Source organism: Gordonia sp. DT30, from assembly GCF_049844915.1.
Classification (GTDB): domain Bacteria; phylum Actinomycetota; class Actinomycetes; order Mycobacteriales; family Mycobacteriaceae; genus Gordonia.
The window spans coordinates 1-56,549 of record NZ_JBNCLY010000002.1; the positions used below are offsets into that span (position 1 = coordinate 1).

At 67.4% G+C, this 56,549-nt stretch carries 53 protein-coding genes, 1 tRNA gene and 1 pseudogene (1 of these 55 running past the window's edge); 28 read left to right on the top strand and 27 right to left on the bottom strand.

All coding sequences use genetic code 11. The annotated features are described in order from the left end of the window. Positions 1–125 precede the first annotated feature (125 nt). Positions 126–1,016, bottom strand: coding sequence for a universal stress protein (locus ACLQ3C_RS01975; RefSeq protein ID WP_425702961.1), 891 nt, complete (start codon positions 1,014–1,016; stop codon positions 126–128). A 96-nt stretch (positions 1,017–1,112) separates the two neighbouring features. Beyond that, positions 1,113–2,963, bottom strand: coding sequence for an NAD(P)-binding domain-containing protein (locus tag ACLQ3C_RS01980; RefSeq protein WP_425702963.1), 1,851 nt, complete (start codon positions 2,961–2,963; stop codon positions 1,113–1,115). Positions 2,964–3,168: 205 nt separating this feature from the next. On the opposite strand from ACLQ3C_RS01980, the gene ACLQ3C_RS01985 reads away from it, so the two are divergent. The 3 genes from ACLQ3C_RS01985 (at position 3,169) to nucS (ending at position 6,638) form a co-directional block, all read left to right on the top strand. Next, on the top strand, positions 3,169–4,395 hold the full coding sequence (locus ACLQ3C_RS01985) for a GAF domain-containing protein (protein WP_425702965.1): 1,227 nt from the start codon (positions 3,169–3,171) through the stop codon (positions 4,393–4,395). Between the two features lie 61 nt (positions 4,396–4,456). Further along, a complete protein-coding gene (gene glsA, locus ACLQ3C_RS01990) occupies positions 4,457–5,893 on the top strand; it encodes a glutaminase A (protein WP_425702967.1) in 1,437 nt (478 codons plus the stop codon). A gap of 46 nt (positions 5,894–5,939) precedes the next feature. After that, on the top strand, positions 5,940–6,638 hold the full coding sequence (gene nucS / locus ACLQ3C_RS01995) for an endonuclease NucS (protein ID WP_425702968.1): 699 nt from the start codon (positions 5,940–5,942) through the stop codon (positions 6,636–6,638). Positions 6,639–6,674: 36 nt separating this feature from the next. Here the strand turns inward: nucS and ACLQ3C_RS02000 are convergent, their stop codons facing one another. Both ACLQ3C_RS02000 and mce read right to left on the bottom strand, forming a co-directional pair. Further along, the gene (locus ACLQ3C_RS02000; RefSeq protein WP_425702970.1) at positions 6,675–7,664 is read right to left on the bottom strand and encodes a DivIVA domain-containing protein; all 990 of its coding nucleotides are present in this window, start codon (positions 7,662–7,664) and stop codon (positions 6,675–6,677) included. 96 nt (positions 7,665–7,760) lie between these two features. Further along, positions 7,761–8,246 (bottom strand): methylmalonyl-CoA epimerase, encoded by a 486-nt coding sequence (gene mce, locus ACLQ3C_RS02005; protein WP_425702972.1) that lies wholly within the window; start codon positions 8,244–8,246, stop codon positions 7,761–7,763. A gap of 80 nt (positions 8,247–8,326) precedes the next feature. Here mce and ACLQ3C_RS02010 point away from each other — a divergent pair, with 80 nt between their 5' ends. The 5 genes from ACLQ3C_RS02010 (at position 8,327) to ACLQ3C_RS02030 (ending at position 12,608) form a co-directional block, all read left to right on the top strand. Further along, positions 8,327–9,550, top strand: coding sequence for an acetyl-CoA C-acetyltransferase (locus ACLQ3C_RS02010; protein ID WP_425702973.1), 1,224 nt, complete (start codon positions 8,327–8,329; stop codon positions 9,548–9,550). Between the two features lie 97 nt (positions 9,551–9,647). Continuing rightward, the gene (locus ACLQ3C_RS02015; RefSeq protein WP_425702975.1) at positions 9,648–10,013 is read left to right on the top strand and encodes a DUF3817 domain-containing protein; all 366 of its coding nucleotides are present in this window, start codon (positions 9,648–9,650) and stop codon (positions 10,011–10,013) included. Between the two features lie 10 nt (positions 10,014–10,023). Then, positions 10,024–10,332: a thiamine-binding protein gene (locus tag ACLQ3C_RS02020; protein WP_425702976.1), complete on the top strand. Its 309-nt coding sequence runs from the start codon at positions 10,024–10,026 to the stop codon at positions 10,330–10,332. After that, entirely contained in the window at positions 10,329–11,600 is a 1,272-nt protein-coding gene (locus ACLQ3C_RS02025) for an MFS transporter (RefSeq protein ID WP_425702977.1), read from the top strand. Before ACLQ3C_RS02020 ends, ACLQ3C_RS02025 begins: the two co-directional genes overlap by 4 nt. Before the next feature lie 87 nt (positions 11,601–11,687). Then, the gene (locus ACLQ3C_RS02030) at positions 11,688–12,608 is read left to right on the top strand and encodes a tetratricopeptide repeat protein (protein WP_425703509.1); all 921 of its coding nucleotides are present in this window, start codon (positions 11,688–11,690) and stop codon (positions 12,606–12,608) included. Positions 12,609–12,626: 18 nt separating this feature from the next. Here ACLQ3C_RS02030 and ACLQ3C_RS02035 read toward each other — a convergent pair whose 3' ends face one another. The 9 genes from ACLQ3C_RS02035 to ACLQ3C_RS02075 form a co-directional block, all read right to left on the bottom strand. Then, complete coding sequence (locus ACLQ3C_RS02035; protein ID WP_425702979.1) at positions 12,627–13,388, bottom strand: ABC transporter permease; 762 nt, start codon at positions 13,386–13,388, stop codon at positions 12,627–12,629. After that, positions 13,385–14,176, bottom strand: coding sequence for an ABC transporter ATP-binding protein (locus tag ACLQ3C_RS02040; protein WP_425702981.1), 792 nt, complete (start codon positions 14,174–14,176; stop codon positions 13,385–13,387). Before ACLQ3C_RS02040 ends, ACLQ3C_RS02035 begins: the two co-directional genes overlap by 4 nt. Continuing rightward, positions 14,115–14,537, bottom strand: coding sequence for a DUF1048 domain-containing protein (locus tag ACLQ3C_RS02045; RefSeq protein ID WP_425702982.1), 423 nt, complete (start codon positions 14,535–14,537; stop codon positions 14,115–14,117). Before ACLQ3C_RS02045 ends, ACLQ3C_RS02040 begins: the two co-directional genes overlap by 62 nt. A gap of 2 nt (positions 14,538–14,539) precedes the next feature. Further along, positions 14,540–14,869 carry a PadR family transcriptional regulator gene (locus tag ACLQ3C_RS02050; RefSeq protein ID WP_425702983.1) on the bottom strand — a complete coding sequence of 110 codons (330 nt, stop codon included), beginning with the start codon at positions 14,867–14,869 and terminating at the stop codon, positions 14,540–14,542. Positions 14,870–15,015: 146 nt separating this feature from the next. Then, positions 15,016–17,301 carry a 1,4-alpha-glucan branching protein GlgB gene (glgB, locus tag ACLQ3C_RS02055; protein ID WP_425703511.1) on the bottom strand — a complete coding sequence of 762 codons (2,286 nt, stop codon included), beginning with the start codon at positions 17,299–17,301 and terminating at the stop codon, positions 15,016–15,018. Between the two features lie 26 nt (positions 17,302–17,327). Then, positions 17,328–19,328 (bottom strand): maltotransferase domain-containing protein, encoded by a 2,001-nt coding sequence (locus tag ACLQ3C_RS02060; RefSeq protein WP_425702984.1) that lies wholly within the window; start codon positions 19,326–19,328, stop codon positions 17,328–17,330. A gap of 124 nt (positions 19,329–19,452) precedes the next feature. Continuing rightward, a complete protein-coding gene (locus ACLQ3C_RS02065; protein ID WP_425702986.1) occupies positions 19,453–21,558 on the bottom strand; it encodes an ATP-dependent DNA helicase in 2,106 nt (701 codons plus the stop codon). 8 nt (positions 21,559–21,566) lie between these two features. Beyond that, positions 21,567–22,178: an isochorismatase family protein gene (locus tag ACLQ3C_RS02070; protein ID WP_425702987.1), complete on the bottom strand. Its 612-nt coding sequence runs from the start codon at positions 22,176–22,178 to the stop codon at positions 21,567–21,569. 69 nt (positions 22,179–22,247) lie between these two features. Beyond that, positions 22,248–23,552, bottom strand: coding sequence for a nicotinate phosphoribosyltransferase (locus ACLQ3C_RS02075; protein WP_425703513.1), 1,305 nt, complete (start codon positions 23,550–23,552; stop codon positions 22,248–22,250). A gap of 20 nt (positions 23,553–23,572) precedes the next feature. Here ACLQ3C_RS02075 and clpS point away from each other — a divergent pair, with 20 nt between their 5' ends. From clpS to ACLQ3C_RS02090, 3 genes are read left to right on the top strand one after another with little or no spacing between them, the layout of a single operon-like run. Next, positions 23,573–23,896: an ATP-dependent Clp protease adapter ClpS gene (gene clpS, locus ACLQ3C_RS02080; RefSeq protein WP_425702989.1), complete on the top strand. Its 324-nt coding sequence runs from the start codon at positions 23,573–23,575 to the stop codon at positions 23,894–23,896. A gap of 7 nt (positions 23,897–23,903) precedes the next feature. Then, on the top strand, positions 23,904–24,479 hold the full coding sequence (locus ACLQ3C_RS02085; protein ID WP_425702991.1) for a DUF2017 domain-containing protein: 576 nt from the start codon (positions 23,904–23,906) through the stop codon (positions 24,477–24,479). Between the two features lie 8 nt (positions 24,480–24,487). Continuing rightward, on the top strand, positions 24,488–25,612 hold the full coding sequence (locus ACLQ3C_RS02090) for a P1 family peptidase (RefSeq protein WP_425702993.1): 1,125 nt from the start codon (positions 24,488–24,490) through the stop codon (positions 25,610–25,612). Positions 25,613–25,659: 47 nt separating this feature from the next. On the opposite strand, the gene ACLQ3C_RS02095 is transcribed toward ACLQ3C_RS02090, so the two are convergent. Both ACLQ3C_RS02095 and ACLQ3C_RS02100 read right to left on the bottom strand, forming a co-directional pair. Then, positions 25,660–26,049 carry a DUF4189 domain-containing protein gene (locus tag ACLQ3C_RS02095; RefSeq protein ID WP_425702995.1) on the bottom strand — a complete coding sequence of 130 codons (390 nt, stop codon included), beginning with the start codon at positions 26,047–26,049 and terminating at the stop codon, positions 25,660–25,662. Positions 26,050–26,077: 28 nt separating this feature from the next. After that, positions 26,078–26,869 carry an LppX_LprAFG lipoprotein gene (locus ACLQ3C_RS02100; protein WP_425702997.1) on the bottom strand — a complete coding sequence of 264 codons (792 nt, stop codon included), beginning with the start codon at positions 26,867–26,869 and terminating at the stop codon, positions 26,078–26,080. A 294-nt stretch (positions 26,870–27,163) separates the two neighbouring features. Between ACLQ3C_RS02100 and ACLQ3C_RS02105 the strand changes: the two genes are divergently transcribed. From ACLQ3C_RS02105 to ACLQ3C_RS02140, 8 genes are all read left to right on the top strand, one after another. Further along, positions 27,164–27,571, top strand: coding sequence for a Mov34/MPN/PAD-1 family protein (locus ACLQ3C_RS02105; protein WP_425702998.1), 408 nt, complete (start codon positions 27,164–27,166; stop codon positions 27,569–27,571). 4 nt (positions 27,572–27,575) lie between these two features. Then, on the top strand, positions 27,576–27,851 hold the full coding sequence (locus ACLQ3C_RS02110) for a MoaD/ThiS family protein (protein ID WP_425702999.1): 276 nt from the start codon (positions 27,576–27,578) through the stop codon (positions 27,849–27,851). Between the two features lie 4 nt (positions 27,852–27,855). After that, complete coding sequence (locus tag ACLQ3C_RS02115; protein WP_425703001.1) at positions 27,856–28,842, top strand: PLP-dependent cysteine synthase family protein; 987 nt, start codon at positions 27,856–27,858, stop codon at positions 28,840–28,842. A gap of 98 nt (positions 28,843–28,940) precedes the next feature. Continuing rightward, positions 28,941–29,540 carry a rhomboid family intramembrane serine protease gene (locus ACLQ3C_RS02120; protein WP_425703515.1) on the top strand — a complete coding sequence of 200 codons (600 nt, stop codon included), beginning with the start codon at positions 28,941–28,943 and terminating at the stop codon, positions 29,538–29,540. Further along, positions 29,537–30,343 (top strand): glutamate racemase, encoded by an 807-nt coding sequence (murI, locus tag ACLQ3C_RS02125; protein ID WP_425703516.1) that lies wholly within the window; start codon positions 29,537–29,539, stop codon positions 30,341–30,343. The genes ACLQ3C_RS02120 and murI overlap by 4 nt, the downstream gene beginning before the upstream one ends. 91 nt (positions 30,344–30,434) lie before the next feature. Further along, entirely contained in the window at positions 30,435–31,199 is a 765-nt protein-coding gene (locus ACLQ3C_RS02130; RefSeq protein ID WP_425703003.1) for a cyclic nucleotide-degrading phosphodiesterase, read from the top strand. 55 nt (positions 31,200–31,254) lie between these two features. After that, positions 31,255–32,004 (top strand): ribonuclease PH, encoded by a 750-nt coding sequence (gene rph, locus ACLQ3C_RS02135; protein WP_425703005.1) that lies wholly within the window; start codon positions 31,255–31,257, stop codon positions 32,002–32,004. Further along, positions 32,004–32,624, top strand: coding sequence for a non-canonical purine NTP pyrophosphatase (locus ACLQ3C_RS02140; protein ID WP_425703007.1), 621 nt, complete (start codon positions 32,004–32,006; stop codon positions 32,622–32,624). The genes rph and ACLQ3C_RS02140 overlap by 1 nt, the downstream gene beginning before the upstream one ends. Before the next feature lie 39 nt (positions 32,625–32,663). Here the strand turns inward: ACLQ3C_RS02140 and ACLQ3C_RS02145 are convergent, their stop codons facing one another. Next, positions 32,664–33,020: a DUF3817 domain-containing protein gene (locus tag ACLQ3C_RS02145; protein ID WP_425703009.1), complete on the bottom strand. Its 357-nt coding sequence runs from the start codon at positions 33,018–33,020 to the stop codon at positions 32,664–32,666. After that, entirely contained in the window at positions 33,017–33,481 is a 465-nt protein-coding gene (locus tag ACLQ3C_RS02150; RefSeq protein WP_425703011.1) for a transcriptional regulator, read from the bottom strand. Before ACLQ3C_RS02150 ends, ACLQ3C_RS02145 begins: the two co-directional genes overlap by 4 nt. A 140-nt stretch (positions 33,482–33,621) precedes the next feature. On the opposite strand from ACLQ3C_RS02150, the gene ACLQ3C_RS02155 reads away from it, so the two are divergent. Then, positions 33,622–33,706, top strand: a tRNA-Leu gene (locus ACLQ3C_RS02155). A gap of 354 nt (positions 33,707–34,060) precedes the next feature. Here the strand turns inward: ACLQ3C_RS02155 and ACLQ3C_RS02160 are convergent. Beyond that, entirely contained in the window at positions 34,061–34,450 is a 390-nt protein-coding gene (locus tag ACLQ3C_RS02160) for a TOBE domain-containing protein (RefSeq protein WP_425703012.1), read from the bottom strand. 295 nt (positions 34,451–34,745) lie between these two features. Then, positions 34,746–35,048, bottom strand: a pseudogene (locus ACLQ3C_RS02165) (ATP-binding cassette domain-containing protein); the annotation flags it as partial. Between ACLQ3C_RS02165 and ACLQ3C_RS02170 the strand changes: the two are divergent. Next, positions 34,942–35,613 (top strand): FCD domain-containing protein, encoded by a 672-nt coding sequence (locus ACLQ3C_RS02170; RefSeq protein ID WP_425703517.1) that lies wholly within the window; start codon positions 34,942–34,944, stop codon positions 35,611–35,613. The pseudogene ACLQ3C_RS02165 and the gene ACLQ3C_RS02170 sit on opposite strands and share 107 nt — an antisense overlap. On the opposite strand, the gene ACLQ3C_RS02175 is transcribed toward ACLQ3C_RS02170, so the two are convergent. Both ACLQ3C_RS02175 and ACLQ3C_RS02180 read right to left on the bottom strand, forming a co-directional pair. Beyond that, positions 35,513–36,853, bottom strand: coding sequence for an MFS transporter (locus tag ACLQ3C_RS02175; RefSeq protein WP_425703013.1), 1,341 nt, complete (start codon positions 36,851–36,853; stop codon positions 35,513–35,515). The genes ACLQ3C_RS02170 and ACLQ3C_RS02175 overlap by 101 nt on opposite strands. A gap of 164 nt (positions 36,854–37,017) precedes the next feature. Then, entirely contained in the window at positions 37,018–38,385 is a 1,368-nt protein-coding gene (locus tag ACLQ3C_RS02180; RefSeq protein ID WP_425703015.1) for an amidohydrolase family protein, read from the bottom strand. A gap of 266 nt (positions 38,386–38,651) precedes the next feature. Between ACLQ3C_RS02180 and ACLQ3C_RS02185 the strand changes: the two genes are divergently transcribed. Beyond that, positions 38,652–39,725 carry a LacI family DNA-binding transcriptional regulator gene (locus tag ACLQ3C_RS02185; RefSeq protein ID WP_425703016.1) on the top strand — a complete coding sequence of 358 codons (1,074 nt, stop codon included), beginning with the start codon at positions 38,652–38,654 and terminating at the stop codon, positions 39,723–39,725. After that, positions 39,722–40,600, top strand: a complete 879-nt coding sequence (locus tag ACLQ3C_RS02190; RefSeq protein WP_425703018.1) for an SMP-30/gluconolactonase/LRE family protein — start codon at positions 39,722–39,724, stop codon at positions 40,598–40,600. Before ACLQ3C_RS02185 ends, ACLQ3C_RS02190 begins: the two co-directional genes overlap by 4 nt. A gap of 2 nt (positions 40,601–40,602) precedes the next feature. Here ACLQ3C_RS02190 and ACLQ3C_RS02195 read toward each other — a convergent pair whose 3' ends face one another. Then, complete coding sequence (locus tag ACLQ3C_RS02195) at positions 40,603–42,186, bottom strand: hypothetical protein (protein WP_425703020.1); 1,584 nt, start codon at positions 42,184–42,186, stop codon at positions 40,603–40,605. 308 nt (positions 42,187–42,494) lie between these two features. Between ACLQ3C_RS02195 and ACLQ3C_RS02200 the strand changes: the two genes are divergently transcribed. After that, complete coding sequence (locus tag ACLQ3C_RS02200) at positions 42,495–42,707, top strand: hypothetical protein (protein WP_425703021.1); 213 nt, start codon at positions 42,495–42,497, stop codon at positions 42,705–42,707. Next, positions 42,707–44,230: a DUF7059 domain-containing protein gene (locus tag ACLQ3C_RS02205; protein WP_425703022.1), complete on the top strand. Its 1,524-nt coding sequence runs from the start codon at positions 42,707–42,709 to the stop codon at positions 44,228–44,230. The genes ACLQ3C_RS02200 and ACLQ3C_RS02205 overlap by 1 nt, the downstream gene beginning before the upstream one ends. A 41-nt stretch (positions 44,231–44,271) precedes the next feature. Here the strand turns inward: ACLQ3C_RS02205 and ACLQ3C_RS02210 are convergent, their stop codons facing one another. From ACLQ3C_RS02210 to ACLQ3C_RS02220, 3 genes are all read right to left on the bottom strand, one after another. After that, positions 44,272–45,447 carry a trans-sulfuration enzyme family protein gene (locus ACLQ3C_RS02210; RefSeq protein ID WP_425703518.1) on the bottom strand — a complete coding sequence of 392 codons (1,176 nt, stop codon included), beginning with the start codon at positions 45,445–45,447 and terminating at the stop codon, positions 44,272–44,274. A 148-nt stretch (positions 45,448–45,595) separates the two neighbouring features. Continuing rightward, entirely contained in the window at positions 45,596–46,804 is a 1,209-nt protein-coding gene (gene opgC, locus ACLQ3C_RS02215) for an OpgC domain-containing protein (protein ID WP_425703024.1), read from the bottom strand. Positions 46,805–46,978: 174 nt separating this feature from the next. Further along, positions 46,979–48,763 (bottom strand): AMP-dependent synthetase/ligase, encoded by a 1,785-nt coding sequence (locus tag ACLQ3C_RS02220; RefSeq protein WP_425703026.1) that lies wholly within the window; start codon positions 48,761–48,763, stop codon positions 46,979–46,981. 226 nt (positions 48,764–48,989) lie between these two features. On the opposite strand from ACLQ3C_RS02220, the gene ACLQ3C_RS02225 reads away from it, so the two are divergent. From ACLQ3C_RS02225 to ACLQ3C_RS02235, 3 genes are all read left to right on the top strand, one after another. Continuing rightward, a complete protein-coding gene (locus ACLQ3C_RS02225) occupies positions 48,990–50,762 on the top strand; it encodes a DEAD/DEAH box helicase (protein ID WP_425703028.1) in 1,773 nt (590 codons plus the stop codon). A gap of 140 nt (positions 50,763–50,902) precedes the next feature. Continuing rightward, a complete protein-coding gene (locus tag ACLQ3C_RS02230) occupies positions 50,903–51,232 on the top strand; it encodes a rhodanese-like domain-containing protein (RefSeq protein WP_425703030.1) in 330 nt (109 codons plus the stop codon). A gap of 110 nt (positions 51,233–51,342) precedes the next feature. Further along, on the top strand, positions 51,343–55,527 hold the full coding sequence (locus ACLQ3C_RS02235) for an AAA domain-containing protein (protein ID WP_425703032.1): 4,185 nt from the start codon (positions 51,343–51,345) through the stop codon (positions 55,525–55,527). 42 nt (positions 55,528–55,569) lie between these two features. Here the strand turns inward: ACLQ3C_RS02235 and ACLQ3C_RS02240 are convergent, their stop codons facing one another. Together ACLQ3C_RS02240 and ACLQ3C_RS02245 are read right to left on the bottom strand one after the other, a co-directional pair. Continuing rightward, entirely contained in the window at positions 55,570–56,382 is an 813-nt protein-coding gene (locus tag ACLQ3C_RS02240) for an SIR2 family NAD-dependent protein deacylase (RefSeq protein WP_425703034.1), read from the bottom strand. Continuing rightward, positions 56,379–56,549 carry the 3' portion of an HIT family protein gene (locus ACLQ3C_RS02245; RefSeq protein WP_425703036.1) on the bottom strand. 261 nt of this gene lie beyond the right edge of the window, so 171 of the gene's 432 nt are visible here — the last part of the coding sequence; its start codon lies off the right edge, out of view; the stop codon is at positions 56,379–56,381. The genes ACLQ3C_RS02240 and ACLQ3C_RS02245 overlap by 4 nt, the downstream gene beginning before the upstream one ends.

The following is a 56,549-nucleotide window of genomic DNA, read 5'->3' on the forward strand; positions in this document are numbered from 1 at the left end:
TGTGGGAGAGTAGGACACCGCCGAACAACACTTCACAGAAATGCCCCGCAACCAGCAGGTTGCGGGGCATTTCTGCGTATGCATCGGTTCGCGCGGTCCGAACTTGTTCGCGCGGGCGGCGACCCTCAGTCCGAACCCTTGGGCACCACCACCATCGGAACCTGTAAGGCGCGCAGTAGTCTGGCCGCGGTCGCGCCGAAGAACAGTTGCTGCGGGCGCGCGAGCCGGCTGGAGCCGACGAAGATGATGTCGCCTGCGTCCCAGTCCAGCGATCCCACTGCGCTCTCGATGGTGTCACCGGTGAGTACCGCCGAGGTGACCTGCGAACCATCTGGCAAGTGTTCGCGAATCGTCGAGATGTGCTCGGCGAGTTGGTCGGTGGCGCTCGCGTACGCCGCCTCGAGATCGTCGGCGCGATGAGGTGAGGCATCGTCGGCGGTGACGAGTGAGACCAGACGCAAGGGCAGCCCGGAGCGCGAACACGCATCCACCGCGGCTCGGAGCAGTGGGGTGACGCCTGGTCGCCGTCCGATGGCGCAGGTGATGCGTCGCGGCGGCCGTGCGGTCTCCTGCGCCCCGAGCGGCGTGATCACCACCGGCGTCGTCGAGATGTGTAGCAGGTTGTTGACGACCGAGCCGAGTGCGTGGCGTCCGCGGATCCCGCCGCCCGATCCGCCGACGATGATGGCGGCGCAACCGGCGGACCCGGCCTCGGTGACCAAACCCTCGGCGGCATTCTCATGGAAGGCGATGTGCCCTTCGGCGACGACGTCGTCGGGAATGTGGCGCACTGCCTCTGACAACCAGTCCGCGGCCTGGGCGTCGAGCATCTCCGAGGTTCCCCGGACATCGTGGACACCGCCGCCGCCGCCGACGACGGGTGGAGGCGGCGGCGGTAGCACCATGCACACGTCGAGTCCCGCGCGAAATGGGCCCGTGAGAGCGATCGCGAGCGCCAGCGCATCCTCGCCCCCGGGGGTAGGGAGGTAGGCGGCAAGCAGTTTGCGGTCAGGCATGGCGGCTCCGATCGGCGATGTCCGGGTGTCCCGCTTCGATGCTCTCACCCTCGAGAGCGCACCACACGCGTCCGGCTCGGCCCGTCGGCGTCCCGGTCAGCTCAGATGGTGGACTTCCTGCAGTCCGTAGACCGGCGTCGGTATGTTTTCGTACCGCGCCTTGAGCTGCAGCGCGAGGTAGAGCGAATAGTGGCGTGACTGATGCAGGTTGCCGCCGTGGAACCACAGGCCGGGCTGCTGAGTCGGCTTCCACATGCTGCGCTGCTCACCCTCCCACGGCCCGGGGTCCTTGGTGGTGTCCGACCCGAGACCCCAGACCTTGCCGACACGCTCGGCGATCTCGGTACCCATCAGGTCGGCAGCCCACCCGTTCATCGAGCCGTAACCGGTGGCGTAGACGACCACGTCGGCGGCCAGCTCGGTGCCGTCGGCGAGAACGACGCTGTGTTCGGCGAGATGGTCGACGTCACCGTGTTCGAGTTTGATGGAGCCGTCGGCCACGAGTTCGCAGGCGCCGACATCGATGTAATAGCCCGACCCGCGTCGCAGATACTTCATGAACAGACCCGACTCGTCGTCGCCGAAGTCGAGCTCGAAGCCGGCGGCCTCGAGGCGGTCGTAGAACTCTTTGTCGCGCTCTCGGATCTGGTCGTAGAGCGGGATCTGGAACTCGTGCATGATTCGGTACGGCAATGAGGCGAACGTGAGATCCGCCTTTTTCGTCGTCATCCCGCCGGCGACCGCCTGCTCGCTGTAGAGGGCGCCGAGCCCGATCTCCATGAGCGAGTTCGACCTCACGATGTGGGTCGAGGAGCGCTGCACCATCGTGGTGTCGATGCCGTTGTCCACCAACGCTTTGCATATGTCATGCGCGGAATTGTTGGCACCGATCACGACGACCTTCTTGCCCGCGTATCCGTCGGGTCCGGGGTGTTGGCTGGAGTGGTGCGCCTCGCCGGCGAACACATCCTGGCCCGGGAAGTCGGGCACGTTCGCCTTTCCCGACATTCCGGTGGCCAATACCAGTTGCTCGGGACGCAGGGTCAGGCGCTCGCCGTCGCGATCGATGTCGACGGTCCAGCGGCCCGCGTTCTCGTCGTAGGCGGCTGACAGGCATGTCGTCCTGGACCAATACGGAACCTCCATGACCCGTGTGTAGAACTCGAGCCAGTCGCCGATCTTGTCCTTGGGCGCGAACACCGGCCAGTTCTCGGGGAACGGGAGATAGGGAAGGTGGTCGTACCAGACCGGATCGTGCAGGCACAGCGACTTGTACCGCTTGCGCCACTGGTCTCCGGGCCGGTCATGGCGGTCGATGACGATCGCCGGCACACCGAGCTGCCGCAGGCGGGCGCCGAGGGCGATACCGCCCTGGCCGCCGCCGACGACGAGCACGTACGGCTGCACTGTGCGGCCGAGCGCGACCTGTTCGTCGGCCCGTTTCTCCGCCCAGGATCGGGTGTCGGGATCGGAGCCGTGGACGGCCCCGAATAGCCGCCTCGCGCCCGTGGGCTCCTCGTGCCCTTTGAGTTCCTGCAATGCAGTCAGCAGAGTCCAGGCCTGGTCCTGCCCGGCTTCGCCGTCACTGCGTAGGCGCAGGTGTCCGATACCGCGTCCGGTGGCGGTCTCGAACTCGATGAAAGCCGAAACGACGCCGTCGTCCTCGGTCGCCGGCTCGCTGGTGGCGAAAGCGGACGGATCGGTGTCGTCGAGACGGGTTCCGAGCATGTCGGTGATCTGCCCTCGCCCCTCGACCGTCTTGAGATTCCAGGTGAACGCGACGAGGTCACGCCAGAAGCTGTCGGTGGCGAACAACGAGGTCACCGCGGGGACGTCGCGGGCCGCAAGTGCCGTCTCGAAGCGGGCCAGCCACGCCTGCGCACGCTGCTGAGGTGAGGCGCGATGGTCAGCGGAGTTCGGCGCGTCGGGTTCGAGTGTCTGGGTCATGCCGGGTTCCTTCGTCGTCGGTGAGCGGGTCATTCGGAGCATGTCGCGACTGTGAGTCACAGCACACTTCTCCCGTGTGCCCGGCGGCAAGAGTTGCAGACGGTTGCGCTCCGCCCGGCGGGGTCTTGCCGCCTGTGTCGTGCAACCGTCTGCAACCCGGCGACGGATTTTGCGGTCAGGGTGTGATCTGACGCACAATCGCAGAATGACGTCACTGCCGATCGGACTCGAACCCGCCGTCGCGGTGGGAGAGGATCCGCGCCGGTTCGCCGCGGTGTTGCATGCCGTGTACGACGCGGCGATGGCCGGCACCAAGCCGCCGGCCCGTCCCCGGCAGGTCATCAGCGAATCGTGGGATCGCGTCATCGGTGCCGGCGTCGACCCCGACCACGGGGCCGATCCGGCCGGGCTCGACATCGCCGAGATCGAGATGCGTCGCTCGCAGTCGGGCTTGCACGAGATCCTCGATGAGCTGACCCGAGGGTTGGCCTCGGTGATCTCCGACGGTGACAACATCCTCGTGGTCGCCGACGCCCATGGGCACGTGCTGTGGCGTAGCGGCGCCAACCGGGTGTTGCATCGCGCCGACCGCCTCGGCTTCGTCGAAGGGGCGTGCTGGGCAGAGGCGGCGGTGGGCACCAACGCGATCGGGACGGCCCTGGAGTCGGGCCGCTCGGTTCAGGTGTTCTCCGCCGAGCACTTCGTCCGCACCCATCACACATGGACATGTGCGGGCGCCCCGATTCGCAATCCGCGGACCGGCGCGGTGCTCGGTGTCGTCGACGTGAGTGGTCCGGCCGCGACCATTCATCCCACCACGCTGGCGCTGGTCGACACGGTGGCCCGACTCGCCGAAGCGCAACTGCGCGAACATCATCGGCGGGTACTCGACCAGCTGCGGTCGGTGGCGGCGCCCATCGTGGCGCGGTCCGAGGGCCCGGCGATCGCCGCCGACCCGGACGGCTGGGTCGCGGCGGTGGACTCGATGGCGCCGAGGACGCGTCTGCCGATCCCGCGCGGGCTCGCGCCGGGGCGCACATCCGTGCCCGGCCTCGGCCCCTGCGAGGTGGAGCCACTGCCGGGTGGCTGGCTGATCCGTCCGGTCGAGGCCGCCCATCCCACCCATACCACCCGCGTCGTCCTCGGTGCCGACGATGCCGGGGCGGTGGTCCGGGTGGCGGGTTTCGCCGGGGCCTGGACCGATCGCCTGACACCTCGTCACGCACAGATCCTCGGCATACTCGCCGCCCATCCGCAGGGGCTCCGCGCCGCGGACCTCTCGTTCGAATTGTTCGGCGTCGCCGATCGAACCATCACGGTGCGTGCGGAGATCTCCCGGCTGCGAAAGCGTTTCGGTGGCCTGCTCGGCGCCAATCCCTACCGGTTCGCCGGCGGCGTCGAGGTGAGTGACACGCGACGCCGCGCCGGCTGACTCCGCCATGGGTGTCGGTCCTCGGTCGCATGACCCCGGCAGGCGCGACTAGATTTGCCGTGTGCCGATCTCTCATGTCAACGGATACCTGAGCCACATCATGAATGAATGTGCGCCCGACCGATCCGGAACGTTGGCCGACTACATCCCCGAGCTGGCCGCGGTGGATCCCGACCGCTACGCACTGTCGATGTGCATGTATGACGGCAACACCTACTCACTCGGCGACGTCGACGTGGAGTTCACGATCCAGTCGGTGTCCAAACCGTTGACCTACGCGCTGGTGCTGTCTCGGCTCGACATCGCGGAAGTCGATGCGAAGATCGGTGTCGAACCGTCGGGTGAGGCGTTCAACGAGATCAGCGTCGACCAGCGGCGCCGGCCCCGCAACCCGATGATCAACGCCGGGGCGATCCTGGCCGCGTCGATGCTGTTGCCGTCCGTGCGGAACCTACCCGACGGCACGGTCGACAGGGTCTTCGCCGAACTCGTCGATTTCTACTCGGGCTGTGCTGGTCGGCAACTCACGATGGACGAGCAGGTCTACGCCTCCGAGGCCGCCTCCGGCTCGCGCAACCGCGCCATCGCCTACATGCTCGACAGTTTCGGTTCGGTCGCCACCGACCCGGACGCAGCGCTCGACCTGTACTTCCGGCAGTGCTCGTTACGCGTCACCAGCGGCGACGTGGCCACCATCGCCGCGACGATCGCGGCCGGTGGCGTCAATCCGCGCACCGGACGCCGTGTGTTGAGCAACGAGGTCGCCCAACGGCTGCTGAGCGTGATGACCACCTGCGGCATGTACGACGGTGCGGGCGACTGGGTGACCACGGTCGGACTACCGGCCAAGAGCGGCGTCGGCGGCGGAATCCTGGCGGTGTTGCCCGGCCAGCTCGGGATCGGGGTCTATTCCCCGCGCCTCGACGCACACGGCAACAGCGTTCGTGGTGTACAGACATGTCGGCGCCTGTCGCGCGATCTCGGTCTGCACATGTTCAACGTGACGCGTGAGAGCCGCGTGACGATCCGGTCCATCTATTCGATCGGCGAGTTCGAGGTCGGCGGCGACTGGGATGAGCTGGAACGCAGCTATCTGCGTACCTGTCGCGAGCGGGTGCGCGTCTACGAGCTGCAGGGCGACCTCACCTTCGCCGGCGGGGAATTCGCGGTGCGCCGGATCGAGAACGATCTCGCCGATCTCGACGTCGTCATCGTCGAGATCTCGCGGGTCGGGGTGATCGACCCGGTGGCACGCACCATGCTCCTCAGCGTCAAGCACACCACCGAGGCGCGCGGCCAGCGCGCGATGCTCGTCGATCCCGACGGGGTGGTCCGCGAGAGCGTGGCAAGTCACCGGTCGGACTTCGTGGTCCCCGATCTCAATGCGCCCGAAGAACTCCGGGGCCTCGATCCGGTCCTGCCGCATGTCCACTCGACGATGGCCGCAGCCGTTCGTGACGCCGAGGAGTTCCAGCTCGAGTTGTATCAGCGCTCCTGAGCCGGGCCCTCGCACCCGGAATCGGCGAGCCGATAAGCTGCCGACTGTGCGTCTGGTGATTGCGGAGTGCCAAGTGGACTATGTCGGGCGGCTCACCGCCCATCTGCCGATGGCGCGGCGGTTGCTGCTCATCAAGTCCGACGGTTCGGTGAGCGTGCATGCCGACGACCGTGCCTACAAGCCGCTGAATTGGATGAGTCCGCCGTGCAGCCTCACCGAGGCCGCGGTGCCCACCGAGGTGGCCGACGCGCACGACGAGGTGGCCGCGTACTGGGTCGTGACCAACAAGGCCGGGGAAGAACTGCGGATCACGATCACCGCGATCGAACACGACTCGAGTCACCAACTCGGTGTCGATCCGGGCCTGGTCAAGGACGGCGTGGAGGCGCACCTGCAGGAACTGCTCGCCGAGCATGTCGACACCCTGGGACCTGGGCACACCCTCATCCGCCGCGAGTACATGACCGCGATCGGGCCGGTGGACATCCTGGCCCGTGACGCCGACGGGGCGACTGTGGCGGTCGAGATCAAGCGTCGCGGTGAGATCGACGGCGTCGAGCAACTGACGCGCTACCTCGAATTGCTCAACCGGGACCCGCTACTCGCCCCGGTCAGCGGCGTCTTCGCGGCGCAACAGATCAAACCGCAGGCGCGCACGTTGGCCGAGGACCGCGGAATCCGTTGCGTCGTACTCGATTACGATGCGCTCCGCGGCGCGGAGAGTACCGAGTTCCGGCTCTTCTGAGCCACGCACCCCTGGCTCGGCCCGCGGTAGGGCAGCTCAGTCGTGCTCGGCCTCGAGCCGTGCTTCCCGTGAGAGCAGCGTGTTGAGCAATTCGTCGTCGCTGTATTCCGACGCCGACGTCAGCTCCGCGTCGACGTCGGTGGTGAGGAGCGCGGGAAGTTCGGCGAGCCGTTCGGCGACCCGGGCGAACTGGGCGACGATCTCGTCGCGCGATGTCGAGACCCGGTCGCCGAGGTCACGAGAGCGGGCGAGGCGCTCGGTGGCGATGGCGCGAGCAGCGGACTCGATGGCGTCGGCCTGCGCCTGCGCCGCATCGTGTTGCGCGGCCAGATCGGCATCGTGTCGTTCGCGCTCGTCCCGGAGCGTCTGGGCGGTTCGGCGTTCGAGTTCTTCGGCCTCGCTGCGGGCCTTGGCGGTGATGCGTTCGGCGTCGGCCTTGGCGGCCGCCATCGTCTTCTCGTGTTCGGCGGCCATCGCCGCAGCCCGATCCGCGCGCCGGCGGGCGGCCTCGTCGGCGTCGGCGAGTGCCGTCGTCTCGATCTGATCGACGCTGTGGCGGGTCTGCTCTGCGTGCGCATCGGCATCGGCGACGATCTTGTCTGCCTGCTCCCGCGCGTCGGCGATGATCCGATCGGCTTCTTCGGTGGCGTTGCGCTGTGTGTCCGCGGCCTCCTGGCGGGCGATCGATACGGTCTCGGCGGCCTCGGCGCTCGCGTCGGCGCGCATCTCCGACGCCTCATCCGAGGCGAGCTGCAACATCCGCGAGAGCCGCTCACTCATCCCTTGTGCGGTTGTCGGTGGAACCGACAGTTTGTCGACCTCGCGGCGCAACTCGTCGATCTCATCGCGCGCGTCCGTCAGATGTGCCGCGAGTTCACGGGCATGTGCCGTCGCCGCGTCTCGGTCGGCGGCCAGCACGCGCATGTCCGCGTCGATTCGGCGCAAACGATCGGCCACCTGTTCGCGGTCGTAACCGCGCATCACGACGGCGAACGGTAACTGTTGCCTGGGTGCCGGGGCTGCCATGGGGGCCAGTCTAACGGAGGCCGCGGCGATGCCGATCTGCCAAAGGTCCCCGTCGCACGGTGCCCGCGTAACGTTCGAGAGGTGTTGCGGCGCTGGTCAGTGCGCAGAAGCGGGTGCGGGCTCCACGAGTTCGAGAAGCACTCCGCCGGCGTCTTTGGGGTGGACGAAATTGATGCGTGAGTCGGCGGTCCCCCGCCGGGGTTCGGGGTAGAGCAGGCGGACGCCGTTGTCGGTGAGCCGCGCCGCCACCGCCGCCACATCCCGGACGCGCACGGCGAGCTGCTGCAGACCGGGGCCGCTGCGATCGATGAACTTCGCGATCGTCGACTCCGGGGACAGCGGGGCCAGCAGCTGGATCACCGCACCGCCGTCCACACCGGTCGGGCCGATCATCGCCTCGCGGACGCCCTGCTCGTCATTGGTTTCTTCATGCAAGGTGACGAAGCCGAGATTGTCGGCGTACCACTGCTTGGCGGCATCGAGATCGGGAACGGCGATGCCCACATGGTCGATGGCGACGACGAGGTCGGAGATCAGTGCGGTCGGCGCCTGGGCACCAGGGTCAGCTGCGGAAGTGCTCATTGCCTAACGGTAGCGTTGTAGACGACAAAGTAGGAGAGCGACCGCTCGGTAGGTACCGGCGGTCCAGGCTTGGAGGTCCCATGTCCACAGATCAGACGGCGTCGGTGATCGTTGCCGGCGCACGCACGCCGTTCGGACGGCTGCTCGGTTCGCTGAAGGGTTTCAGTGGCGTCGACCTCGGTGCCGTCGCCATCAAGGGCGCGCTCGAACGCGCCGGGGTGGCGGCCTCGGAGGTCCAGTACGTGATCATGGGGCAGGTGCTCACTGCGGGCGCCGGACAGATGCCTGCGCGGCAGGCCTCGATCAAGGCCGGGATCGGCTGGGATGTGCCGGCGCTGACGATCAACAAGATGTGCCTGTCGGGCATCGATTCGATCGCGCTCGCCGACCAACTGATCCGGGCGGGTGAATTCGAGGTCGTCGTCGCCGGTGGCCAGGAGTCGATGACGCAGGCCCCGCATCTGCTGCCGGGCAGCCGTAGTGGCTTCAAATACGGCAACACCGAACTCGTCGATCACCTGGCCTTCGACGGACTCTTCGATGCCTTCACCGATCAGCCGATGGGTGCGCTGACCGAGCAGGGCAACGACCTCGGCGCGGGCGCCGGGGATGAATACCGCGGGTTCACCCGCGTCCAGCAGGACGAGTTCGCCGCGCGCAGCCATCAGCTCGCGGCGACCGCCTGGAAGAACGGCGTCTTCGCCGACGAGGTCGTACCGGTATCCATCCCGCAGCGCAAAGGCGATCCCATCGAGTTCGCCGAGGACGAGGGCATCCGCGCCGACACCACCGGCGACTCGCTGGCCGGGCTGCGTCCGGCGTTCCGCAAGGACGGCACCATCACCGCGGGCAACTCGTCGCAGATCTCCGACGGCGCGGCCGCGGTGGTCGTCATGAGCAAGGCCAAGGCCACCGAGCTCGGTGTCGAATGGCTGGCCGAGATCGGACCGCACGGCGTCGTCGCCGGGCCCGATTCGTCGCTGCAGCAGCAGCCGGCGAACGCCATCATCAAGGCGTGCGATCGCGCCGGGATCACGCCCGCCGACCTCGATCTCATCGAGATCAACGAGGCCTTCGCAGCGGTCGGACTCGCCTCGACGAAGGCGCTGGGCGTCGATCCGGGCATCGTCAACGTCAACGGTGGCGCGATCGCCGTCGGCCACCCGATCGGGACCTCCGGCGCGCGCATCACCCTGCATCTGGCGCTCGAACTGCAGCGTCGGGGCGGCGGGGTGGGCGTGGCTGCGCTGTGCGGTGCCGGCGGTCAGGGCGACGCCCTGATCGTGCGCGTCCCCAAGGCCTGATCGCGACGGTGTGCCGTGGCGCTGTCACGGCACACCGCTTCGTGCTCGGCCGACCCTCTACTACGGCGAGTCGTAGATCGGCTCCCGCTCGGGCACAATGGAACGCATGACACAAATCTTTGACCTGTCCACACCGGCCAAACGCTTCCGGTTCGTCGCGGTCCTCGAAGCCATCACCTGGGCCGCGCTGCTCGTGGCGATGTTCTTCAAATGGGTGCTCGGCCACACCGAGGCCGTGCAGATCCCCGGAATGGTCCACGGAATCGTCTTCATCGTATTCGTGGCGATCTCGCTGCTCACCGCGTACGCGCTGCGCTGGAACGCGAAGATCACCGGGCTGGCGTTGGTTTCGAGCATCCCGCCGTTCGGGACCCTGGTGTTCGAGTGGTGGGCGCGCCGCAACGGCCACCTCGCCGAACTGTCGGCCCCGATCACCGCGGGTACTGCCGAGGCCGCGGTCTGAGGGAGTGACCATGATCGTCGCATTCAGCATCACCCCGTCCGGCGGCGAGGCAGTCGATGCCGACGGCGGGATGAGTGCCGCGGTGGCGCAGGCCGTGCGGGTGGTCCGCGAATCCGGCCTGCCGCATCAGACGACCGCGATGTTCACCTACGTCGAGGGTGAGTGGGACGAGGTGATGGCGGTGGTCAAACGCGCCACGGACGCGGTCGCCGCGCTCGCGCCCCGGGTCGGCCTCGTCCTCAAGGCCGACATCCGGCCAGGACACATAGGGGAGCTCGCAGGCAAGGTCGCTCGCGTCGACGCGCAACTGGAGAATTGACGACGACCGGGAGTCGCCGTCGGTTTCCGGGGTCGTCGCCGACCGCACCGAACGAGACACGTCTCGGCCGCGCCCGTGCCGCGGTCGCCGCCATCTTCTGTCTCAACGGATTTCTCGCCGCCCTCTGGGTGGCCCACATCCCGGTGATCACACAGCGCACCGGCATCTCGCATGAGGCGTTGGGCGGGATGCTGTTGTTGGTCGGTGCCTCGGCATTCGTCGGCATGCAGGTCTGTGGGCATCTGATCGACCGCTTCGGCTCGCGCCCGACGACACTCGCGGCCGCGATGGTCCTCTGCCCGGCGATGCTCGGGCCGGTGCTCGCGACCGGCCCGGCCGCACTTGCCGGTGCACTGGCGGTGTTCGGGTTCGTCAACGGCTCGCTCGACGTGTCGATGAATGCGCAGGCGGTGACCGTCGAACGCGCGTACCGGCGGCCGATCATGTCGGCGTTTCACGGATTCTTCTCGGTGGGCGGCCTGCTCGGCTCCGGCGCGGTGGCGCTCGGTCTGTGGATGCATTGGCCGGTGGTGGCGACCGTGGCGGTCCTCGGCGGCCTGGGCCTGATCGTGGTCGCCGCGGCGGCCACCGGAATCGTCGGCCCCGACTTCGGGAGGACCGGCAGCGGGTCGCCGAACGCGGATTCCGGCGCCGGTGATGCCGGTGCCCGCTGGTGGCACGAGCTCGATCTGCGCCGACTGGTGGTGATGGCCGCGTTGGCCTTCGTGCTGATGCTCGCCGAGGGCACCTCGTACGACTGGAGCGCCCTGCATGTGGTGGAGACCTTTGGCACTCCGGAGGCGATCGGTGCCCTCGCGTTTGCCGGCTTCAGTGCGGCGATGATGATCGCTCGATTCGTCATCGATCCGATCGCCGCGCGGGCCGGGCCGGTGGCCGTGGTCCGGTGGGGTGCGCTGATCGGGGCGCTCGGCATGATCGTCGCGCTGCTCCCGTCCTCGCCCACCCCGTCCTCGGCGACCATCGCCATCGTGGGCTGGACGATCTTCGGTATCGGCCTGGCCGGCCTCATCCCGCAGATATTCACCGCCGCAGGCAATCTCACCGAGCAGTCGAGCGGTAGGGCGATCTCGATGGTGGTGGGTTGCGGATATCTCGGCATGCTGGCCGGGCCGGCCGTGGTCGGCTTCATCAGCGGGCACTCCACACTGCGCGTGGGCCTCACGCCCGTACTGGTCGCGCTCGCGTTCGCAATCGTGGCCGCGGGGGTCGTCCGGCCACACCGGCGACGCGAGAACCCGGCGCGGTGATCGTGAGACAATGACCCAGTGAGCAGACCTACCAGCAGAGCACAGGCAGCCGCAGCCCAGCAGGCCGCCCAGCAGGCGGCCGTCGCCATGTCCGGCGCCGTCGATCTGTCCGCACTCAAGGAGCGTGCGGAGGCCCAACGCGCACCGCAGCGCTCCGCCCCGCCGGGCTCCGGGTCGACAGGGTCCGGGCCGGCCGACGGCCAGGGCGTGCAAACCGGTGGCGCCGTCATCGACGTCGCCGAGGAAACCTTCGAGGTCGACGTCCTCGAACGCTCGACGCGCCAGCTCGTCGTCGTCGACCTGTGGGCCACGTGGTGTGAACCCTGTAAACAGCTGTCGCCGGTACTCGAGCGCATGGCCGCCAGCGCGGGTGGCCAGTGGGTGCTGGCCAAGGTGGACGTCGACGCCAATCCCCGTATCGCCCAGGCATTCCGGGTGCAGTCGATCCCGATGGTGGTCGCGATCGCCGCCGGGCAGCCGGTGGCCGCGTTCAACGGGGTGCGCAGCGAGCAGGAGATCGCCGACTGGATCGACCAGATCTTGTCCGAGGTGGGCAGCCATCTCACCGGCGCGCCCGAGGCGGGAGCCGAGGAACCCGAGCCGAGTGACCCACGGATGGATGCGGCCGAGGATCTGCTCGACACCGGGGACTTCGATGGCGCGCTGACGGCCTACCGGGCCATCGTGGAGGCCGAGCCCGGCAACATCGAGGCCGCCTCGGCGGCACACAATCTCGAGTTCGTCCTGCGTGCCCAGGCCCACGATCCATCGATCGTCGAGACCGCGGCCGCCCACGATGTCGATGCGCAACTCGCCGCGGCCGATGTACTCCTGCTGTCACAGCAGCCGGAGGCGGCCTTCGACCGCATCATCGAGGTGGTGCGCACCACGAGCGGCGATGATCGCACTCGGGCGCGCACCCGACTGCTCGAACTCTTCGAGTTGTTCGAGCCGGCCGAACCCTTCGTCGTCGCGGCGCGGCGCAAGCTGGCGAGTGCCCTGTTCTGAGAGTGCGGTCGAACGGCCTCAGGACACCTTGCGGCGGTAGATGATCATCGCCGTGACGTGGGCTGCCACCAGTATGCCCGCACACCAGCCGAGAGCGACCCAGATGTCGCTGCCGACCGGCTGTTGCGCGAAGAGAGCGCGGATGGTGTTCACCATCGACGTGACCGGCTGATTTTCGGCGAATGCCCGCACCGGACCGGGCATGGATTCGGTCGGCACGAATGCCGAACTGATGAATGGCAGAAAGATCAGCGGATAGGCGAGCGCGCTCGCGCCGTCGACCGATCTGGCGGTCAGACCCGGAATCACCGCCACCCACGTCAACGCCAGGGTGAACGTGACGAGAATCCCGGCGACCGCGAGCCAGGCCAGAATTCCTGCACCCGAACGGAATCCCATCGCGAGTGCGGCGAGAACCACGATGCCCACCGCCACCATGTTCGCCAGCAGCGAGGTCAGTACGTGCGCCCACAGGGTCGCCGACCGTGCGATCGGCATGGACCTGAACCTATCGATCATCCCGCCACTCATATCCGAATAGAGGCGGAATGCGGTGTAGGAGATCCCGGAGGCCACCGTGATCAGCAGAATTCCGGGTAGCAGATAGTCGATGTAGGAGCTCGCCCCGGCATCGATCGCCCCGCCGAGGACGTAGACGAACAGCAGCAGGAACGCGATCGGCATGACCGCGGTGGTGATGATGGTGTCCGGACTGCGTGTCACATGCCGCAGGGTGCGTCCGAGTAGGACGTTCGTGTCGGTGACGAAGTGGGCCATCACGGCTCCTTCGAGGTGGCCTCGCCGACCACGGCGAGGAAGATGTCTTCGAGGGACGGTTGCTTCTCCACGTACTCGACCCTCGCAGGCGGAAGCAGTGCCCTGAGTTCGGCCAGGGTCCCGTTCTCGATGATGCGACCCTGATGGAGGATCGCGATGCGGTCGGCGAGGTGCTCGGCCTCGTCGAGATACTGGGTGGTGAGCAACACCGTGGTACCCCGGCGGGCGAGGGCGGCGACCGATTCCCAGACCTCCTGCCGCGCTTGCGGGTCCAGGCCGGCCGTCGGCTCGTCGAGGAAGACGATCGGCGGGTCGCCGATCAGGCTCATCGCGATGTCGAGCCGTCGGCGCATCCCGCCGGAGAAGGTCGCGACCCGTCGCGTTGCCGCATCGGTCAGCCCGAATCGTTCCAGGAGGTCGGTGGCGATGGCCTCGGGGTCGGGTCGATGCCGGAGCCGGGCGATGAGTACGAGGTTCTCACGTGCGGTGAGGATATCGTCGACGGCGGCGAATTGGCCGGTGAGACTGATGGATTCGCGCACCTGGTGCGGATGTCGGGTGACGTCGTACCCGTTGACCCGGACGGTCCCGGCGTCGGGTCGGCCCAGCGTCGCGAGGACCTTGACGGTGGTGGTCTTGCCCGCGCCGTTGGTCCCGAGAAGTGCGAAGATGCTGCCGTTGGCGACCTCGAAGTCGACACCACGCAGAACGTCCAGCCCGTTGTACGACTTACACAGTTCGGCAACGGAAATGGCCGGCTGCGCCTCGGCTGGTTGTGAGATGGTGGTCATCGCGGGCGTCCGTCGGGTGGTGCTCGGCCGCGATCGCCTTGTCGACCGCGGCGGTCAATCGCTTGCGCTCCCTGTGGATCCATGACGCCTCGGGATAGTTGCGCAGGAATCCCTCGGCGAACTCGATCGGGTCGGTGCCGACGAGGTCGGCGATCTCGGTACCGTCGGCGGCGGCCTGCTCGAACAGGTCGGTGAGGTCTTCGAGCAGGGACATCAACGCGTCGGTCTCCGAGGAGGCGAAGAAGTAGATGTAGTGCTCCACGGCATCGAGAACGTCGCGGTGAGTGTCGGGGAGTGCGTCCTTACGGGCTTTGTATGCGCGCCAGCGCTTCTTGTCGCCGATGAGTTTGCGCAATACCATTGTCATTCCTTTCGGTTGCGGAGTGTGTCGAGCCGGGCGGTCAGAAAGTCCCAGGTGTGCCAGAAGTCATCGAGATATGCACGACCGGAGGCATTGAGCGAGTAGACCTTTCGTGGTGGGCCCTTCTCGGAGGGCACCTTCTCGACGTCGACGAGTCCGCGCTTCTCGACACGTACGAGAAGTGCGTAGACGGTGCCCTCGGCGATGTCGGTGAACCCCTGCTCCCGTAAAGCGGTGGTGATCTCGTATCCGTAGGCCGCGCGCAGCGCCAAGATCGCCAGGATGATGCCCTCCAGGGTGCCCTTGAGCATCTCGGTCATCTGTTTACCCATGTGCACCTTCTCTACTCTGTGTCGATGAGTACCGGTACATAGTAGCGCTGAGTAGTAATTGTGCAAGAGGTCTCTCGATGCCCAGACGACGGCGCCGGGTCGAGAACCTCGACCCGGCGCCGTCGGGAGTCAATCGGTGTGGCGGCTCAGGGTGTCGCCGGTGGCTCCTCGGCCGGCACCGGTGCCAGCCAGATCGCCGAATTCGCCGGCAACATCACCGCCGCCGAGACCGGGCGCGCGTGCCACGGCTTGTCGTCGGTGACGACGCTGCCCAGATTGCCCTGACCCGAACCCTCAAACGCCGACGAGTCGGTGTTGAGGACCTCGGTCCACGTGCCCGGCACCGGAAGGCCGACGCGATAGTTGCTGCGGTCGGCCCCGGAGAAGTTGAACAGGCAGGCGAGCACCGATCCGTCCGAGCCGTGGCGCAGGAAGCTGATGACGTTGTTGGCGGTGTCGTTGGCGTCGATCCACTCGTATCCCGCAGGATCGGTATCCCGGCTGAACAGGGCCGGGGTATCGCGGTAGACGCGATTGAGGTCGGACACCAAAGCCGAGATGCCCGAATGCAATTCGCCTTCCCAGCCCGTCAACTGCGGCCAGTCCAGGCTGCGATCCTCGGCCCATTCGCGGGTCTGACCGAATTCCTGGCCCATGAACAGCAACTGCTTACCGGGATGCGCCCACTGGTATGCCAGAAACACCCGCACGCCGGCGGCTTTGGTGAACGAGTCACCGGGCATCCGGCTCCACAAGGTGCCCTTGCCGTGCACCACCTCGTCGTGGGAGAGCGGCAGCACGAAATTCTCGCTGAAGGCATACATCATCGAGAAGGTGATCTCGTGGTGATGGAAGCTGCGGTGTATTTGATCGCGGCCGAGATAACCCAGGGTGTCGTGCATCCAGCCCATGTTCCATTTGAAGCTGAAGCCCAGGCCGCCGAGATCGGTCATCCGGGTGACGCCGGGCCAGGCCGTCGACTCCTCGGCGATGGTGACCGCGCCGGGGAAGTGCTTGTGCACGGTGGCATTGGTCTCCTGCAGGAACTGCACCGCCTCGAGGTTCTCCCGTCCGCCGTAGATGTTGGGACGCCACCCGCCCGCAGGCCGGGAGTAGTCGAGGTAGAGCATCGACGCGACGGCGTCGACCCGCAGGCCGTCGATGTGGAACTGGTCGAACCAGTACAGCGCGTTGGCCACCAGGAAGTTGCGGACCTCGCGCCTGCCGAAGTCGAAGATGTAGGTTCCCCAGTCGAGTTGCTCGCCGCGCATCGGGTCGGCGTGCTCGTAGAGCGCCGTGCCGTCGAAGCGGGCAAGCGCCCACTCGTCCTTCGGGAAATGGGCGGGCACCCAGTCGACGATGATGCCGATCCCGAGCGCGTGCAGGTGATCCACGAGGTGACGGAAATCGTCGGGATGGCCGAAGCGGGCGGTCGGCGCGTAATAGCTGGTGACCTGATAGCCCCACGAGCCGCCGAAGGGGTGTTCGGCGACCGGCAGGAACTCGACGTGGGTGAAGCCCTTCTCGATCAGGTAGTCGCCGAGTTGCTCGGCGATCTCGCGGTAGGTCAGTCCTGGCCGCCACGATCCGAGGTGGACCTCGTAGATGCTCATCGGCTCGGCGGCCGGGGCGCCGGTCGCGCGCCGGGTGAGCCACGCGTCGTCGGACCAGTCGAAGGCCGAGCGGGTGACCACCGAAGCCGTTGCCGGCGGCACGTTGGTGCGTTGGGCCATCGGGTCGGCCTTTTCCCGGATCACCCCGTCGGCGCCGTGGACCTTGAACTTGTACTGGGTGCCGTCGGCGATATCGGGGACGAAGACCTCCCAGATGCCGCTCGAACCCAATGAACGCATCGGGGCGGTGCGTCCGGTCCAGTCGAAGTCGCCGATGACCGCGACGCCATGGGCGTTGGGGGCCCACACCGAGAAGGCGGTACCGGCGACCTCGCCATCCGGGGTGGTGTAGCCGACCAGACGCGCGCCGAGGATCTCCCACAGCTGTTCGTGGCGACCTTCGCCGAACAGGTAGCGGTCGGTCTCGCCGACGCTGGGCAGGAACCGGTAGCCGTCGGCGACGACGTAGGAAGTCCGGCCACCCTTGCCGTCGGGGTATTCGACGCGATAGCGGTAGTCGATGAGTCCGTCGATGGGTACCGCGACGACGAACAGGTCGTCGGTCTGGGCGGTCATCGGGTAGTCGACGCCGCCGATGACCGCGGTCACCGACGCGGCGTGCGGTCGCAGGGTTCGCAGGATGGTGAATCCGGTGCCGGTGTCATGGGCGCCGAGGAAGGCGTGCGGATCGGGATGGGTCAGCGCGGCGAGCCGTCGCAGATCGTGGTCTGGGGCGAACGGATCGGGGTGACCGCAGACCGGGGAGGCCGTCGCGCGGGCGTCGTCTTCGGGATCGGGTGGTTGCGGGGTGGTGGTCACGGTGTCCTCGTCCTCTTCGTCGTCCCTCACCGAATACGGTAGGAAAGCTGCTGTGCCAGAGCCGGTTCCAGTGGCGGCAGCGCCAGAATGTGGGCCACCGACCGCCATGGCTCGAGCTGGATGAAGTTGGCCTGACTCCAGCTGTACTCCTCTCCGGAGACCTCGTCACGGACACCGAAGTGGTCCTGCCAATCGAATCCGAGGGACGGCATGTCGAGCCAGAGGGTCGCTGTCTCGGTGCCGAACGGGTTGAGGTTGATGACGACCAGCACCCGGTCGCCGGAGACCGGGTCGATCTTCGAGTACGCGATCAGTGCCGGGTTCTCGATGTGGTGGAAGGTGATGTTGCGCAACTGCTGTAACGCCGGATGGCGGCGGCGGATCGCGTTGAGCGAGGTGATCCACGGTTCCAGTGACTCACCGCGCGAGGACGCGGCCTTGTAATCACGGGGGCGCAGCTCATATTTCTCCGAATCGAGGTACTCCTCGCTGCCCTGCCGGACTGCGTGGTGCTCGTAGAGCTCGTAACCGGAATAGACGCCCCAGGTCGGCGCGAGGGTCGCCGCCAGTGCAGCGCGCAGCGCAAACATCCCCGGACCGCCGTGTTGCAGGCTCTCGTGCAGGATGTCGGGGGTGTTGACGAACAGATTCGGCCGCGACTCGTCGGCATGGGCGGCGAGTTCGATGCCGAACCTCTCGAGTTCCCACTTCGCGGTCTTCCAGGTGAAGTAGGTATAAGACTGCGTGAATCCGAGCCGGGCCAGGCCGTAGAGCCGCGCCGGGCGCGTGAAGGCCTCGGCCAGGAACAGCACCTCCGGGTGGCGCGTCTTGACCTCGGTGATCAGCCACTCCCACAGATTCGGTGGTTTGGTGTGCGGATTGTCGACCCGAAAGATCTTGACGCCCAGATCAATCCAGTGCAGTACGACCTGCAGGACCGCCCCGTAGATGCCTCGGCGGTCGTTGTCGAAATTCAGTGGATAGATGTCCTGATACTTCTTCGGCGGGTTCTCGGCGTAGGCGATGGTGCCGTCGGGCAGGGTCGTGAACCAGTCGGGGTGTGTCGCGGCCCAGGGATGATCCGGCGCGCATTGCAGCGCGAAGTCCAGTGCGACCTCCATGCCGAGTTCGCGGGCCCGGCCGACGAAGTACTCGAAGTCCTCCTCGGTTCCCAGCTGCGGGTGGATCGCGTCGTGGCCGCCGTCGTCGGAGCCGATCGCCCACGGCGACCCGACGTCGTCGGCGCCGGCGATCAGCGTGTTGTTGGGTCCCTTGCGGTTGACCTTGCCGATCGGATGGATGGGCGGGAGGTAGACGACGTCGAATCCCATGTCCGCGATGCGCGGCAGATCCTGGGCCGCGGTGAGGAAGGTGCCGTGTACCGGGCGCCCCTCATGGTCCCAGCCGCCGGTCGAACGCGGGAACATCTCGTACCACGATCCGAACAGCGCCCGCCGACGGTCTACCCACACGCGGTGGGTGCGGCTCTTGGTGACCAACTCGCGCACCGGGTGGTGATGCAGCAATCCGGCCACGGCGTCGGCGATCGCGGGCGCAATCCGGGTGGACAGCGACATGTCCGCAGCGCGCAGCAGCCGGATGGCATCGTCGAGAACCCCTCGTTCGGAGGGAGCGATCTGCTCGCACGCCGCCGAGAGCACGCGCGCACCGATCTCGAGGTCGTTGGCCAGATCCTCCGCCGACTGCCCGGCCTCGATCTTCTTGACGATGCCTGATCGCCACGTGGTGTACGGATCGCTCCACGCCTCGACGCGGAAGGTCCAGAAACCCTCGGCGTCGGGGACGAACGCGGCGTTGAACTGATCGGGTTCGACCGACGGCGACATCGTGAGGTTGAAGACGCGTCGCCGTGGCGCCTCGACCCGAAGGGTTACCCCGAGCGCGTCATGGCCCTCGCGCCAGGCGGTTGCACTGACCGGGATGGCCTCGCCCACAACGGCTTTGGCTGGATACTGGCCCGCCGAAACCAATGGTTGAATGTCGTCGATGCCCATCCGGCCGATCACTCACGGCCCCCTTTCTCACCTGACCGGAGGTCGGCGGTGGATGCGTCGTCGTTGCCGCGTGACGCGTGTGGCCGTGGCGTCACGTACTCATTCTGACGCCCGGACGGCTCACGCGTCTCAAGGATCAGCGTACGGGCACGCCGGTGAGCCTGCTCAGCGCCGAGCGCACCACCGCCGGATCGGTGGTCCGCCAAAACGGCGGCAGTGAGGCCGCGAGGTAGCCGCCGTATCCGGCGGTGGCCAGCCGGGAGTCGAGCACCGCCACGACGCCACGGTCGTCGACCGACCGCAGTAGCCGGCCCGCGCCCTGCGCGAGTAGCAACGCGGCATGATTGGCCGCGACCGAGAGGAACCCGTTGCCGCCGCGGGCATCGACCGCCCGCTGCCGGGCGGTGAGCAGGGGATCGTCGGGCCGCGGGAACGGAATCCGGTCGATGATGACCAGACTCAGGGACTGGCCCGGCACGTCGACGCCCTGCCATAGTGACAACGTGCCGAACAGACAGGTCGCGGGATCCTCGGCGAAGCGCTTGACCAGCGACGACGTGGTGTCGTCGCCCTGACACAGAATCGGCACCGTGAGACGGTCGGCCAGCGCGTCGGCGGCCGCCCGGGCCGCACGCATCGACGAGAACAGCCCGAGCGTGCGCCCGCCGGCCGCACCGATGAGTGACTCGATCTCGTCGAGGGTCGCCGGTGCGGGCCCGTCGCGGCCCGGACGGGGCAGATGCCGGGCGACGTAGAGGATTGCCGCACGCGGATAGTCGAAGGGTGAGCCGGCATCGAGGCCGGTCCAGCGGATGGTGCCACCATCGGACGGCGCGGACTTACCGGTCGCGGTGACGTCGCGGGCCGAACCATCTGGTGCCGGATCGTCGACGTCGTCGGCGGCGGGCGTGTCGGCACCGCGCCCGGCAGCCGGCAGACCCCAGGTGGCGGCGAGCGCGTCGAATGATCCGCCGATGGTCAGTGTCGCCGACGTGAGGATCACCGTGGCGGTCGAGAACAGCGTGGCGCGCAGCAGGCCGCCGACCGACAGTGGCGCGATGTGCAAGACCGGGCGAGTGGACGCCGACGGACCGCGACCGACGCGTTCTTGTGCGACCCAGACGACGTCGCGGCGTGCGGTGACGTCGGATTCACCAAAGGTGCCCAGTAGCCGGACGATCGTGTCGTGGAGGTCTTCGAGGCCGGTCAGTGCGGCCGAGCGCGCCGCGGCCGCACCCTCGTCGGCGCTGACGCCGGCCCCGCGGACCGGCCCGATCGCGCTGCGCGCGGCCCACAGCCGGTCTCGCAGCACCGTCAGCGTGATGCCCGCCGCGGACGGTAGTGCCGTCCATTCGCCCGGCGGGAACTCCTCGAGCAGTTCACCGAGTTGCTCGCCGGCCTCGGTGAGCGCGTCGACGGTCTCCTCGTCGACCAGCTTGCCGACGCGCTTGGCGAGGTTGCCCACCGCGGCCGCCGACACCTCGGCGGTACTGACCGAGGTGATTCGGTCGACGAGTTCGTGCGCCTCGTCGATGATGACGACATCGTGTTCGGGCAGGACGTTGGCCGGACTCATCGCATCGATCGCGAGCATCGCGTGGTTGGTGACGACGACGTCGACCGCCGAGGTCTCGCGCCGGGCGCGCTCGGCGAAGCAATCCTCGGCGTACGAGCAGTTCGACGCGCCGAGGCATTCGCGCGCCGAGACGCTGACCTGACGCCACGACCGGTCGGCGACGCCGGGGGAGAGGTCGTCGCGGTCACCGGTTTCGGTGTCGGAGGTCCACTCCCGCAACCGGGTGACCTCGCGGCCGGTGCGCGACAACTCGAAGGCATCGAAGAGCTCGCTGTCGGGTTCCTCGACGGTGCCGCCGTGGATCTTGTGCAGGCACAGGTAGTTTGAGCGACCCTTGAGGATCGCGAAGGTGGGACGACGGCGGAGTGGCCCGGTGAGCGCGTCGGCGAGCCGGGGCAGGTCGCGCTCGACGAGTTGGCGTTGCAGCGCGATGGTCGCGGTGGACACCACCACCGTGTCGCCCGAGGTGATGGCGTGCCGGATCGCAGGCACCAGATAGGCAAGCGACTTACCGGTACCGGTACCGGCCTGGACGGCCAGATGTTCGCCGGTGTCGATGGCGTGATCGACGGCGTTGGCCATGCGGAGCTGGCCGTCGCGACGGCGGCCGGACAGCGCGGTGACCGCGGCGTCGAGCAGCTCTGTCACCGAGGGGAGTTCGCTCATGTGGGTGCTCAGGGCTCTTCCGACCCGCCATAGAGCAGGTCGCCATCGAGAACGATTCCCGCCGAACTCATCTCGTCCAGTGCGGCACGCGCGGTCCGGCCGGCCACCGCGGCGGTGAAATTGAGCAGAACACGCGTGGTGAACCCGGCGCGGACGGCGTCGAGTGCGGTGGCCCGAACACAGTGATCGGTGGCGATTCCGACGATGTCGACGCTGGTGATGCCACGCTCGCGCAGCCACCCCTCGAGGCCGGCACCATCGTCGTCGGCGCCCTCGAAACCGGAGTAGGCGGCGCCGTATTCGCCCTTGGAGAACACATCGTCGACGGCCGACGTGTCGAGCGCAGGGCAGAACGCGACCCCGTCGGTCCCGACGCGGCAGTGCGGTGGCCACGAATCGATGTAGTCGGGTTCATCGGAGAAGTGGGCACCCGGATCGATGTGATAGTCGCGACTGGCCACCACTGTCCGGTAGTCGCCGACGATGCTGTTGATCGCGTGGGCCACCGCGGCGCCCCCGCGCACACCGAGAGCACCGCCTTCACAGAAGTCGTTCTGCACATCGACGATGACGAGGGCGTCGGCTGGGCGCGACTCCTCGCTCCTTGGTGAGTTGCTCATACTTCTCCTGGTGCGCTGTGCGCGACTCGAGCGGAAACGGTTGGCGGTGAACGGGCCGGGCGCCGACGTTCAGCCCAGAAGGTAGCGCGTGGGGATGGCCGGATCGCCGTGCGACAGGCCGAGTCCCTCCCATGGCAGGCTCACCAACCCGCGGGCCGACAGCTCGCGCGCATCGGACAGCGACGGCAGGTCGCCGGCCGGATCGCCGCCGCGGACCAGCGGGATCTGCAGGTCGCGGGTGATCGGCGCGTCGATGGCCGGTGGCGGGTCACCGGCGCGGTAGATGATCTCCTCGACGACAGTGCCGCTTCCTCTGGCCGCGCGGAGGGCCGACTTGGCACCGCCACGCGATTCCTTGTGGCTGGCGCGCTTGGCGACGGGAATGCCGTCGACCTCGACGAGCTTGTAGACCATGCCTGCCGTCGGCGCCCCGCTACCGGTGACCAGTGAGGTGCCCACGCCGTAGGTGTCGACGGGCTCGGCGCGCAGTGAAGCGATCGCGTATTCGTCGAGATCGCCGGAGACCACGATCTTGGTACCGGTGGCGCCCAGCGAATCGAGTTGCTCGCGAACCTGCCGGGCCAGGACACCGAGATCCCCGGAATCGATACGTACCGCGCCGAGTTGCGGGCCGGCGACCTCGATGGCGTTGCGGACACCTGCGGTGATGTCGTAGGTGTCGACGAGCAGGGTGGTGCCCACACCCAGCGCCTCGATCTGTGCGGCGAACGCGGCACGCTCGTCCGGCCCGTCGGTGCCGGCGAAGCCGAGCGTGAACGAATGTGCGGCGGTACCTGCGCTGCGCACCCCATAGGTGCGTGCCGCCTCCAGGTTGGAAGTCGCGGCGACGCCGGCGATGAAGGCCGCACGCGAGGCCGACACCGCAGCCCGCTCGTGGGCGCGACGTGAGCCCATCTCGATGATCGGGCGGCTACCCGCGGCGCTGACCATCCGAGCCGCGGCCGATGCAATCGCACTGTCGTGATTGAGGATCGACAGGATCAGCGTCTCGAGCAGGACGGCTTCGGCGAAACTCGCGCGCACGGTCATGATCGGCGAACCCGGGAAGTACAGTTCGCCCTCGCGGTACCCGTCGATCTCGCCGGAGAACCGGTAGTCGCGCAGCCAGGCGATCGTGTCGGCGTCGCAGAACCGCTCGAGCAGCGCGATCTCCGCGTCGCCGAACCGGAAGTGGGCGAGTTCGTCGATGACGCGCCCGGTACCGGCCACGACGCCGTACCGGCGACCGTCGGGCAGCCGCCGCGCGAACACCTCGAACACGCATCGGCGATGCGCGATCGGATGTCGCAGCGCGGCACGGACCATGGTGACCTCATAGTGATCGGTCAGCAGGGCAGTGTTGTCCACGTTGATGATCCCTTACCCTTGGACGTATGGCGCCTGACGGAATGCGTGCGCATGAGGCTACTCCCGGAGGTGCGGCGGTTGCCGAGCCCACCGTCGCCGAAGGTGCATCGGATCTCGACCGCCCGTGGATGACAGTTGTCTGGGACGACCCGGTCAATCTGATGCGGTATGTCACCTTCGTGTTCCAGAAGATCTTCGGCTACTCCGAGGCCCACGCGAACGAACTGATGATGCAAGTCCACACCGAAGGCCGGGCCGTGGTGTCCAGCGGTGGCCGCGACAAGGTCGAAGCCGATGTGAGCAAGCTGCATGCGGCCGGCCTGTGGGCGACGATGCAGCGGGATTGCTGACCCCGGCGTGCGCACCTGGAAACGACAGGGCCGCGGTTCGCGGATGCGGATCTGCTCCAACCTCGAACGGCATGAGGTGGAGTTGCTGGTCTCGATGGTCACCTCATTGGTCGAGTTGCTGACCGAGCGTGAATCGAGCGCCCCGGACGACGAACTGGCGCGGATGACCGGAATCCGCACCGGGCACACGTCGGCGCCGGCCGACCTCACCCTCGGCCGGTTGCTACCCGACTTCCACCGCCCCGATCAGGAACGCGACCTCAGTGCCGAGGTGGTCAACGGTGACCTCAACGCGGCGTTGCGCAGCCTCAACGAACCGAAGATCATCGACGCGAAACTCGAGGCCGCGCGGACCCTGCTCGACTCGCTGCCGCCCGGCGGCGGCGACGTCGCCCTGACCGAGGCGCAGGCCCTGGACTGGCTGAGTGCGCTCAACGATGTGCGTCTGGCACTCGGTGCGATGCTCGGTATCTCCGAGGACACCCCCGACCAGCTGCCGGAGGGCCACCCGCACGCCGCGCACCTCGACGTCTACCACTGGCTGACGGTGATGCAGGAACTGCTGGTGGAGTCGTTGCTGTGATCGACGGCGTGACCGTACCGACACCCGAACAGGCGGTCCGCGGCAATCGCATCACCGATGTCGGCGGGATCACCGTCGGACATCATCACCGCGTCGATCCGGACGTGACCGTCGGCGGTGGCGGTGGCGGTGGCGGTGGCGGTCGCGACGAGCCGGCCGGCACGGGATGGGCCAGTGGGACCACGGTCGTGCGGATCGACGGACCGCATCCGTGTGCGGCGGTCGATGTGCGCGGTGGCGGGCCGGGCACGCGCGAGACCGATCTGCTCGACCCGACGAACACCGTCACCACCGCGCACGCGATCGTGCTCACCGGCGGCAGTGCCTACGGCCTGGCCGCCGCGGACGGGGTGATGGCCGAACTCGAGAGCCAAGGTGTCGGGCTGGCCATGGATGCCCAAGGTCATGTGGTGCCGATCGTGCCCGCCGCCGTGATCTTCGACCTTCCGGTGGGCGCGTGGCACAACCGCCCTTCGGCCGAGTTCGGTGCCGCGGCGCTGCGGGCTGCCGCGACGGACTTCGCGCTGGGCAGCGTCGGCGGTGGTGCGGGGGCACGGGCCGGTTCCCTCAAGGGCGGCGTGGGCACCGCGAGCCGCCGGATCGAGGACGGTCCCGCGGCGGGTGTGGTGGTCGGGGCGGTGATCGTCGCCAATCCCGTCGGTGCGGTGATCGACCCGGACACCGGGTTGCCCTGGTTTGCCGGCGAGCACGATCTCGCTCGTCTGGGCCTACAGACACCCAACCCCGCGGAGCTGGCCGATCTCCGCGAAATCGCCCGGAAGGCAACGGTTCTCAACACCACCATCGGTGTCGTGGCCACCGACGCGGGCTTTGCGCCGTCGTCGTTGCGGCGAGTGGCGATGTCGGCGCACGATGGGCTTGCGCTCGCCATCCGGCCGGTCCATTCACCGCTCGACGGCGACACGATCTTCGCGGTGAGTACCGGGTCCCGGATGGTGGAGCCGACACCGCAAATACCCGCGGGGATGTATCCCGACACCGCTGTTCTCGCGCAGGTGTGCGCGGTCGCGACCGAGGTGACCCGTGACGCCGTCGTCTCGGCGGTCATCGCCGCGCACCCGATCGCCGGGATCCCCGCCTACCGACACGTGATGCCGTCAGCGCTGCGCTGACGGCATCACGTCCGGAGGTGCCCGCCCACCGAGGACGGGTCGGCGAATCACTCGTGGCCGGAGGTGCACACCCAGGTGTAGATCTCGCCGCCACCGGCGGAGTAGAGAGCGTTGGACTGAGCCGAGTAGAGGCTCGGCCCGCGGCCATAGCCCCAGTACGACGGCGACGACGCGACCGCGCCGCAGCCGTTGACGAAGCTGACGACGACCTTGCAGCCGTAACCGCAGGCGTTCAGGGCCGCGCTACTCGCCTGACCATAGGAGTCGTAGTCCCACGCTCGACCGGTGGAACCGGACGAGGTGTTCAATGCGATCGCCCCGTAGTAGTTGCCGTAGGCATTGGCGGGGGCGGGTTCGAGCGCCGCGGGCACGACGACCGCCGCACCCACCGCGCCGACGGCGGCCGCCGAGGCCACCAGACGCTTCCGAATACTCATGAGCTGTCTCCTTGTGGTGAGTGGGTGATCAGGCCGGGACGCGTGAGGCGTCGGCGGGATTGGGCGGCGACGACGGGGTCGGCGTCGCGATGTCCGACGGCTTGGCGACCTCGACGGTGTTGTTCCAGTTCGACAGGTTGATCGTCATCTTGGCGTCGGTGGCCGGGATGAGGACGACACGCGCGAGCTGGTTGTCCGAGGTGATCCACACGTTGACCGGGACCTGTGCGTCCTGGTTGCTGGTGATGTTGGTCCCGGTGAGGGGGGCGAGTACCTTGGCCGCGACCGTCCCGGTGATGCGGGTGGCCTTGGTCCCGTCGACGTCGGCGAGGCCGGAGGACTTCGGGTTCTGGATGTTGCGCAGCAGGTTGGCGAGTCCCTTCTCCGGGTTCAGTACCGCCGAGACGTCGTAGATCGACCGGCCGTCGCCGTAGTCGACGTATCCCTTGTTGCCGATGTCGGCGTATAGGTGCTTGTCGACGTAAACGAACGGTGCCGTGGCCTCGGTGGTACCGAGCAGGACCGTCGCGGTGCCCTTCGCCGCGGTCGCGGGCTTGGCGACGAGATCGGCGTCGACCTTCTTCGCCGTCACGTTCGGGACCTTGCCGTCGACGGTGAGGTTCAGATGGGCGCCGGTCAGCGCGGCCGTCTTGTCGGCGGCGGCATTGACCAGAGCGGCGGGATCGGAGTTCGACTGTGAGGTGGCGGTGTTGTTGCCGCCGGACCCGCCGTCGGAATCCGATGAGCACCCGGTGAGTGTGATGGCCGCGGCGACACCCGTCGCGAGAGCGGCCGTGACAACACGGTGGGCACGGTACATGTGGTGAGCTCCTTACTTCTGTGGTTCCCCCGAGGCCCGGGATCGACTGTCGAAACCGGCACCGCAGATCGTGAACTGTGCGAAACGCTATAACGCCCGACCAGGGCGACGAAACCGGCGTAGTTCGCCCAGATGACGAAGCTCGCCAAACGGTCCCGAGGTGCGGACCCCCGGGTGTGCGGTCTCCGGCGCAAGGCCGCACGGAATAGGCTCGCAGGCGGCGACGTTGGCAAGCCACGATGTGAGCAGAGGTCCTGGAGTCGCCGGGACGGGCAGAGGTAGGGAGTGGGCGCGGTGCTGCGGATCAGCCGTGAGCTGGTGGATCAGATGGTCGCGCATGCGCGCGACGATCACCCCGATGAGGCGTGCGGGGTGATCGCGGGTGCCGAGGGTTCCGACGATCCGCAACGGTTCATCCCGATGCTCAATGCCGAACGGTCGCCGACCTTCTACCGCTTCGACTCGCTCGAGCAGTTCAAGGTGTGGCGCGAGATGGACCGCCGTGACGAGGAGCCGGTGGTGATCTATCACTCGCACACCGCGACGGCCGCGTATCCGAGTCGGACCGATGTGTCCTACGCCGGCGAGCCCAACGCCCACTATGTCCTGGTGTCCACCCGCGAGCCCGACACCGACGAGATCCGCAGCTACCGGATCGTCGACGGATTGGTCACCGAAGAAGAGATCGAGATCAGGAGTTGAACCCATGGCGGTAATCGTGTCCATCCCGACGATCCTGCGCACCCACACCGGCGGTGAGAAGCGGGTCGAGGCAACGGGATCCACGCTCTCCGAAGTCATCGACAACCTCGAGTCGGCCAACCCCGGACTCCGTCAGCGACTGGTCGCCGACGGCAAACTGCACCGCTTTGTCAACATCTACGTCAACGACGAGGACGTCCGCTTCTCCGGCGGTCTCGACACCACGATCGGCGACGGCGACGAGGTCACCATCCTGCCGGCGGTGGCGGGCGGTTGCTGAGGACGTGACGCGCTACGACTCGCTGATCGCCTCGGTCGGCAACACCCCGCTCATCGGTCTGCAGCGACTCTCCCCGCGCTGGGACGACTCCGATCCCGCCGATCCCGACGGTGGTGCGCACGTACGGTTGTGGGCCAAGCTCGAGGACCGCAACCCGACCGGCTCGATCAAGGATCGACCGGCGCTGCGGATGATCGAGCAGGCCGAACGCGACGGCACCTTGCGCCCGGGCGCCACCATTCTCGAACCGACCAGTGGCAACACCGGTATCTCGTTGGCGATGGCCGCGAAACTCAAGGGCTACCACCTGATCTGCGTGATGCCGGAGAACACCTCCGACGAGCGTCGGTCAATGCTGAAAATGTATGGCGCAGAAGTCATCTCGTCGCCGGCGGCCGGTGGTTCCAACACCGCGGTGCGCGTCGCGAAGGAACTCGCCGCGCAGCACGGCGACTGGGTCATGCTCTACCAGTACGGCAACGAGGCCAACTGGCGTGCGCACTACGAGGGCACCGGCCCGGAGCTCTACGCCGATCTGCCCGAGATCACCCACTTCGTCGCCGGCCTCGGCACCACCGGCACCCTCATGGGGGTCGGACGCTATCTGCGTGAACGTGACCCGGACATCGAGATCGTGGCCGCCGAACCGCGCTACGGCGATGAGGTGTACGGACTGCGCAACATCGACGAGGGCTTCGTCCCGGAGCTCTACGACGATTCCGTGCTCACCCGCCGGTTCTCGGTGCAGGGCGTCGACGCCGTCGCCCGCGTCCGCGAACTCATCGACGCCGAGGGGATCTTCGCCGGGATCTCCACCGGCGCGATCCTGCAGGCCGCCCGCGGTATCGGACGGAAGTCACTCAAGAGCGGCAGGCGCGCCGACATCGGGTTCGTCGTGCCCGACGCGGGCTGGAAGTATCTGTCGACCGGCGCCTACGCCGGTAGCCTGGAGGAGGCCGAGCAGGCGCTGGAGGGACAACTCTGGGCGTGAGCCGAGCCCCGAGATCACCGCAGCGAGTGGCCGTGAGGCCCGAGGAGACCATCATCGACGCGACCCAGACACCGCCGAGGGCGCCGGCGCGGCGCCCGTTGTGGCAGCGCTCGGCGCTGGTCATGGTGTTCCTCGTCGTCGGGCTGATCATCGTCGAGGCGATCGACGCCGCCACCCATTACGACCTCGACTCGGCCGGCATCGAGCCGCGCCGGATCGACGGACTCGACGGCATCGTGTGGTCCCCGTTCCTGCACGCCAATTGGGACCATCTGTGGACCAACCTCGCCGTCGGCGTGGTGCTGGGCTTCCTGCTGCTGCTGGCCCGTCGATTCCTCTTCGTCACCGCGGTCGTGTGGATCGCGTCCGGGCTGGGGGTGTGGCTGTTCGCGCCGACCGGATCGGTCACCGTCGGGGCGTCCGGAGTGATCTTCGGCTGGCTCGCCTACCTGCTGGTGCGCGGGTTGTTCAACCACAACGTGTGGCAGATCCTCGGTGGCGTCGTGCTCTTCGTCGTCTATGGATCGGTGCTCTGGGGAGTGCTGCCCACCGATCCCATGGTGTCCTGGCAGGGCCATCTGTTCGGCGCGATCGGTGGGGTGCTCGCCGCCTGGTTCCTCGCCGACCGCGACCGCCGACGGCGTGTCCCTCCAGGTCCTGCGCACCCCGACTCGACGCCGCCGGGGGTGGCGTCATAGGAAACCCAGGAGCGGACGCCGCGATCGGCATCTTCGATTCGGGCGTCGGCGGGCTCACGGTGGCCCGCGCCGTCATCGACCTGCTGCCCGACGAGGACATCGTCTACATCGGCGACACCGCGAACGGACCGTACGGTCCGTTGACGATTCCGGAGATCCGCAAGCACGCCCTCGCCATCGGTGACGACCTCGCCGAACGGGGCGTCAAGGCGATCGTGATCGCCTGCAACACCGCATCGGCGGCCTGCCTGCGCGACGCGCGGGAGCGGTACGCCCCGATCCCGGTCGTCGAGGTGGTCCTGCCCGCCGTGCGGCGCGCGGTGGTGGCCACCAAGACCGGGCGCATCGGTGTCATCGGCACCGTCGCCACGATCGCCTCGCAGGCCTACCAGGATTCCTTCGCGGCCGCCCGCGACGCCGAGATCACCGCGGTGGCCTGTCCGCGCTTCGTCGACTTCGTCGAACGTGGGATCACCAGCGGACGCCAGATCCTCGGGCTGGCCGAGGGCTACCTCGAGCCGCTCCAGGAAGCGGGGGTCGACACCGTCGTCCTCGGCTGCACGCATTACCCGCTGCTGTCGGGGGTGATCCAGCTCGCGATGGGCGACGAGGTCAGCCTCGTCTCCAGTGCGGAGGAGACCGCCAAGGACCTGTTCCGGGTGCTGACCCGCTCGGACATGCTCCATCCGCACACCGACCGGGACGCCGCCCGCGTCTTCCAGGCCACCGGCGACCCGGAGTCGTTCGCCCGACTGTCCAGTCGGTTCCTCGGCCCGACCGTGAGCTCGGTCGCCCGGATCTGACGGCGATCACGGGCCGCTTCGGGGCGGTGTGGGTCGAGTTGTGGTCGGATACCCGGCCGCCTGGTGGCGCACGCGTGGCAAGGTGGGGCATATGCGTGTCACCGTGCTCGGTTGTTCGGGAAGTGTGGGTGGTCCAGGTGCGGCCTGTTCGGGCTACCTGTTCTCGGTGCCCGGTGAACGGCCCGTGCTGGTCGACTGCGGGCCGGGGGTCTTCGGTGAGCTGATGCGGGTCTGCGATCCGGACAACATCTCGGTCCTGTTGTCGCACATGCACGCCGACCACTGCCTCGACCTGCCGACGATGCTGGTCTGGCGACGCTACGCACCGCCCGGGCCGGCCCCGGAGAAGGCACCCCTGTACGGCCCCGCCGGAGTGGGCATGCGAATCGGGGCGGCCTCGTCGGAGTATCCGGGCGAGGTCGACGACATCACCGACTCCTTCGACGTCCACGAATGGTCCGACGGAATGGAGATCACCCTCGGTGGCATGACGATTCTGGCCGCCGAGCTCGACCATCCGCCGGAGACCTATGGGCTGCGCATCACCGGTCCGGAAGGTCACGTCATCGTCTTCAGCGGTGACACGGGTCCCTGTGAGGAACTCGTCGAGCTGGCCGCCGACGCCGATCTGTTCCTCTGCGAGGCGTCCTGGACCCACGATCCGGCGAATCGCCCCAAGCATCTGCACTTGTCCGGGATCGAGGCGGGTGAGGCGGCGGCGAAGGCCAACGCCAAGGCGCTCGCGATCACCCACGTCGCTCCGTGGTGCGATGCGTCGGTGATCCTGGCAGAGGCCCGCAGCACTTTCAGCGGTCCGGTCGAGCTCGTGCGGCAGGGGCAGATCTTCCACTTCTGAGCACCCGCCCGAGGCATTGGGCGAGCCGTCGGCCGCGGTGTCTACAGTTGAGCGCGTGACGACACGCGCTGACGGCAGAGCCGACGACGAACTCCGACCGATCACCTTCACCCGCGGATTCACCTCCCACCCGGCGGGTTCGGTCCTGGTGGAATTCGGTCAGACCCGGGTGATGTGCACCGCCAGCGTCACCGTGGGCGTGCCGCCGTGGCGGCGCGGGTCCGGGCTGGGCTGGCTGACCGCCGAATACGCGATGCTGCCCGCGGCCACCCACGAACGCTCGCGGCGTGAATCGGTGAAGGGCAAGATCGGTGGCCGCACCCATGAGATCAGCCGGCTGATCGGCCGGTCGTTGCGTGCCTGCATCGACCTCGCCGCACTGGGCGAGAACACCATCGCCGTCGACTGCGACGTCCTGCAAGCAGACGGCGGCACCCGTACCGCGGCCATCACCGGCGCATACGTCGCGCTCGCCGACGCGGTGACGTGGCTGGGTGCGGCGGGCAAACTGTCCGACCCGCAACCGCTGTCCTGCATGATCGCGGCGGTCAGCGTCGGCGTCGTCGACGGCCGGGTGCGGCTGGACCTGCCGTACGAGGAGGATTCGCGCGCCGAGGTCGACATGAACGTGGTGGCCACCGACGCCGGCACACTCGTCGAGGTGCAGGGGACCGGTGAGGGCGCCACCTTCCCGCGCGCCACCCTGGACAAGTTGCTCGATCTCGCCGAGGTGGGCACCGCCAAGCTCTTCGACGCGCAGCGGGCCGTCCTCGAGCAGCCCTACCGGGGCGAGCTCCCGGCCTGATGGCGCCCCGCCGCGTGCTGCTGGCCAGCCGCAACGCCAAGAAGCTCGCCGAGCTGCAGCGCGTGGTCGACGCCGCGGGCATCGTCGGGCTCGAGGTCATCGGGCTCGCCGCCGTGCCCGAGTACCCCGAAGAGCCGGAGACCGGTGCGACATTCGAGGAGAACGCGCTGATCAAGGCCCGGTCGGGGGCACGTGCGACGGGTCTGCCGTGTCTGGCCGACGATTCGGGGCTGTCGGTGGATGCGCTGGGCGGGATGCCCGGCGTGCTGTCGGCCCGTTGGAGCGGCCGGCACGGCGACGACGTGGCCAACAACGAGCTGATGCTGGCACAGATCGCCGACGTCCCTGACGAGCGTCGTGGTGGTGCCTTCGTGTCGGCGTGCGCACTGGTCCTGCCGGACGGCACGGAGACGGTGGTGCGGGGAGAGTGGCGCGGAACCATCCTGCGGGCCGGTCGCGGTGCCAACGGATTCGGCTACGATCCGCTGTTCGTGCCCGACGACGCGGTGGCCGCCGGCCGTTCGTCGGCCGAACTGACCGCGCAGGAGAAGGATTCGCTGAGTCATCGCGGAAAAGCGTTGGCGCAGTTGGTGCCTGCGCTACAGGACCTCGCCGGCTGAGTTCGGTCACCGGCCCGGGGAGTGGAGAAGGTCCGCGACCTACAGGGTCTCGCCACCGATCCCGTACTGCGCCTTCACTTCCTTGGTGCGGATGTGCTCGACGTAGAAGGACAGGAACGGGATGGTGCCGGCGATGGCGGTCACCACGATCTTGCCGAGCGGCCACCGCACCTTGATCGCGAGATCCACGGCCATGATCAGGTACACGAAGTAGACCCACCCGTGCACGATCGGCACGAAGTCCAGCGAGTCGACGCCGAAGCCGTATTTGAGGATCAGCTCGAGGACCAGGAGCAGCAACCACAGGCCCGTGACCCACGCCAGCACGCGGTAGCGGAGCAGGGAACCCTTGACCTTCTCGATGGGTGCGGTGGTGGGCTGGGCGGTCTCGGTCACTTCGAGCGGTCCTCACTGACGGATGAATCGGGCATGGCCGTCGCCAGGCGACCGTTGACTGCGGCATGGTCGGCGGCGCTGAGTTCGGCCAGGTATCGGTTGTATTCGCGCATCGTGTCGTCGTCATCTCCCGAGGAGTGATTGTGCAGCGACGATGCGCTGGGGGTGGTGGGGCGCTCGGGAAGCAGATCCTGCGGGATCTCGCGGATGCCCTTCTCGGCGGCCTCCTTCTGCAGCTCCTCCGGATTGCTCTCCAGGACGACGAAGCGCCGGTACGCCCAGATGAACGCGAATCCGAATGCCGGCCACTGCAATGCGTAGCCCAGGTTCTGGGCGGTTCCGCCACCCGATTCGTAGGTATCCCACTGCCACCACGCCAGGCCCAGGCACACGATCGCGGCCAGTGCGACCAGCACGAGGAGCGCTGGGCGGTGGCGGCGACGGCCGGACTGCACGGACATACCTACGACGGTACCTGGCCTGCACGGATGGGTTCGCCCCTGGCCCCGTGATCTGCGTCAAGGCGTTGGCGTGGCGCGTCGATCGTTCCGGCGTCCGGTGCGGGTGACCGCCGTTGCGGACGGTACTCTGGTGCCCGCACGCGCGAGTGGCGGAATTGGCAGACGCGCTGGATTTAGGTTCCAGTGTCTACGGACGTGGGGGTTCAAGTCCCCCCTCGCGCACCATCAAAGTCGCTGTTCGAATCAACACGCCATTGGACGGATTCGGCATGGTCGCCCGATTGTGAAGTCAACTTGTGGGGTGGGCGTCCAGATTCGCTTGACCATGGCCGGTCAAGAGAGGAAGACCACGGGCGCCCAAAGCGGGCGCAGCTCTTCGAGCCCGAACCAGTCCAATCGACCTATTGACGAGACCAAACGTGGATGATGCAGACGGAGCGCTGGTTGGACGGTCTATCGCTGACTGCACTCGACTGATGTCGGCGTCTCCCGGGCTGCTGAGCCGGCAACGGCAGAGGGGCGGTGGGTGACCCGGCGGCTTCGGGCGGCAAACAGCATCAGAGGCCTGTGCCCGCTCCGTCAGGCATGGGTGACCTCGCGTGTGCGATCGGGCGCCGAAGACGGTGCACTTGCGGGGTCGGCGGGGAACAGGCGGCATTTCTCGGGCCGGAAGCCGATCCGGACGGGACCGACCGCTCTCCGTTCGTGGTCGACGACGGTGATGTCGTGGTCGCCGCTCCGGATCACATAGCGGAAGGCCGAGCCCACGAACATCCGTGACGTGATGATTCCGTGGACCGGGAAGCGGGTCGGATCCGCGTCGCCGGCACCGATCTCGATGTCCTCGGGACGGACCATCACCAACACGTCGCCACGCTGGCGGTCGTCGTCGACGACCAACGTCGGTCCGTCCCCGCGCAGCCGCACCGCCGCTGTGGTGTCGGAGTGTCCGGAAGCGTTGCCGGGCAAGAGATTCGCTGACCCGAGGAAGGATGCGACGAATGGGTTTCGCCGGGTTGCGATAGATCTCTTCCGGCGCGCCCACCTGCTCGATGCGTCCGTCGTTCATCACGATGATGCGATCACTGAGCGACAGCGCCTCGTCCTGGTCGTGGGTGACGAAGATCGTCGTGAGGCCCACCGTGGACTGGAACTCCTTGAGCCAGTTGCGGGCCTGCTCGCGAAGTTTCGCGTCCAGGTTGGACAGCGGTTCGTCAAGGAGCAGGACCCCAGGCGAGTAGACGACGGCCCGCGCGAGCGCCACCCGCTGTTGCTGACCGCCGGAGAGCTGGTAGGGGTACCGGTCGGCCAGCCCCTCCAGTCCGACCATCGACAGCGCTTCATGCACCTTCGGCGCGATCTCGTCCTTGCCGACCTTGCGCAGCCGCAACGGGTAGGAGACATTCTCGGCCACCGTCTTGTGCGGCCAGAGCGCATACGACTGGAACACCACCCCGCAGTTGCGGCGCTCCGGCGGCCGGTCGATCGAGCGTTCGCTGTCGAAGAGGACTTCCGACCCGCAGGTGATGGTGCCGCGTGTCGGGCGGGTCAGGCCGGCGATCGACATCCGTGAGGCGATCAAACGTCTCGAAGCCGATGGACTACTCGAACGGATGGGTCCGCGAACGGTTCGCGTCGCTGCACCCACCCATGCCACCCAGGGGCAGCGGGCCGAAGTGGAGATCGCCCTACGGGGCAAGGTGTCCCGGCTTGCCGCGATCCACGCCACCGAGGACGACATCGCGCACCTGACAGAGCTTTTCGACGCCGCCGAGGACCAAAGCCGCCTCTACAACGCGCGGGTCGAAGAGGGCCTGCTGATCGATGGGTACGCCGAACACGTCTACGCCAGGATTCAGGAGTTCAACGCCGGTATCCTGGCCAGCACGCACAATCCGGTGCTGGTACGACTCTTCGAGCAAACGCGGGCACTGTCGAGCGCCGAGCGTCGCGAACGTTCCCTGGACCGCTTGGAAAACGATCAAACCTTCGGTCGCGCCCGGTGGGACAGTCACCGCCGGACGTTGGACGCTATTCGAAGTCGTGATCCCGATCTTGCCGAACGAACCGCGCTGGAACGGGCAGAGAGCGCCATGCGGGATCTGACCGCAGGGCACGATGAACCCGCGTGAGCGCCGACGGGTCCGTGACGGCAGTCGGTCCGTCGGTCGTGCGCTGGTGATAGAGGGCAGCGACCACCACACCGGCGATCACGAGTGTTCCGCCGGTCCAGATCGTTGCGCGTGCGCCCACATGTTGCCCGATCCATCCCATGATCGGTGCGACGATCGGTGTTCCGCCGAACGTGACCGTCATGTAGAGAGCCATGATCCGGCCGCGATAGGACGGGTCGACCGCTATCTGCACCGCGGTGTTCGCGCCGTTGAGCACGGTGATGGAACACAGTCCGACCAGGGGCGCGACCGCGACGAAGGCGATGTAGGAAGGCATGGCGCCCCAGAGCAACTCGGCACACCCGAAGGCGAGCGCGGCAGTCCCGACCAAACGCGCGCCGATGGTGCTGCGCCGCGCGGCCAGCAACGAGCCCAGCAGTGAGCCGATGGCCAGACACGAAGTGACAAGAGCGAATTGGCCGGCACCCTTGCCGAATTCCTTCGTCGCCATCAATGCGGTCATGATCTCGAAGTTGAGGCCGAATGCTCCCGTGAACGCGGCGATGATGATGATCGCCACGAGCCGTGGCTGCGCGGCCAGGTGCCGAAAACCCTCGCGCAGTTGCCCGGGTCGGCGCGGACTGCGGTGCGGGGCCTGGAGGCGACTCACATCCATGCGGTGCAACTGGATCAGGACTGCCAGATAGGAGCCGGCGTTGATCAGCATGACGACGCCGGTGGCCGAAATGCCTTGGCCGAGTGCGCCGATGATCGCTCCGGCCAACGCCGGGCCGACGAAATGTGCGGCGTTGAACGACGCCGAGTTGAGGCCGACCGCGTTGGGCAGGTCTTTTGGTGGAACCATCTCCGAGACAAACGAGTTGCGGGCGGGGCCGTCGAATGCCGCCGCGATACCGAAGATGACGACGATGACGTAGACGAGCCACAGGGCAATGGCGCCGGTGATCGCGAGCACGCCGAGCACCAGCGACACGACTGCCATGGTGATCTGGGTGCTCTCCAGGACGCGTCGCTTGGAGAAGCGGTCGACGACGAGACCGGCATATGGAGTGAGCAGCAGTGTCGGCAGGAACTGGAGGCCGGTGGCGATTCCCAGTGCGGTCCCGTCATGCGTCAGCTGCAGCACCAGCCAGTCCTGCGCGATCCGCATCATCCAGGTGCCGATGCTCGAGATCGCACTCCCGGCGAAGTAGTTCCGATAGTTGGGGTGACGCAGTGAACGGAAGGTGCTGCTCACCATCCGCCGCCGTGGGGCGTGGCGTCGAAAGGTGCGGCTATGCCTGCGGGGTGCTGTGCGCGGTCCCCCTCGCGATCATGCGGTGCGGGATGGGCGAGCGCGACAGCGGATTTCATGGTGTGGTGGGTGCTCCGTTCTGTGGTTGTGTCCGGTTCCCGTCTCGGCTAGTCCAAGACGTCCATCAAGGTCTGTTGGCGCTTGGTGGCCTTCGCGCGGATCTCGCCGACGTCGGCGGTGAGGACCTCGCGGTCCTTGACGACGGTCTGCCCGTCGACCAGGACGGTGTGCACGTCACGTCCGCTCGCGCATTCGTAGAGGAATGCCTCCTCGGAGGCATATCCGGCCGCGTCGGGTCCGTCGGTGGCGATGAGAACGATGTCGGCGCGCTTGCCGATCTCGAGCGAGCCGGTATGGGACGAGATCCCCATGGCGCGAGCGCCTCCGACGATCGCCATGTCGAGCGGCTCGTGCGGCTGCACGGCATTGCGGTTGTGCACGGACGTCCCATAGATGAACTGCTGTCCGATGCGGGCGAGCATCGCCACCCGAAACAGATCCAGGGTGCCCAAGCCGGCCACCCCGTCGGTGCCCAGACCGATCTTGACGCCGCGTCGCCACATGGCCAGCGCCGGTGGCGCACCGATCCCGTAGTTGCCTTTGGCGCAGTGTGCGGCGGAGACGCCGTGGGCGGCATACTTGTCCACGTCATCGGGGTCGGCAAGGATCGAATGGGCACCGTGCAAGGTCTCGTCGAACACGCCCAGGTCGATGAGGTAGTCGACGGGCCGCTTGCCGTAGCGCTCCAATGTGAAGTCGATCTCGTAGGTGCCCTCGACGAGGTGCGTGTGAACCTTGACCCCTCGCTTCGAGGCTTCCCGGTGAATGTCGACGATGAGTTCTGGTGTGCAGGAGATAATCTGCCGCAACGACATTCCGCCGGTCACGCGTGCCGAACCGTCGGCGGCGGCGGGGAACTTCTCGACCACCTCGATGTTGCGGGCGAGTGCATGTTCGGCCGAGTCCACCATCGAGCCGGGGATCCGTTCGCCCCCGTCCATCGTCGACAGCGACACGGCGCCACGGATGCCGGTGGTCTCGGCGGCGGACGCCATGGCCTCGGGATGCGGCCCGCCGGCCTCGAAGAACGACGTCGTCCCGGTCTGGAGCATCGACGTGTAGGCCAACAGTCCGGAGAGTTCGACGTCGTCGTAGGACAGCGCCGCCTCGAACGGAACCAGATATTCGCGCCACGTCGGAATCCGAAGTGCCTTGCGGGCGCCGAGAGTCGACAACAATCCGCGCATGAGCGTTTGTGCGGTGTGCAGATGAGCGTCGGTCAGGCCGGGGATGGCGATCTTGCCGTCGGCGAAGATCCGCTCGCGGGCCGTCCACCGCGAGTTGATGTCGGCAGTTGTCCCGATATCGACGATGACACCGGCGTCGATGGCGATCGCACCGTCACCGGTCGTCGCCCGTGCCGGGTCAAAGGTCACCACATGTGCATTCTGGATGATCAGATCGATGTTCGGCATTCCGCGGTCCTGACGATGGTAGGGATCTGGGCGCGCAGCCCGGGTATCGCCGGTCCACGCGTACGCTGCGCTAAACCGATTTTGCACGGGCGGCCACGGCTGCGCAACGCGTGCGGTTTCACTTCGCGTGAACGTAACGAGGCCGAAACCACCTCCGGTTGCCGCGCCGGCAGGTGCGTGGCGGTTGCCGGTTGTACGATCGGCAACCACACCGGGATCGCGCGCGAGATCCGGATGATCGAAGAGAGAATGGGCGAAGGAGATCTGTGGGCGAGAAGAAGCCGCGGCCGACGATCGCCGATGTGGCGGCGCGTTCCGGAGTCTCCCGGACGACCGTATCGATGGCGCTCAACGGAAAAGGGCGGATCGACCCCGCGACCCGGGAACGCGTCCGGGTGGCCGCCGCCGAACTGAACTACCGCGCAAGCGTTCGGGCGCAACGACTCCGCGGCGGACGCGCACATTCGATCGCCCTGATCACCGCGCTGCCCGCGACGATCGTGGGAGAGGCCTCGCACCAGGGTTTCCTTCTCGACCTGGCGTTGCCCGCCGCACAATTCTGTCTGGAAAGCGGCTATTCGCTGGTTCTCGTTCCGCCACTGGAAACCGAGGATCATCTCGACGCGCTCGATATCGACGGCGCCATCGTCATCGACCCCGAAGACGACGATCGGCGGTGTAATGCGCTGGCCCAACGGGGGGTTCAGGTGGTGACCATCGGCGCCGCCGACGGGGTCGACGCCGCGGGTGTCATCGACCGCGGGCTCGGCGGCGCCGACGTGATGATCGACCACCTGGAGCGCAACGGTGCGCGTGACATCGTGGTGCTCTCCAGCGCCGAGTCGTATCCGATCAAGAAGGCAGTACTGACATACACCGAGCTGAAGGCGGCGCATCCGAAATCGGAACGACCGATCACCGTCGCGTTCGCCCCCGCGGCCGCCGGGGAGAAGGGGGGTGAGGATGCCGCACTGGAGATCTTGTCCGGCACGTCCCGTCCCGACGCGATCTATGCACCGCTGGATGCGTTCGCCGTCGGCGTGGCCCGGGCGGCGGCGCGACTCGGCATTGCGGTGCCCGACGAGCTGATGGTCGCCACCAACTACGACGGGCGTCGGGCGAACCTCGTCCAACCCCCGCTGACCGCACTGGATCTCCACCTGCCCGAGATGGCACACGCCGCGGCGTCGTTGCTGCTTTCCATCCTCGAGGACGACGACGATACGACCGAATCGCCGCGTGTGGTCACCGCGCCGGTTCCCACTGTGGTCGCGCGCGGCTCGACCGGTCGGATGAAGGCCGTCGCGAAGCAGAGTCGCGAGAGCAGCCGCCGCGCATGACGATCCGGATCGAGCCGCTCACCGACGTCGAATGCGTGCTCGGGGAGTCGCCGATGTGGGATCCCGACGCGGAGCGACTCTACTGGGTCGACAGTTTCGGCCGGATGATCCACCACGTCCGACCCGATGGATCCGAGCTGGGGCATGTCCGGGTCTCGGCGAATATCGGATCGATGGTTCTCGACACCGACGGCAAGGCAATGGCCGCGATGAAGACCGGCATCCACCGGATCGATCTCGATTCGGGTGAGAGCGAGCGGCTGCATCATCCCGAAAAGCCGCGTCCGGCCAACACACTCAACGACAGCAAGGTCGACCGGGCGGGCCGGATGTGGTTCGGATCGATCGCCGGCGGTGACCATGCCGACGCGAGTCTGTATCGCCTCGATCCGGATCTGAGTCTGCATGTCCTCGACGGCGGCATCGGGATCTCCAACGGCCCATGCTTCGCTCCGGACGACGCCACGTTCTATTTCTCCGACAGTGCCGCGGAAACGGTGTACGCCTACGACTTCGACGTCGCGAGCGGTTCGCTGAGCAACAAGCGAGAGTTCCGCACCGCACCCGCCGCCGGTGCCTCGGTCGACGGAGCCACCGTCGACGCCGAAGACCACTACTGGTGTGCACACGTCTACGGGAGTCGGATCGCGCGCTACACACCGGAGGGGACGCGTGTACTGGAGATCGCGCTGCCGGCTGCGGCGGTGACCAGTGTGATGTTCGGCGGCCCGGACCTCGACATCCTGTACGTGACGTCGATGAAGACGCCGCTGTCGCGGCCGGTGGCGCCCGGCCCGTTGGCCGGGCGGCTCTTCGCCATCACCGGACTCGGGATCACCGGCGTCGCCGAACCCAAGTTCGGCTGCCGCGGTTGAGTTCACCGCTTCGGCCGGTTCAGGGCCGTGGTCGACCACCCGTGCCGGGCCGTCGACGGAGTCGGAGCCGACGGGGCCGCGGTCGTGGTGCTCGGCGTGGGCAGGGTCGCGGTATCCCGATTGGCCTGTGCGCCACGGCCGGAGCCGGTGGTGTCGTCCTCGGAGAGACACATCGACCGGATCACGTTGTGGTAGTTGACAAGTCCGTAGGTCAGTGGCAGTGCGGCGAGGGCGCCGAGTGCGCGGGACGGAGAGAGGAAGCCGGGACTCGGGCTACCGAAGATCTGGCCCTCCGCCAGCCCGCCGACAGTGGTGAACAGATACAGCGACAGATAGTAGGAGTAGTAGGCAGCCGTCAATGACTTGGTGACGGTGAGGTCGGCGACGCTGACCGTCTCGAAGGGGTTGTCGCCCTGGTTCAGGTTGTGTTTGAGGCCGATCGTGATGTCGAGCGGCGCGCCGCCGACATACGGGATCATGCTGCCGACGAGTGACGCCACCGACTCGAGCTGGGTGAAGTCGGCAGGGTCGGCGGGAATCAGGTTGTGCGGCAGCCGAGTTGTGCGCATTTTCGCCACCACGGCGTTGGTCTCGTCGGCGATGCGCTTTTTCTGCGCAGTCGTGGTGACCAGGTGTTGCGCGTAGTCGCCGGTACGGGTGACGATCCGGCTCAGCGGGAGATCCCCGATCGGCCGGCAGGTGTCGTCGTCGGCGAGTGCGACCTGTCCGGCGGCCTCGCGTACTGCGGCCGGAAGGTCGATGTCATAGGTGGTGTCGGTGCTGGGGCGCCCGGCCTGCGCGCGCTGGTCTCCGGTGACTCGGGCGACGCACTGGTTCATCACCATGGCCGCGATCGCCTGGTAGAGAGTCTGGGAACCGAGTACCCCACCCTGGACCGCGAGCTGCAGGATCGTGTTGTAGGTGATGAACCCGTCGAGGGACGACAACGACGTCGGGGTCAGCGGACTGCCCAGGAACGGCGTCAGCTGCGTCGCGAGTTTCGCCGGTGCGATGACCGTGACGAACAGATACAGCCACGCGGTCTCCACCGCCTGGGTCAGCGTGATGTTCCCGAGCGGGATGGCCTCGCCGTCCTGGCCGTCGCGAATCTTCAACAGTTGCGTGATGATCCACTGCGACACCGGACCGCGATACTTCGTCGACGGATCGTCGGAGTCGGCGCCGAGTGCCATCGGGTTATCGGAGATCGCCAGCGTCGACACGTTCAGCCGCTCCATGTCGCGATGCGCCGCCTGCCTGGCCGCGTAGGCATTCTGGCGCAACTGCGGTGGCAGTGACGGCAGAATCGAGGCGAACAGTGAGTCGTAGACGACCGACAGGCTGGTGAATTCGCCGCTGACACAGACGGTGGGCTTACCGCGATTCTCCGGCAGCGGCGCGAGCAGCGACCTAGGGCTCTGCGCGATACGGTCGATACGCTCCTGATAGGTTTCCGGCGCCGGGTTCGGGGTCGGGGGCTTGACCTTGGTTGCCACCGGCGCCGGTTGGGGTACGAGAGCGGGACTGATCACGGCCGCAGTGCCGTTCGAGGTGAATGCACCGGCGGAAAACGCCGTCAGCGTCACGGCCGTCAGTAGTCGGAGGGTCCAGGAGCGTCTACGTCTCGGCTGCCGATTATCTTCCACCCCAACGGTATTCATGCGCATTTCTCCGACCCCGCAGCAGACGTATGGCTTGGTGGTCGGCGAGGAACCTGCGCCGGGACAGAAGGCGGCGTCGTGCCCAGAGGACCGAGTGCAAAGTTAGCAACTCCGTGTGCCTTTACGTATGTGAGCCTGCTCACAGGTGAGTGCGGATCGAGGGTTGGGCGGCCGACCGCGGTGGTCGTCAACTGCGGTTGACGTGGCGGTGGCTTATGGAGGACGATCACCACATGCGAACATCTGTGGGCCCTGATGGCCCGGAAGAACCCGACAACCCGGTGACCGCACTCGCCGCTGTCGCCAAGCGCCGGGTGGACGTCGCGCGGGACGAGGAGGCCGCCGTACGCCGTGCGCGTGCGGCAGGACTGTCCTGGGCGGAAATCGGTGTGCTGCTCGGCGTTTCGAAGCAGGCGATGCACAAGAAGTATCGGCAGGTCGGGTGATGTCGGGGTTGCCGCTGCAGTCGGGCGCGGCGGTCGATGCGCTGGGGGTGGATCTGCGCCGGGCCGGATTCACCGCAGACGGAGTGTCCGCGGCGCTCGGTGACGACGCCAACGCGGCCTTGGGCCGCGGGGTGTGGTGGCCCGCGCTGCGCGCGACACGCCGGGGCTCGGGCGCAGATTCGCTGTCGACGTTGATCCGGCTGTTCCTACTCGGGTCGGATGAAGACGAACCCGCTCTCGCCGAGGCGTTCCCGACGACGACGCTGCCCGCGCTGCTGGCCGAAGGCGTCATCGAGCGTGCCCCAGACAACCGGTACTGCGCGATCCTGGATATCCGTCCGCACGCCGACGACGTCAACGATTTCCTGGTGATCTCCGATCAGGATGCGGCGATGTGGTCGGGTCCGGTCGCCCATGATCACGTCCTGGGGATAGGTGGCGCGTCGATCTCGTTGGCGCGCGCGATCATCCGCGATCGTGTTGGCACCGCGCTGGACCTGGGCACCGGATGCGGTATCCAGGCTTTGCATCTCGCGGCGCATTGCGACTCGATCGTCGCCACCGACACCAATCCGCGGGCCCTGGCACTCGCCGCCGCCACCGCACGTCTCAACGGGATGCGCTGGGATCTGCGGGCGGGCAGCCTCTTCGAGCCCGTTGCCGGAGAACGCTTCGATCTGATCGTGTCCAATCCGCCCTTCGTGGTGGGTGCCGGCGGACAGGACTACATCTACCGCGATTCGGGCATGGCCGGAGACGCCCTGTGTGCCGGACTGATCGAGCAGTTGCCCGACCATCTCGCCGACGGCGGAACCGCACAACTGCTCGCCAACTGGATCGTCCGCGACGGCACCGACTGGCGCGAGCGTGTCGGCGGGTGGCTCGCCGGTACGGGCCTCGACGCCTGGGTCGTGCAGCGTGAGCTCGCCGACCCGATCAGTTATGTCTCACTATGGCTTTCGGATGCCGGCGAAGACGCCGAGCAGCTCGCCCGGCGCGGCTCGGACTGGCTCGATTGGTTCGCCGAGGAGAAGATCGCCGGCGTGGGCATGGGGCTGATCACGCTACGCAAGCGGCGCTCCGGGACGGGCCGGGCCGGCGAGAAGTTCGTCGCCGATCAGGTGCTCGAGGAGATCACCGGCGCCGGGGAAGAGGTCACCGGCGCGGAGGCGAAGGCATTTCTCGATCGGCGCGCCTACCTGCGCGAGACCGACGACGCACACCTGTTGGCGGCGCGCCTGGGCACCGCCCCGGTCTTCCTCGAGACTCAGTCACTGCCGGGGGATGAGGGCTGGCAGGAGATCGGATCGGCGGTGCGACGCCCCGGCGGTCCCGGTGCGGTCCTCGGCGTCGACGAGGTATCGCGGGCACTGCTCGCGGGTTGCCGGGGCACGGTGCCGTTGAGCACACTGGTCGAACTCCTCGCCGCACACCACGGCGTCGACGCCGATGCGCTCGCCACGGCCGCGCTGCCCGTGGTGCGGGAGGCGATCGGCCGGGGAATCCTCTTCGAGATCCGCTGATACGTAAGCGCTATTGCCTGCAATGGTGGGCGATTGTCCGGTCAGCCAAAGGTGGCATCGAGGGCGTGGGTGAGGTCGTCGGCGAGATCGTCGGCGTCCTCGAGTCCGACCGAGAACCGCAGATGTCCGAGGGTGCGGAACGGCTCGGGGTAGGCGGCGACCCGCGGACCTTCGGTACCGACATGCACGATCAGTGATTCGTCGTGGCCGAGCGAGACCGCCGAGGTGATCACCCGAAGGTGAGATACGAAGCGGTTCTGGGTGTCCGGATCGCCGTCGACGGCGAACGCCATCATCGCGCCGAAGCCGCGTCCACCGAACTGGCGGGCAGCGAGCTCGTGCTGGGGATGAGTGGCAAGGCCCGGGTGGGCAACGAAGGCCACCCGCGGGTCGTCCGCGAGCAAATCCGCCAATTGTTTTGCGGTGGACTGGTGTTGGCGAAGGCGCAAGGGCAGGGTGATGGATCCGCGTTCGATCAGCCACGCGTTGAACGGTGAGATGACTCCGCCCACGTCGACCATCGCTTCCTTCTTGATCTGCGCGATGAGGTGCGCTGCCCCGATCACGGCGCCGCCCATGGCATCCCCGTGACCGTTGATGTACTTCGTCAGCGAGTGGACGACAAGGTCGGCGCCGTCGTCGAGCGGTCGGTACAGCGGCGGGGGAGTGAAGGTCGAATCCACCACGAGCAGTGCATCGGCCCGGCGGGCGATGTCGGCGAGCGCGGCGATGTCGGCGACCTTGGTGGTCGGGTTGGCAATGGCCTCGGTCACGACCATCCGGGTGTTGGGCCGAACGGCGGCGGCGACGGCCTCGAGATCGGTGACGTCCACGAACGTCGCGTCGATGCCGTACTTGCGCGGCATCAGGTCGGTCCACAGTTTGAACGTGGCCTCGTAGGTGATGTCGGAGACCACCACGTGGTCGCCGGTGGCGAGGAAGGTGAAGAACACCGAGTTCAGCGCTGCGACACCGGAAGCGAGCGCCACCGCGTCCTCGCCATGGTCGAGAAGGGCGAGTTTACGTTGCAGGGCAAGCTGATTGGCGCCAGAATTGCGAGTGTAGAAGAGCTGATCGGTGCCCGACCAATCCACCGACTCCGGATTTGATGGGAGATGATAGGAGTTGGCCATGGTGATCGGGGTCCGGATCGCCGGGCCGCTCGGCGCGTTTCCCGCGTGCACGCAGGCGGTCATGTCGCCTGCGGTGCGCAGCATCGCATCGTGTCCAGGTTCGTTCACCCCGGTGCCATTGACCCCGGCCCCGTCTTTCTCGGCCCCATTGTCATCGGCCCTGCTCACATCGACTCCGTTTCGTCGGTTCTGCTCGGCATTCCCGGTACCGCGACGGGTGCTCACGTCCCGTTCACGCGGCCTGATCTGCATCTACCGGCTCCGGCCGCGGGCTTCTCGCGGGGGTCGGCACGAGATCGCGTCGTGGAAGCAGTGTATGTCGGGCCTCGGGCGTCGATTCCTCGGCGGTGCGCGTGACGAACCAGGCGCCGATCACCATCGGCAACCGGTGCAGTTTGTCGATGCCACAAGTGTGCCGGAACTCCGCCCACGCCCAGCAGGCGAGGAATATCCCGACGGCCAACGCCGACATGAGCATCGGTGGCCACGGACGGTCGGCGATGAGCACCGGCACCGCGATCAGTGCGACGGCCTGGACGACGTAGGAGTCCAGACTTCGGGTTCCCGACATCGTCAGTGGACGAAGCCAATTGCGGTGCCACAACGACAGGAAGACCCGGAAGACGCCGTAGACCACCGGCACCACGACCCACGCGCCGAGGGCGCGGGCCGGCCCGAACTCGAGCTTGTCGGCAAGCAAGGGCTCCAACGACTTCCATGGCCCGATGGTCACGAGGTGATGCAGTCCGAGGGCGACGCAGGCCGCGATGGCGAGCAACAACGGAAGGTTGCGTTCGATACGGCGAGCCAGATCCCAGCGCACCCAGTTCCAGCCGATGACCAGTGCGGGCACGAACATGATCTGCCAACCCGCCCAATTCTGAATCCGGGCGCCGCCGGCCTCGGCGGTCAGATAGAACCAGTCGGGTGCGGCGAGCTGCGCGACGACGTACAGGGTGACCGACCCCAGCAGGATCGCCTTTGTGCCACCGCGGGCCAGCAACGGGAGCAGCGCCGCGGCCGCGGCCATCAGCACCATGTAGAGCAGCAGGATGTTGCCGCCGCTGGGCAGATAGGTCATCGTCACCGCCGCCACCACACCCTGGGTCCATCCGTCGGCGGGGCGCAGCCATGTGAGACGTTCATACCCGGCCATGCCGGCCACGACTGCGCAGAGAGCCAGTGTGAGCTGGCAGAAGTAGAGAACCGCAAGACGTTTGGCGAGCCGACGGTAGGCGAAGCGCAGCCCGCGGGTCTCGATCCAGCGCTGGTGGACCAACCCCAGGACGAATCCCGACAGCAAGACGAACACGCTCATACCGTCGACGTAGGGAAACGCATGGGTCGGCACGGCAACGGCCGCGCCGTCGGCGAAGTGGGCGGTGATCATGCTCCAGATCGCCAAGCCGCGTGTCACGTCGATCGCGAGGTCCCGGTTCATCGGTCCAGACACTAGGCGCACGGCAGAGATGAGCCGGCGCGACACGGCAGCTGAGTCCCAATCGTCACATTTGCCACATAGGTCACATCGGACGCAAGTGACCCCGATGGCAGCGCGGGGCCGACCAGACGTCGTCCGGTCGGCCCCGCGCGCAGAAGGTGTGAGAGGCGGTGCTCACGTGTAGAGGTCGGCGATCGCCTTCTTGTATGTGTCGCTGATGACGTTGCGCTTGAGCTTCATCGTCGGGGTGAGCTCACCGGAGTCGATGGTGAAATCGGTGTCGAGGATCTCGAACTTCTTGATGGCCTCGGCCTTGGACACCTTGGCGTTCGCCTCGTCCACGGCCGTCGAGATCTCTGCGCGGAGGTCCTTGTTGCTCGCCAGGTCGGCGATCGGGGTGTCGGCCGGCAGACCCCGACGCTCGAGCCAGCCCGGCGTCGCCTCGGGATCGATGGTGATCAGCGCGCCGATGAACGGCTTGTTGTCGCCGACCACCAGGCATTGGCTGATCATCGGATGTGCGCGGATCGCATCCTCGAGTGGGGCCGGTGAGACGTTCTTACCGCCGGCGGTGACGATGATCTCCTTCTTGCGCCCGGTGATGAAGAGATACCCGTCCTCGAGCCGGCCGATGTCGCCGGTGTGGAACCAGCCACCGCGGATCGCTTCCTCGGTGGCGTCGGGGTTGTGCCAGTAGCCGGTGAAGACCACCGGGCCCTTGAGCAGCACCTCACCGTCCTCGCCGATGGCCACCGAGACGCCGGGTACCGGGCGGCCGACCGATCCCACGCGCTGATGGTCTTCGTTGTTGGCGGTCACCGCGGCTGTTGTCTCGGACAGGCCGTAGCCCTCGTAGACGGGGATGCCGACGCCGCGGAAGAAGTGACCGAGTCGCGCGCCGAGCGGTGCGCCACCCGAGATCGCGCCCTCACAGTTGCCGCCGAGTGCGGCCCGCAACTTCTTGTAGACCAGAATGTCGAACAGCTTGTGCTTGACCGTCAATACCAGCCCGGCCGAACCCTGCTCGGTGGCCTTGCTGTAGTCGATGGCGGTCTGGGCGGCGGTGTCGAAGATCGATCCCTTCCCGCTGTCGTAGGCCTTCTGCTTGGCAGAGTTGTAGACCTTCTCGAACACCCGCGGCACCGAGAGCACGTAGTCCGGTTTGAAGACGGCGAGGTCGTCGATGAGGTGGGGAATGTCGTTGGTGTGTCCGAGGATCACCCCGTTCTCGACACACCCCACGGCCACGACCCGGGCGAAGACGTGCGCCAGCGGCAAAAAGAGAAGTGTCGACTTTCCCTCGACGAGGCCGGCGCCGACCGCGTCGCGTGTGGCGGCACACTCGGCGAGGAAGTTGGCGTGCGTCAACACGACACCCTTCGGTCGACCGGTGGTGCCCGAGGTGTAGATCAATGTCGCTGCGTCGGAAGAGAGTTGGTTGACGTGCCGCTCGTCGAGTGCGTCGTCGCCGATCTGGGCGCCGCGATGGGTGAGCTCGGTCAACGCGTCCCCGTCGATGACGAGTGTCTCGCGCAGCGCGCCGACACCTGCCACGACGTCGTGGTGCTTGGCGTGTTGCTCATCGGACTCGACGATCAGCAGGCTGGTGCCGGAGTTCTCGACGATGTAGCGCACCTGGTCGGTCGCCGAGGTCTCGTAGATGGCGACGGTGACCGCGCCCGCCCGCCAGATCGCATAGTCCAGCACCGTCCACTCGTAGCGGGTGGACGACAGGATCGCGACGCGATCACCAGGTGCCACGCCCGAGGCGATGAGGCCCTTGGCCACGGCGTCGACCTCGTCGGCGAAATGTTTGGCGGTGACCGTGATCCATGTACCGCTGCTGCGACGCTTGAACAGCGGCATCGTCGGCCGCTCGGCGCGATACCGCAGGATCGCATCGACGGTGGTCGCCTTGTCATCGACGGTGAGATCGGACGGTGTGGTGAATTCCTGCATGCTGCTCCTGGCTGGTGAACCGACATAGCGGACAATCCGCTGGTCGGATGGGGCGACTGAAGCCCGAATCGAGGGTACCAGCAGCAATGAGAGGGACATCACACACGCGTTCGCCTGAGCCGGGCGCCATTCGTGGTGACCCTACGACGATGCTCGATGCTCGTTGGATGCGGACTTGACGGGTCCGGCGCATTACAGTTGACGTGATGAACGGAATAGCGAGCACATGACCGAAACCCCAGCCACCGACGGCCCGAACGCCTCCGCGATCACCTTCGACGACCTCGACATCGACGGCCGCGTACGCAGTGCGATCGCCGAGGTCGGCTATGAAACGCCCTCGCCGATCCAGGCGGCCACCATTCCACCACTCATGGCCGGCCGTGACGTCGTCGGACTGGCGCAGACGGGCACCGGCAAGACCGCGGCCTTCGCCATCCCGATCCTGTCGCGTCTCGACCCGTCGGTGCGCCGCCCGCAGGCGCTGATCCTCGCGCCGACCCGAGAGCTCGCCCTGCAGGTCGCCGAGGCATTCGGGCGCTATTCCGCGCACATGCCCGACGTCCGGGTGTTGCCCATCTACGGCGGCCAGAGCTACGGCGTGCAGCTTTCGGGGCTGCGACGCGGAGCGCAGGTGATCGTCGGTACCCCGGGTCGCGTCATCGACCACCTCGACAAGGGCACGCTCGATATCTCCCAGCTCGAATACCTCGTACTCGACGAGGCCGACGAGATGCTGACCATGGGCTTCGCCGAGGACGTCGAACGCATTCTGGCCGAGACGCCCGACTCCAAGCAGGTCGCGCTGTTCTCGGCGACGATGCCCAGCGCGATCCGGCGCCTGGCGCAGCGGTATCTGCACGACCCGCAGGAAATCACGGTCAAGGCCAAGACCGCGACCGCCCAGAACATCACCCAGCGCTACCTGCAGGTATCGCATCAGCGCAAGCTCGATGCGCTGACGCGGTTCCTGGAGGTCGAGACCTTTGACGCGATGATCGTGTTCGTCCGGACCAAGCAGGCCACCGAGGAACTCGCCGAACGGTTGCGGTCGCGCGGATTCTCGGCGGTCGCGATCAACGGCGACATGGTCCAGACGCAGCGTGAGCGGACCATCAACCAGCTCAAGGACGGTGGTATCGACATCCTCGTCGCCACCGACGTCGCTGCGCGTGGGCTCGATGTCGATCGCATCTCGCACGTGATCAACTACGACATCCCGCACGACACCGAGTCGTATGTACACCGCATCGGTCGTACCGGTCGTGCCGGGCGGTCCGGAAACGCACTGTTGTTCGTCTCGCCGCGCGAGCGCCATCTGCTCCGGGCGATCGAACGAGCCACCCGTCAGCCGCTCACCGAGATCGCGCTGCCGTCGGTCGAGGACGTCAATGCACAACGCGTGGCCAGGTTCGCCGATTCGATCACCGAGAACCTCAACTCCGACAACCTCGACGTGTTCCGCAAACTCGTCGAGGACTACGCGCGTGACAAGGATGTCGCGATGGCCGACATCGCGGCCGCGCTCGCGCTCGAGACCCGTGACGGCGGGTTTCTCATGGCTCCCGATCCGCCCGCGAACGAGCGTTCGGCACGCCGGGAACGCACCGAGCGCGCCCCCCGCAAGGGCGGGGGCTCCTTTGCCACGTATCGGATCGCGGTGGGGCGCAGGCACAAGGTGTCGCCGGGCGCGATCGTCGGTGCGATCGCCAACGAGGGCGGACTGAGCCGGGGCGACTTCGGCAACATCAGCATCCGCGACGACTTCTCGCTCGTCGAACTCCCCGAGGACCTCGATCGTGAGACCCTCGAACGGCTCCGCAACACCCGGATCGGTAAGAACGCGATCGACCTGCGCCGCGACATGGGTGCGCCGCGTACCCGCGGAGGCAACAAACGTGACGGCCAGAGCCAGCGCGGTCGCGATGGACACAACTCGCGAGGCGAGGGGTGGGGCAAACGCGGTTCTCGCCATGTCGCCGGCCGGGGACGCAACTGACCGGCCCGGCATCGCGGCATCAAGTCATGCGTCGCGTGTGACAATATTTGTCGTTTCGAGATTATTCCGTAACCTTGTTGGCGGGTGGAACGATCAACCCAGTGCACGTAGCCGTCCAGCAACTTCAGGAGCAATCACCGGTGTCAATGGTGAATTCGATCTCAGCAGCCGAAGCCTTGTCTCATACCCGCGAGGGCGAAGCCGTCGTCGTCGATGCGCGACCACAGGTGATGCGTCACCAGGGCAGTCTGCCCGGCGCGGTCGTCGTCGATCCGACCGAGGTCAGAGCGCGGTTGGCGCCCACGGCGTCGGGAGCGTTCCCGGTCATCGGCGACCGCGACACCGAGATCAACGTCGTGTCCGTCTCCTCGCAGGCGCCTCGCATCGCCGAACAGATCGCCGACCTCGGCTACACCAAGGTGCGCTACGTCGACGGCGGTTTCCGCGCACTGCGCCGCACCACGTCGTGATCGCGGCGCCTGCCCCGGCGGCGGCGACTTGATAGCGTGATGGGTCAGCCCGACCGAGCGCCGGTGTCATCCGGCCGGGTCGGGGATCTGCGCAGGAGGAAGCCGGGCTGATGACCGCGGAGGACAGTCGCGAAGAATGTCGCGACCAGGTGGTGCGCCTACTCGGATTCCTTTCCGATCTCCTCGCCTCGCGAGAGCGTTCCACCCGTCATCTCGACGCGCACCCTGCCCGGCTCGACGTCGGCCGTTCCACGACCGTCGCCGTACGGCCGGTCGCGGTAGCCGGGCAGACCGTCATCGAACTCGAGCCCGGAGCTCCTGGCTTCGACGAGCTGTCGGCGATGGTCGGGGAGTCGCACAGCCACCCCGAGACCCGTGAGCTGGTCCTGGCGAGCGGCTTGCTGACCGTCACTTCCACCGACGGCGACGCCGGGGGGTCCGGCGCTGCGCTGGTACACGACCATTTGCTGATCCAAGAGGTCCTCGCCCGACGCGATCCCGACACCGGGACGATCCGTGTCGGATTGGGGGCCGGCTCGGCACCGATCACACAAGACAGTCGTCTCCTCGCGGGCGTCGACGGGATCGATCTGTCGCGTACCGTCAGATTCCGGTCGAGGTTCGAGGCGCTGCCCAGTGTGATCGCCCCGAAGACCGCCGAGCTCGTCGACGAGTGGCTGGCGCGGGTGGATGCCGACCCCGAGCGCGTCCACATGTCGGTGGACGCATCGGCAGCCGCATTGGTGCTGCGTGCACGGACGACGACGGCGTTGGCCGACTTCTACGATGCCATCGGCGACCGCCTGCGCGAGTTGTCCGACGAGGACGTACCGATCGGTTTGGCCCAGCTCGTGGCGCCGGTCGAGGCGACCGAACGGATCGAGGCGCTGTCCTCGTCGGGGGCGATCGCCGCCGACGAACTGGTCGCCGACGCTCTCTACCCGTTGCCCTCCAACGTCGAACAGCGCGATGTGCTGGCCCGTCTCGGCGCCGATACCGGTGTCGTGGTCGAGGGACCACCGGGCACCGGCAAAACCCAGACGATCGCGAATGTCGTTGCCGCACTTCTTGCCAAGGGCCAGCGTGTCCTGGTGACGAGTGAGAAGGCCGGCGCCCTGACGGTGCTGCGCGACATCCTGCCGCCCGAGTTGCGGTCACTGACCGTCTCGACGGCCGACATCACCGGCGATCGCTTCGAGTCCATGGTGTCGGGCGTGGCCGAGATCGGTGAACGCAAGGCGACCTACACCGAGAGCGTCGGTCGTGCCGAGATCGACGACCTCGTGGCGCGACGCGAGCAAGCAATCGATCGTCGCGAGCGCGCGCTTCGCGCGCTGTGGGAGTTACGCCGCTCGGAGACCGAGATCCACGAATGGGTGGCCGGCGACTATCAGGGCACCGCCGCCCAGATCGTGCGTGCGTGCAACGCCGACGCCGACCTCTTCGACTGGTTGCCCGGACCGATCGACGGCGCATTGCCCCCACTCGACACCGGTGAGTTCGGCCGCCTGCTCGGCCTGTTGCGCACCACCCGCGAGCAGACGCCGCGTCTGTCGCAGCGGTTCGTCGACCTCGATGCCCATCTACCCGACCCGGCCACGATGGATCAGATATGCGTGCGGATCGCCGGGCGACCGGTCGAGCCGATGGTCGGCAGCGGTTCGCTGATGTCGATCCTCGCCGACACCGACAGCGTCCGTCTGCTGCATGTCAAAGAGATCTGTGATCGACTCGGCGTCGCGGCAGCCGAGGTCGGCGACTTCCCGGCGACCATGGTGGACATGGCAGATCGGCTACTCGCCGGACAGGCCGCGCATCTGTGGTCGCGGGTGATCGGTCTCTCGCCGGTCATCGCCGATGCCGCTCGACGCGATCGGGATCTGGGCGCCCGCGCCGTCACCGTCGACGGCGTCCGGCCCGGAGACGGCGAGCTGTTCGCCGCGGCGGCGGCATACCTGCGGTCCGGCGGCCGCTGGCGCGGCCGGTTGCGCCGATCCGACGAGCAGCGCGCAGTCGAGGAGTCGGGGGTGGTGGCCACCGTCGACGGACGGGCTGCGACCGACGAGCGATCGCTGCAGGCAGTTGCCGATCACCTCGCCGTGTTCGACGCCGTGCATCACGTACAGCGCGTGCTCGCCGATCTCCACGTCCCCGTCGACACGTCGGGATCGCGCTCGTCCCAACTGAATCGACTGGTCCTGCTCGACGGGCAGTTGGGCTGCATCTCGGCGCTGCTCTCCGCGCGCGACGAACTCGTCCGGGAGTTGGAGGCGATCAGCCCCGGCGGCCCGCGGCCACATAGCGTCGCCAGAGCAGCCGAGGTCGCCCGCGAGGCGGGCGCCATCGCCGCAGCCAACGACGCGTTGCTGGCGGAGGAAGAGCTCGCCGATCGCGCCTACCGGCTGGCCGCGCAGCTGGAGAAGGGTCCCTCACCGGAAGGTGACGCGCTGGTGTCGGCGCTGGCGAATGCCGATGCCGAGGCCATCCGAACCGCGCGCCGAGCGGCATCGCGCGCCCATTCCGAGTGGGAGGACCAGACCGCTCTCGACCTGCTGATGCTGCGCTTGCGAAGCAGGGCACCGGATTTCGCCGAGGTGCTGGAGGCCACAGCCGACGATGGGGCGTGGGACGCGCGGTTGCGCCGGGTCGTCGACGCCTGGGCCTGGCGGCGCGCACGTACGTGGGCGTCGGAGCGCAGCGACCCGCACGGGGAGCACCGGTGGTCGTCGGCACTCGATGAGGCCGAGGCCGACATCGCTCAGCTGACCACCCAACTGGCCGCGGCACGCGCGTGGGCGGCGTGCCTGTCACGGGTCACCGTCGGCCAGGTGCAGGCGCTCCAGTCCTACCGCGACCACATCATCAATCTGGGCAAGGGTTCGGGTAAGCATGCGAACCGCTTCCGCGCCGCAGCGCGCGAGGCGATGACCGAGGCCGTCGGCGCCGTACCCGCGTGGGTGATGCCGATGTCTCAAGTGGTGGAAATGGTTCCGCCGACACCGAATTCCTTCGACGTGGTGATCGTCGACGAGGCAAGCCAATCCGACATCACAAGCGTGTTCCTGCTCTGGCTCGCCCCACGGGTGATCGTCGTCGGCGACGACCGGCAGTGCGCGCCCAACGGGCTGGCGGGCACCACACTCGACGACGCATTTGCCGCCCTCGATGCACGACTGCCCGACCTGCCCCACTATCTGCGCGACGGCCTCACTCCGCGTTCGAGCCTGTTCTCGTTGCTGCGCAGCAGATTCGGGCACGTTATCCGTTTGCGTGAGCAGTTCCGTTCGATGCCGGAGATCATCGGATTCTCCTCGGCCCAGTTCTACGCCGACGCCCCGCTCGTCCCGGTTCGTCAGCACGGCGCCGACATTCTCGATCCACTGCGTACCGTGCGGGTATCCGGAACCGCGACGGGGCAGGGCAATTCGGTGGTCAATGCGGCCGAAGTGGACGAGTTGGTGTCGGCGCTCGTGAATTGCCTGTCCGACAGCGCCTACGCGGGAATGGATTTCGGTGTCATCGCGCTGCAGGGGAGCAAGCAGGTCGAGCTGCTCACCGCCGCCCTGCGGGAGCAGATCGACGACGAGACCTGGCGATCGCGACGAATCCGGGTGGGGACGCCACCCGACTTCCAGGGTGATGAGCGACGGGTGATCCTCCTGTCGATGGTGGTCTCGGATCCCACCGCGATCGCCGCGCTCACCCGCGCGGAATCCCAGCGCCGCATCAATGTTGCGGCATCACGGGCGATGGACCAGATGTGGCTGTTCCATTCGATCGACCTCGCCGATCTCGCTCCCGTCGACCTGCGACGTTCGCTGTTGGGCTACATGCAGGCCAACGTGGGCCCCGCGGTCGGCCCGATGCCCGCCGACGTTCCCGACGACCGCCGCGTCGCGCCATTCGAGAGCCTCTTCGAGCAGCGGATCTTCAATTGGCTTGCCGCCCGTGGGTATCACGTCACCCCCAAGGTCGTCGTCAACAACCGGTCCATCGATCTCATGGTCACCGGCGCCGACGGGCGTCTGGCAGTGGAGTGTGACGGAGATGAATTCATGACCACCGGCGCCCAGGCCCGCTCGGACATGGAACGTGAACGTGAACTTCGGCGCTGTGGCTGGGAATTCTGGCGGGTGCGCGAATCGGAGTTCGAGCTCGACCCCGACGCCGCGCTGGCGCCGTTGACCGAGGCGCTGGACCGCCGTGGTGTGAAGCCCGGATCGGTCGGCCCGGGCGACGCAGCCGGTTCGGCGAGCGTTGCGTGGGAGCCGGTGGACCTCAGCGCGGCCGACTAGCAAATCGGCAGACACCTCTCGCTCGGAACCCGAGAGTGATGTCTACCGATTCCCGGTCACCGCCCCGACGAGCGCGGGTAGGGCCACCGCGGCGCCGGCGGCGATCCGATATCGGGCGTGCGGCGTGAGCGCCGACGGCTCCGGATTGATTTCGATGACCGGAATGCCTGCGGTGGCCGCGCGCTCGGGAAGGGATGCGGCCGGATAGACGATGCCGCTGGTGCCCACCACCAGGACGAGGTCGGTGGCGCGAAAGGCGGCGTCGGCGCGAGTCCAGTCCCGCTCCGGAAGTGGTTCGCCGAACCACACCACACCCGGCCGCACCGCGCAGCCGCAGTATCGGCACGCCGGCGGCGCGACCCGCGGCAGTTCGCCGGTCTGCTCGGGGTCGGGAACGTCGACGGGATCTGTCTGATCATGGGGCCGGCCGCACGCCGAACACCGTGGCGTGAAGAGGCTTCCGTGGAGGTGACTTGTCACCGGTGTGCCGGCACGTTCGTGGAGGTCGTCGACGTTCTGCGTCACCACCATCACTGCTCGCGGATCGTGGCCGGTGGGCACGCCCGCGCCGGCGAGCCGGCCAAGGGCACGATGGCCGGCATTGGGTTCCCGGCGCCGCACCTGCCCGGCACGCCACTGGTACCAGCCCCAGACGAGAGCGGGATCGTCGTTCCACGCCTGGGGTGTCGCCAACGTGGTCGGGTCGAAGTTCTCCCAGAGTCCGGTACGGGCGTCTCGGAAGGTGGGTATTCCGCTCTCGGCGCTCATACCGGCACCGCTGAACACGGTTATCCAGTCCGCGGCCCGGACCATGTCGGTGACCTCGGCAGGAATGGCCGACGACTCGACACTCACGACTCGTCCCGTGACATCAGCGCGGTACGCAGGATCTCTGCTGTCGAATCCGGGTCGGGGTCCCGGCGCACGATCAGCCCACGAACAAAGCGCAGGCGATCTCCGTCGGTACGCGGCACCACGTGCAGATGGGTGTGGAAAACGGTCTGGAAGGCGGCCCGGCCGTC

What these genes read in the sequence shown, in the direction of transcription:
- ACLQ3C_RS02070 (WP_425702987.1), bottom strand. Translation starts at nt 22,178, where the DNA reads ATGAGCAACTCACCAAGGAGCGAGGAGTCGCGCCCAGCCGACGCCCTC.
- ACLQ3C_RS02110 (WP_425702999.1), top strand. Translation starts at nt 27,576, where the DNA reads ATGGCGGTAATCGTGTCCATCCCGACGATCCTGCGCACCCACACCGGC.
- ACLQ3C_RS02205 (WP_425703022.1), top strand. Translation starts at nt 42,707, where the DNA reads ATGTCGGGGTTGCCGCTGCAGTCGGGCGCGGCGGTCGATGCGCTGGGG.
- ACLQ3C_RS02015 (WP_425702975.1), top strand. Translation starts at nt 9,648, where the DNA reads ATGGAACGCATGACACAAATCTTTGACCTGTCCACACCGGCCAAACGC.
- ACLQ3C_RS02030 (WP_425703509.1), top strand. Translation starts at nt 11,688, where the DNA reads ATGTCCGGCGCCGTCGATCTGTCCGCACTCAAGGAGCGTGCGGAGGCC.
- ACLQ3C_RS02000 (WP_425702970.1), bottom strand. Translation starts at nt 7,664, where the DNA reads ATGGCAGCCCCGGCACCCAGGCAACAGTTACCGTTCGCCGTCGTGATG.
- ACLQ3C_RS02210 (WP_425703518.1), bottom strand. Translation starts at nt 45,447, where the DNA reads ATGCTGCGCACCGCAGGCGACATGACCGCCTGCGTGCACGCGGGAAAC.
- ACLQ3C_RS02190 (WP_425703018.1), top strand. Translation starts at nt 39,722, where the DNA reads ATGACGATCCGGATCGAGCCGCTCACCGACGTCGAATGCGTGCTCGGG.
- ACLQ3C_RS02140 (WP_425703007.1), top strand. Translation starts at nt 32,004, where the DNA reads ATGGCGCCCCGCCGCGTGCTGCTGGCCAGCCGCAACGCCAAGAAGCTC.
- ACLQ3C_RS02050 (WP_425702983.1), bottom strand. Translation starts at nt 14,869, where the DNA reads ATGGGTAAACAGATGACCGAGATGCTCAAGGGCACCCTGGAGGGCATC.
- ACLQ3C_RS02200 (WP_425703021.1), top strand. Translation starts at nt 42,495, where the DNA reads ATGCGAACATCTGTGGGCCCTGATGGCCCGGAAGAACCCGACAACCCG.
- ACLQ3C_RS01985 (WP_425702965.1), top strand. Translation starts at nt 3,169, where the DNA reads ATGACGTCACTGCCGATCGGACTCGAACCCGCCGTCGCGGTGGGAGAG.
- ACLQ3C_RS02020 (WP_425702976.1), top strand. Translation starts at nt 10,024, where the DNA reads ATGATCGTCGCATTCAGCATCACCCCGTCCGGCGGCGAGGCAGTCGAT.
- ACLQ3C_RS02225 (WP_425703028.1), top strand. Translation starts at nt 48,990, where the DNA reads ATGACCGAAACCCCAGCCACCGACGGCCCGAACGCCTCCGCGATCACC.
- ACLQ3C_RS02220 (WP_425703026.1), bottom strand. Translation starts at nt 48,763, where the DNA reads ATGCAGGAATTCACCACACCGTCCGATCTCACCGTCGATGACAAGGCG.
- ACLQ3C_RS02180 (WP_425703015.1), bottom strand. Translation starts at nt 38,385, where the DNA reads ATGCCGAACATCGATCTGATCATCCAGAATGCACATGTGGTGACCTTT.
- ACLQ3C_RS01980 (WP_425702963.1), bottom strand. Translation starts at nt 2,963, where the DNA reads ATGACCCAGACACTCGAACCCGACGCGCCGAACTCCGCTGACCATCGC.
- mce (WP_425702972.1), bottom strand. Translation starts at nt 8,246, where the DNA reads ATGAGCACTTCCGCAGCTGACCCTGGTGCCCAGGCGCCGACCGCACTG.
- clpS (WP_425702989.1), top strand. Translation starts at nt 23,573, where the DNA reads ATGGCGCCTGACGGAATGCGTGCGCATGAGGCTACTCCCGGAGGTGCG.
- ACLQ3C_RS02150 (WP_425703011.1), bottom strand. Translation starts at nt 33,481, where the DNA reads ATGTCCGTGCAGTCCGGCCGTCGCCGCCACCGCCCAGCGCTCCTCGTG.
- opgC (WP_425703024.1), bottom strand. Translation starts at nt 46,804, where the DNA reads ATGAACCGGGACCTCGCGATCGACGTGACACGCGGCTTGGCGATCTGG.
- ACLQ3C_RS02235 (WP_425703032.1), top strand. Translation starts at nt 51,343, where the DNA reads ATGACCGCGGAGGACAGTCGCGAAGAATGTCGCGACCAGGTGGTGCGC.
- ACLQ3C_RS02095 (WP_425702995.1), bottom strand. Translation starts at nt 26,049, where the DNA reads ATGAGTATTCGGAAGCGTCTGGTGGCCTCGGCGGCCGCCGTCGGCGCG.
- ACLQ3C_RS02130 (WP_425703003.1), top strand. Translation starts at nt 30,435, where the DNA reads ATGCGTGTCACCGTGCTCGGTTGTTCGGGAAGTGTGGGTGGTCCAGGT.
- ACLQ3C_RS02045 (WP_425702982.1), bottom strand. Translation starts at nt 14,537, where the DNA reads ATGGTATTGCGCAAACTCATCGGCGACAAGAAGCGCTGGCGCGCATAC.
- ACLQ3C_RS02040 (WP_425702981.1), bottom strand. Translation starts at nt 14,176, where the DNA reads ATGACCACCATCTCACAACCAGCCGAGGCGCAGCCGGCCATTTCCGTT.
- ACLQ3C_RS01975 (WP_425702961.1), bottom strand. Translation starts at nt 1,016, where the DNA reads ATGCCTGACCGCAAACTGCTTGCCGCCTACCTCCCTACCCCCGGGGGC.
- ACLQ3C_RS02100 (WP_425702997.1), bottom strand. Translation starts at nt 26,869, where the DNA reads ATGTACCGTGCCCACCGTGTTGTCACGGCCGCTCTCGCGACGGGTGTC.
- ACLQ3C_RS02010 (WP_425702973.1), top strand. Translation starts at nt 8,327, where the DNA reads ATGTCCACAGATCAGACGGCGTCGGTGATCGTTGCCGGCGCACGCACG.
- ACLQ3C_RS02065 (WP_425702986.1), bottom strand. Translation starts at nt 21,558, where the DNA reads ATGAGCGAACTCCCCTCGGTGACAGAGCTGCTCGACGCCGCGGTCACC.